This is a genomic window from Bradyrhizobium mercantei, from assembly GCF_001982635.1.
In the GTDB taxonomy this organism is placed as follows: Bacteria; Pseudomonadota; Alphaproteobacteria; order Rhizobiales; family Xanthobacteraceae; genus Bradyrhizobium; species Bradyrhizobium mercantei.
Genome location: NZ_MKFI01000005.1, coordinates 796,916 through 853,451, shown reverse-complemented (window position 1 = coordinate 853,451; position 56,536 = coordinate 796,916). Strand labels below are relative to the sequence as shown.

The window sequence follows — 56,536 nt, the reverse complement described above, 5'->3', positions numbered from 1 at the left end:
GACAATCGGCCATGGAGTGGCGCGACTGGGAGCTGTTTTGCGAGGTTGTCGAGCATGGCGGCTTCACCGCGGCCGCGCGCGTGCTCGGACACCCCAAGTCGAGCCTCAGTGCTGCGGTGCAGCGTCTCGAAGCCAATCTCGGGCTGCGGCTGATCGAGCGGACCACGCGCCACCTGCGGCTGACCGATTCCGGCGAGACCATCTATCGCAAGGTGCGCCCGCTGTTTGCCGCGCTGCACGACACCCACAGCGAGGCGCTGGCGATGTCGAGCGCGGTCGCCGGCACGCTCCGCATCAAGGCACCCTACGAATTCGGCGCGCATCATGCGGGACCGGTCGCCTGCGCGGTGATGGGCCGCTACCCGCAGCTCGCGATCCGGATCGACGTCGAGCACGACATCGTCAACCCGATCGCCGAGAACTACGACATCGTGTTCGCGATGCTGGAGGCGCCGCTGCCGTCGGCCGGCATCGTGATCCGCCGCGTCTTCACCCTCGAGCGCGGCCTGTTCGCGGCGCCCGCGCTGCTGGAGAAATACGGCGAGCCGCGCTCGCTGGATGAATTGAGGAAGCTGCCGCTGCTCACCGGCCCCAGCGATCCGCCTTGGGCGATCACTGCGCCCGGCGGCGGCGTCGAGCATCTCGCGGTGGATCGCGCGCGCCTCACCTCTTCGAACGCCCATGTCCGGCTGCAGGCGGCGCTCGCCGGACATGGCGTGCTGCGGGTGACCGCGAGCTACACCCGCGCCGCGGTCGCGGCCGGCGAATTGCGGCGGCTGCTGCCGGACCACGGCTGCGAGCCGCTCAACGTGCACGCGCTGCTGCCGGCGCGGCAATTTGTCCCGGCCAAGGTGCGCTGCTTCCTCGACGCGATGGAAGCGCACGCGCGCGGCGATCCGGAGGCCTATATCAGGCCGTAGCCGCTGATCGGCACATTTCTCGACCGGCCGCCATTTTCTCGGGAACCTGTGCGCCCGCCTGGCATCCAATGGTATTATTCCGCTAGCAATGAGGGCGATCCCGCCATGCGCCAGGCCCATGTCACGTCCCTGCCGCCGGTCAGCTCAGGCGATGCCGAGCTCGTGCAACGGGCGCTCGCCCGCGACGAGGCCGCGATCCGCACCATCATGCAGGCCAATAATCGCCGCCTGTTCCGGCTGGCGCGCGGCATCCTGCGCAACGACAACGAGGCCGAGGACGTGGTGCAGGAGGCCTATGTGCGTGCCTTCACCCATCTGGACCAGTTCCGCGGCGGCTCCAGCCTGTCGACCTGGCTGTCGCGGATCGCGATCAACGAGGCGCTCGGCCGCCTGCGCAGCAAGCACGCCAGCGTGGAGTGGTCCGGGCTGCCGAACGGCGCCCTCGAAGCGGAGATCATCCAGTTCCCCCTGTCGTCAACCGACGATCCGGAAAAATCCATGGCCCAGCGCGAGATCCAGCATGTCGTCGAGCACGCGATCGATGAGTTGCCCGAGCCGTTCCGCCTCGTCTTCATCACCCGTGTGATCGAGGGCATGAATGTCGAGGAGACCGCCGACATCCTCGGCTTGAAGCCGGAAACCGTGAAGACCCGCCTGCACCGCGCCAGAACCATGCTGCGCGACAATGTCGAGCGGAAAATCGGCCCCATCGTGATGGAGGCCTTTCCCTTCGCGGGCAGACGCTGCGAGCGGTTGACCGAGGCGGTGCTGAGCCGGCTCGGCATCACAGCATAGATTTTCGGGAACCTCTGCCCGTCCGCGCCATCCAACTCCTGTGCAAGCAACGACGTGCCGTGCGCTACGCCCGGCTCAACAGGAGTGTCAAACCATGTTCGTTCGATTGAGCATCGCGGTCGCCGCGCTCGGCCTTCTCACCGGCGCTGCGCAGGCCCAAGGCGCAAAGCCGACCGATCCGCAAATCGCGCACATCGCCTACACGGCCGGCGTGATCGACATCAATGCCGCCAAGCAGGCGGAAACGAAAGCGTCCAACAAGGAGGTCAAGGCGTTCGCCAAGGACATGGCGCGCGACCATGAGGCTGTGAACAAGCAGGCGCTCGACCTCGTCAAGAAGCTGAAGGTGACGCCGGAGGACAACGACACCAGCAAGGCGCTGTCGAAACAGGCGGCCGACAAGCTCGCCGAGCTCGGCAAGCTGAAGGGCGCCGCCTACGACAAGGCTTATATCGACAACGAGGTCGCCTACCACAAGACCGTCAATACTGCGCTGGAGACGCAGCTGATCCCCTCGGCCAGCAATCCCGAGCTGAAGGGCCTGCTGCAGACCGGGCTGAAGATCTTCCAGGGCCATCAGCAGCATGCCGAACATGTCGCGGCCAGCCTGAAGTAGGGAGACGCATGATGTTGCCAGGACGCTGTCTTGCCACGCTCGCTCTGTTCGCGCTCGGCGCGATGGCGGTCCCGGCGCATGCCGCCACCATCCAGATCGTGATGGAGAATCTGGTGGTCTCGCCGGCCGAGGTATCCGCCAAGGTCGGCGACACCATCGAATGGGTCAACAAGGACGTGCTGGCCCACACCGCCACTGCGAAGAACGGCGATTTCGACGTGACGATCGCGCCGAAGAAGACGGTCAAGTCGGTTCTGACCAAGGCCGGCACGGTCGACTATTACTGCCGCTTCCATCCCAACATGAAGGCGGTGCTGAAGATCGCGCCGTAGCTCGCGCGATGACGTCAGAGGTAATCGATCGGCGCAGGCAAACCTTCGATAGTCCGGACAGCCGCACTGTCCGGCACATCAGAAGGAGAGCCCCATGACCGACCATGCCACCATCGCCCGCCGCTATATCGAGCTCTGGAACGAGCGGACGCCGAGCCGGCGCCGCGAGCTATTGAGCGAGAACTGGACCGCCGACGCGCGCTATGTCGATCCGCTGATGAGCGGCGACGGCCATGAGGGCGTCGACGCCCTGATCGCCGGCGTGCAGCAGAAGTTTCCGGACTTCTCGTTCAAGCTGATCGGCGAGCCGAACGGCTTCGGCGATCACGTCCGCTTCTCCTGGGGCCTCGGGCCCGACGGCGTCGACAGCCCGATCAAGGGCACCGACTTCGCCATGCTGAAGGAGGGCCGGATCAGGAGCATCACCGGGTTCCTCGACCAGGTGCCCGGCGCCTGACGCGCCGCTTCCACCCCCGTGATGTCGCTGCTAGTCTTCCCGAAACTTAGGGGAGGACACCATGAAGGCAGATCTCGCCTTCAAGACGTCGGTCGTCAGCGACATCACGCCGGCGCTGCTCGCAATCGGCCGCGACGGCTTTCCGCAGGCGCTGATCGGCGCGCTGCGCCGCGTCGCCGGGGTCGGTCACTGCATGGTGTTCTCGTTCACCGGCCCGCGGTCGGCCGCCTGCCTGCTCGACGTCGGCAACATCCCGACCGGGCGCGACCTCGGGATCGCCTATTCCGAGCATTTCCATCAGGCCGACCCGAACCGCGATGCGGTGTTCGAGGGGCAGGCGCAGGCCGCACCGATCATGCTGCCGACCTTTGCCCGCCGGATGTACAGCGACGGCTATCGCAAGATCTTCTTCGACGATTCCGACATCGTCGACAAGTTCGCTTCGGCGATCTGGACTGGCGACACCTGCTTCTATGTCAACTTCTACCAGATCACCGCGCAAGGCCGCTTCAGCCGCGAGCAGATCGCGCGCCTGGCCGCGGTCGCGCCCGCGCTGACCGCAGCCGTAGCACGGCACTTCCAGCCCGATCCGGCACCGGACGCCGATCCGATCGAACGGCTGAAGACCCTGTTTGCAACCACTGAGCCGCTCGCGCGGCTGACCGGACGCGAGAAGGAAGTCTGCCTGCGCATCCTCTCGGGCTTCAGCTCGGAGGCGATCGCGGCCGATCTCGGCATCGGGCTGCACTCCGCCCTCACGTATCGCAAGCGCGCCTATGACAAGCTCGGCATCTCCTCGCAGAACGAGCTGTTCGCCATCGCGCTGCGGCTGATGGCATCGGCACGCCGGCTGAATTGAAGGAGCCCCCGCACGACGGCCTCCCCCTGTCCCCAACGGTGGGGACAGACCGGCGGCGCCTGCCGGCCTATGCTTGGCTCGAAACCTGAAGCAACCCGAGATCACGCCGTGAGCACCGCGCCCCATTTCGACATCGACGTCCCCGCCTTCTGGCAGGACCCCTATCCGACGCTGGCGCGCATGCGCAAGGAGACGCCGATCGCCTTCGTGCCGCAGCTCGGCAGCACGCTATTGTGCAACCGCGACGACATCTTCATCTCCGAGAAGCAGATCGACGTGTTCTCGTCGCACCAGCCCGAGGGGCTGATGAACAAGCTGATGGGCCACAACATGATGCGCAAGGACGGCGATGCGCACATGAACGAGCGCAAGGCGATCTTCCCGGCGATCTCGCCGAAGACCGTCAGATCGCACTGGACCGCGCAGTTCGCGGGACACGCAGCGCGGATCCTCGACGAATTGAAGCCGGACGGCGTGGTCGATTTCGTGCAGGCCTTCGCGCTGCCGTTCTCGGCCGAATGCCTCAAATCGATCACCGGCCTCACCAACATGCGCTTCCAGGACATGAACGCGTGGTCGCAGGGCATGATCGACGGCATCGCCAATTATGTCGGCGATGGCGCGATCGAGGCGCGCTGCCATGCGGCGACCTCGGGCATCGACGCCGCGATCGACGACATGGTGCCCCTGCTGCGCAAGACGCCGGACCTCAGCCTGCTCGGCGTGTTGTTGCAGACCGACATGCCGATGGAGAGCGTGCGCGCCAACATCAAGCTCGCGATCTCGGGCGGCCAGAACGAACCGCGCGATGCGATCGCGGGCACGGTGTGGGCGTTGCTGACCCATCCCGACCAGCTCGCGCTGGCGACTGGTGGCGCGATCCCGTGGTTGCAGGTGTTCGAGGAATATGCGCGCTGGATCTCGCCGATCGGGATGTCGCCGCGGCGGATCGCAAAGCCCTGGACGATCAGGGACGTCGCATTCGAGACCAACGAGCGCGTATTCCTGATGTTCGGCTCGGCGAACCGCGACGAGAAGCACTTCGACAAGCCCGAGGCGTTCGACGTGCGCCGCGACGCCAGCAAGAGCATCGCGTTCGGCGCCGGTCCGCATTTCTGCGCCGGCGCCTGGGCCTCGCGCGCCATGGTCGCCGACGTCGCGCTGCCCGCTATCTTCGAGCGGCTGAAGAACCTGCGCCTGATCGACGACAGACCGCCGCGGATCGGCGGCTGGGCCTTTCGCGGCCTGCTGGATTTGCCGGTGACGTGGGACCGATAGACGTCGCGCGGCCGATACGCACAAACGCAGTGTGCGGCTTACGCCGGATTTGCGTCATCACGGCAATGTAGACACATAAAAACATGCAGACTTGCCCGGCGCGGCTGCTGCTCGCCCCAGGAATTACGCGTCTGCTGCGCTGCGACACCATGCCGCCGCAAACGGTCGGACGGCTGTAATGAAAGTGTCACGAATCCATTTCAATCCGCCGTTATTGATGGAACTGCAGTCGGTTGAGCGTTCACAAGGGATTTCAGATGAACCCGAACACCAATGGTAGCAGTCACGACACCGCCTTCCATCATGACGCCCCCGAGCAGGAATCCGAGGAAGGCGGCGGCATCAACAAGACGGTTGCGGTTGTCGCGGTGGTGGCTGTCGGCGCTGCCGTGTTCGAAGCTGCCTTGCTGCCGGGACTTGCACTCGGCGTTGCCGCCGTCGCGGCGCCGAAATACCTGCCGAAACTGGCCGGTGCGCTGAACCCGCTGTTCAAATCCACCGTTCGCGGCACCTACAAGTTCGCGCAGAAGTCGCGCGAGATGTTCGCCGAAGCCCACGAGCAGGTGAACGACATCGTCGCGGAAGTGAAGGCCGAGAGCCAGGCGCAGGAAGGCAAGGCCGCGGCAGAGGGCCGGGCTTCGTCTGCGGCCTGAACGGGCCGGACGTAAAGCGACACAGCGCGCCGATGATCGACCTCGCGACGCCGGCGCTGCAGGCAATTTGACGACGGCATCATTCGCGTCCCCGCACCGGCGTTGGAACGCGGTTAGAGGATTGCGATGACCAAGATGAAGTTGCAGATCGCGCATCAGATTCCGGGCCGGATTCGCATGAAGGTGCCGTCGGCCAAGGAAAACCCCGAGCTGCTCGAGCAGATCAAGCAGACCTTCAGCGTGATTCCCGGCATCGAGAACGTCATCGTCAATCCGGCGACGGGAAGCGTCGTGCTGCATTACGACACCGACCGGCACGACGAGTTTCACGGCCGGCTCGAACATCACACCGGCGGCCATTACAAGCCGCCGGCCAACGAGATCGACGCGCTGGCCACCAAGATCGAGCAGGAAGCCGAGTACCTCGCCGAGCATTCGCACACGGCCAAGGTCATTGTCGATTTCTTCAAGGACTTCGACAACGGGATCAAGGTCGCCACCGGAAACGTGATCGACCTGAAGATCCTGCTCGCCACGGGCATCGCCGGCTTCACCATCTTCGAGGTCGGCGCCAATGCGGCGACGCCGGTGTGGGTCACGCTGGCGATCTTTGCACTCAACCACATGATCCAGGCCAACATGGCCGATGCGGAGCAGGCGGAGCCGGCGACTGCCTGATCCGCCAGGGGCGAGAGTGCAAATTCATGGACTTCCGCTTCTGCCACTCGATGCCAGGGCGCGTTCGCCTGAGCATTCCCGCACTCAGGCAAGATCGCAAGCTGGGCGAGAGCTGCCTCGGATGGCTGCGGGCGCAGGAGGGGATCAGGACCGCGCGGATCAACTACGACTGCGCGAGCCTCGTGCTGGAATACGATCCGGCCCATGAGCAAAGGCTGCTCGCGCTGCTGAACGGCTTCAAGAGCATGCGCCTCGCCGACGTCAAGGCGCTGTGCGCAAGCGCCGTGCCGGACCCGGGCGCGCCACGCGCCAGCGTGCCCGAGGTCTCCAAGCGCTCGCCTTTGGCGCTGCCGACGCTGTCGCTGTTCATGGCCTTCAGCGCCAATCCGGTGATCACGGCGATCAACATGCCGCTGATGCTCTGGAATGCGATCCCGATCGCCAAGCGCGCCTGGAAGGTCTGGGCCAACGAGAGCCGGCTCAACATCGACGTGCTCGATACGCTCGCGATCACCTCCTCGGTGCTGCAGGGCAATCCGCTGGCCGGCTGCATCGTCACCTGGCTGATCAAGCTCGGTGACTGGATCCGCGACCTGACCGCGGCGGGTTCGCGACGGGCGATCAATGAACTGCTCGAATTCCAGTCGAAGACGGCCTGGCTGCTGCGCGACGGCGAAGTCGTGTCGATCCCCGCTGCCGAGCTCAAGGACGGCGACATCGTCGTGGTGTATCCCGGCGAGATGATCCCGGTCGACGGCGAGATCATCGACGGTTCGGCCACCATCGATCAGAAGACGATCACCGGCGAGGGCCTGCCGGTGCATCGCGGCAAGGGTGAAGCGGCGTTCGCCGCCACCGTGATCCGCGAGGGCCAGATCACGCTGCGCGCGCTGCGCGTCGGAACCGCGACCACGGCCGGCCAGATCGTCCGCTTGATCGAATCCGCGCCGATCGGCGACACCCGCATGCAGAACCATGCCGAGCGCTTCGCCGACCGGCTGGTGACCCCGACGCTGGCGCTCGCGACCGGCACCGCCATGGTCTCGGGCGACTTCAATCGCTTCCTGTCGCTTGTGATCGTCGACTACGGCACCGGCATCCGCGTCGCCGCGCCCACGTCGGTGCTGTCCTCGATGACGCTCGCCGCCCGCACCGGCATGATCATCAAGAGCGGCGGCCACATGGAGAAGCTCGCCGGGATCGACACCATGGTGTTCGACAAGACCGGCACGCTCACCCATGGCACGCCCGCCGTCATCGACGTGATCTCCTATCAGAAACAGATCACGCCGAACCACCTGCTCGGGCTCGCCGCCGCCGCTGAAACCAAGCTGCAGCATCCGGTCGCCGAAGCGTTGCGGACGCGGGCCCGGCAGCTCGCCGTCAACGTCCCGCCCTGCAACGAGACCACCTACCGTCTCGGCCTCGGCGTCGAGGGCCAGGTCAACGGCTATTATGTCCACGTCGGCAACCAGCGCTTCATGCGCCAGAGCGAGATCGCCGTCGACGCCTCGGTCCTCGATCGCGCGGCGCTCGACCAGCGCGGCTATTCGAGCCTCTATATCGCGGTTGACGGCAGGCTCGCGGGCCTCGTGCCTTATTCCGACGAAATCCGCGAGGAAAGCCGCTCGGTGATCCAGCGGCTGCACGCGCTCGGCGTCAAGAACAGCATCATGCTGACCGGCGACAACGGCGTCGTGGCGCGCGCCGTCTGCGAGAATCTCGGGTTGACCGAGCACTTCGCCGACATGCTGCCGGCCGACAAGGCCGGCGTGATCCAGGAGCTGCAACGCAAGGGACGCAGGGTCGCGATGGTCGGCGACGGCATCAATGATTCGCCTGCGCTCAGCTTCGCCGATGTCGGCATCGCCATGAAGCACGGCGCCGAGGTCACCCACGAATCCGCCGACGTCATCCTGATGGAGGACTCGCTCTGGAAACTCGTCAAGGCGGTGGAGATCTCGCAAGGCGCCGTCAGCCTGATCAAGCAGAATTATGCCATCGTCGCCGCGCTCAACACGCTGGCGCTTGGCCTTGCGCTGCCCGGCGGCCTGATCACGCCCGAGGTGACCGCGCTGATCAGCAACGGCTCGGCGATCCTGGCGAGCTTCAACGGCATCCGGCCAATCCTGCGCTATCAATGAGCCAGGATGTCAACCAGCTCGTCGTTCTCCCTCCCGGCGATCACGCCGCGCTAAAAGCCGCAGTCAAGACGCTGGAGGGCTCCAATCTGGCGGCGCGGATCGCCGACTATGCCGGCGTTCCCGTCAATCGCGTGCTGAACCTGCTGCCGAAAGCCGCCAACCGCCAGCTCAGCGGCCTCGTGCGCACCGCGGTCATGAAGGGGCTGGAAGTTGCCGTCGACACGCTCGACGACAAGCCGCCGCCGGCCCCCGCGGTCACCTTCTCGTCGTTTCTCGCTGGCGTAACCGGAGGCGTGAGCGGCCTGTTCGGCCTCGGCGCGCTCGCGGTCGAGCTCCCTTTGACGACGACATTGATGCTGCGCGCGATCGCCGAGATCGCCCAGCATGAGGGCGAGGACCTCTCGAAGCTCGAGGCGCGGCTCGCGTGTCTCGAAGTGTTCGCCTACGGCACCAAGCGGACCGACGACAGCATCGACGTCGGCTACTACGCCGCCCGCGCCCTGATCAGCAAATACACCAGCGATGCGGCCGCCTACATCATGGAGCGCGGCGCGATCGACGCGTCCGCGCCGGTGATTTCGAACCTGGTCAGCGAGATCGTGTCGCGGTTCGGCCTGGTGGTCTCCGACAAGGTCGCCGCGGGCGCGGTGCCGATCATCGGCGCCGCGTTCGGCGCGACCATCAACGTCATCTTCATGGATCACTTCCAGAAGATCGCGAAGGGCCACTTCACCCTGCGCAGGCTGGAGCGGATCCATGGCAGCGCCGGCGTCCGGCAACATTATACGGCGATGGCCGCAAGGCTCGCGCCGGCGCGCGGCATCGCGACGGCATGAGGTGTTCGGCAAGTGGACGTCGGCACCGCGCTCCCGCATGAAGACACCAGGCTGCGCGACCTTCGTCGCATGCGCACGCTCGCCACGGCCCTGCTCGTGGTCATGCTGCTGGTCTTCCTGGCGACCTCGATGGCGCAGCCGCATTGGCCGTGGCTCGCTTATCCGCGGGCCTTCGCCGAAGCCGGCATGATCGGCGCCTGCGCCGACTGGTTCGCCGTCGTCGCGCTGTTTCGTCATCCGCTCGGCATCCCGATCCCGCACACCGCGATCGTTCCGCAAAGCAAGCAGCGCATTGCGGTGGCGCTGGGCCGCTTCATCGCCAACAACTTCCTGTCGCCGCGCGTCGTCGGCGATCGGATCCGCGACGTCGACATCGCCGGCTGGGCGGCGCAATGGATCGAGCGGCCGTCGCACGCCCGCAACGCGGCGCAGCGCACGGTCTCCGCAGTCCATCAGGCCCTGCAGGCGACGCCGAGCGCCGAGATCAACGCCTTTCTCACCCGCCGGACCCGTCAGGGGATCGCGGCAGTTCCTGTGGCTCCGCTCGCCTCGCGCGTGCTGGCATTGTTGTGGTCCCATGGCAACACGCAGGCGCTGATCGAGCGCCTGATCACATCGGCAAGCGTGGCGCTCGCCAACAACAAGGAAACCATCCGCAAGAAGGTCTCGCAGCGCTCCTACCGGTTCGTGCCGAAATGGGTCGACGGCATGGTGGCCGACCGCGTCATCTCCGGCGTCAGCCAGACGCTCGACGAGATGCGCGAGCCGAACCACCCCTGGCGCGTCGAGCTCAAGGCCGAGATCGAGCGTCTGATCGACCGGCTCGCCACCGATCCCGACTACCTCGCCAAAGGCGAGGAGCTGAAGCAGCAGATGCTCGACAATCCCGCCGTGATCGGCCAGATCGACGCGATGTGGCACGCCATCGAGGTGCGGCTGAATTCCGCGGCGACCTCGGCTGCGATCGCGGACGCGATCGAAACCGCCCTGACCTCGGTCGCCGCGCGGATTCGCGACGATGCCGAGATGCGCGACCGCATCAACCGCTGGCTTCGCGTTGCGGCGCTGCGCGCCGTTGCATCGCGGCGCCAGGAGATCGCGGCCTTCATCCGCAAGGTGGTCGAGAACTGGGACACCGAAACCCTGATCATGCGGATCGAATTGCAGGTCGGACGCGATCTGCAATTCATCCGGATCAACGGCACCGTGGTCGGAGGGCTGGTCGGCCTCTTGATCTTCTCCGTGTCCCGCTGGCTGTAGAGCATGATGGGATGAGGTTGAACCTGGATCGACGGCGGAGGTTCACCTCTCCCTTGGGAGAGGTCGGCGCGTAGCGCCGGGTGAGGGATTACGGTCCCTCGTTAGCGCTGCGGCCCCTCACCCGATTTGCTTCGCAAATCGACCTCTTCCCAATGGGGAGAGGTGAACCGAGCTCGCCGCCAAAGCGATTCAATCAAAGTTTATCATGAACCAGCAACGGTTCCCGTCAAGGAAAGCGAATTCGCAGCAGCGGCAATTGCTGGAGCCTGTCCAGCAGGCGCACCATCTGGCTCGCGGCCATGCTGAGGCAGCCGAGGATGAAGTGGCGACGGGTCAAGCCGCGCTCGCGGTCCGCGAAATCCAGGCGCTGAAGACGCGGTTCGGGAGCAGTATGCGCACGCAGGACAGGAAGCGTCGTCATCTGCATCAGCCGATCGGAATGCGGATTTCCGGCGCCGCGGTCATCTGCTCGATCGTCCCGTCGAACGACAGGCAATCCGGATTCTCGCCCGGCATCCGGCGCAGTGCCTCGTCGAGCTGCTCCTGCTCGAGCAGGAACGAGCGGCCGTCGCGCAGGCGGGCATAGGCCGCCCACGGCACGAATTTGGTGAACGGAAACGGAAAGCCCTCGCGCGGCGACACGTCGATGTTCAGGCCGGAGACGAACAGCACGTTCTTGGTCGCAAACGCCGGCTCGCGCAGAATGCTCCGGTAGGTGCGGTCGAACTCGGCCTGGGTGACGTAGCGCGCGGCATCCAATGCGGGGTGCGGCGACGTTACCAGCGCCGGCATGACAGGAGCCAGCGCCGCTTCGAGAATGTCGTGGCCCTCGGGATCTCCGGCCGGCGCGCGGCGGAATTGAAACAGATCGGGTGACAGCGCGGTGCCGATCGGCGCCGGCGTCTCGCGAAAGCACGCTTCGCCGAGCCGGTCGCGGATCGCCGGGCTGGCACGAAACACCTTCGACGTACTCAGCACGTTCAACGGCTGAAGCGGCGTCTCGACCATGCGGTCGAACCGGAGGAAAACGCCTTCACTGCGACTGTCATCCAGATATTGATTGTCGATCCGGAACACCGGCTCGCCATCGAGCCGGCCGCATTGCACCTGCCGGCAGGCATGCGCGTATTCGTCCTCGTACCAGCGCAGCACGCCGCAGAGCTTTCCGCAGCAATCCCCGAACCTGCAACCGTCGGTGCGGTGGCGCTGATAGACGCCGAAGCGGCCGTCATCCGGATTGTAGCCGACGTGGCTGGCCTGGATCAGCACCAGGTCCTCGCCGTGATGGGCATAGGGCCCATGGCGGTTGATCGCGACCTTGCCGCCGACCCGCCCATGGTCGAACGGAAACGTTCCGAAATGCTGGGCCAGCAGCATCACCGGGTAGCCTTGGCTCTCGTCGGAGCAAAAGGCACGCGACGGCAGCATATGCTGCCGCTCAAAGCCGAGCGAACGGCAATAGTTGTAAAGCCGCGGCACGAAATGGCCGTAGCGCATCGCAAAGCGGCCAACCCGGAAGGTTTCGATCATCCGCTGCCTGACCGGTCAGACGTAACCAGAGTGCACACGCGAGGAAGAATTCCCCGCGTCCCGTACCGGACCAGAACGGTAGATACCGTTGTTGACGGTTATGTGAATGCAAACCGCAGCGATGATCCGAACAGAGCAGCCAGGTGATGCGCTCAGTGACCCCAGCGCAGCACGACCGGATCAAGCGTCCGTGCAATTTCGATCAGCCCGGCGCGCGTCGCCGGATGCAGCGGCTGCAACGGGTGGCGCACGGTGTCCGACTTGATGACGCCGCCCTCGCGCATCAAGACCTTGCAGGCTTGCAGCCCGCATTGGCGGTTCTCGTAATTGATCAACGGCAGCCAGCGCGCATAGGCCTGCACGGCTTCATCCCGCTTGCCGGCGAAAAACGGATCCATGATCTGGCGGATGCCGTCGGGATAGCCGCCGCCGGTCATCGCACCAGTCGCGCCGGCATCGAGATCGGCCATCAGCGTGATCGCCTCTTCGCCGTCCCACGGTCCTTCGATCTCGGCACCACCCTTCTCGATCAGACCGCGCAGCTTGTTGGCGGCCATCGGCACCTCGATCTTGAAATACCTGATGTTGCCGAGCTCCTTCGCCATCCGCGCCAGGAAATCGACCGAGAGCGGCGTGCCCGCAACCGGCGCGTCCTGGATCATGATCGGAATGCCGATCGCGTCGGAGACCACGCGATAGAATTCGTAAATGGCCGGTTCGCCCACGCGGAAGGTCGCGCCGTGATAGGGCGGCATGATCATCACCATCGCAGCGCCCGCGGCCTCCGCCTGACGGCTGCGCTCGGCGCACACCGCCGAGGAGAAATGCGTCGTGGTGACGATGACGGGAATCCGGCCCGCGACGTGCTCGAGCACGGCGTGCATCACGGTCTCGCGCTCGGCATCGGTCAGCACGAACTGCTCGGAGAAGTTGGCGAGGATGCAGATGCCGTGCGAGCCGGCATCGATCATGAAATCGACGCAGCGCCGCTGCCCCTCGAGATCGAGGTCGCCGTTGGCGTCGAAGATGGTCGGTGCGACCGGAAAGACGCCGCGATAGGGGCGCTGTGCCGAATTCGTCATGTCAAATCCTCCCTCATGATCTTGTCGCAGCTTGTTGTGTCACGCGCTGCGGAACGGCAGCGGCGGGCCTTCGAGCCGGCGCAGCCCCGGTTCGCGGCGCTCCAGCCACCACCCATACTGCTTCGGCCAGGACGCAAACACCTCGCCGCTTCCACCGCCGAGCGCAAGCTCGGCATGCAGCGGCCAGTTCGGATCGAACAGTGCCTCGCGGCCGATCGCAACCAGATCGGCCTGGCCATTGGCCAGAACGTCTTCGGCCTGCTGCGGATGCAGGATGAGGCCGACCGCGATGGTGGCGACCTCGGCGGCGCGGCGAATTTCATCCGCATAAGGCACCTGGAAACCGTAGCCGCGCGGAATCCGCGCCGCAGTCGCCGAGCCAAGCAGGCCGCCCGACGAGCAATCGATCAAATCAGCGCCGCACGCCTTGGCGGCCTTGGCGAACGCGATCTGGTCCTCGAGCGTCAGGCCGCCTTCGACACCGTCGACTGAGGAGATCCGCACCGACAGCGGCCGCTCCGCGGGCCAGGCGGCACGCACGGTCTCGATGATCTCGAGCGGATAGCGCATCCGCCCGGTGCGGTCGCCGCCATAGGCGTCGCTGCGGCGGTTCGACAATGGCGAGAGGAATTCGTGCAAGAGATAACCATGCGCGCAATGCACCTCGACGAATTCGAAGCCGGCCTCCACCGCGCGCAAGGTGGCGCGCCGCCACTGCTCGCGCAGCGCGGCGAGCTCGGCCAGTTCGAGCGCGTGCGGCATCAGCCAGCCTTCCTCCATCGGGATCGCGCTCGGCGCCACCGTCGGCCACGGCAGATCGCCGCGGGCGCGGTCGGCCTCGTCGAGTGCGGCATTGCCGTACCAGGGACGCTGCATACTGGCCTTGCGGCCGGCATGCGCGAGCTGGATTGCAGGCACGGCGCCGTTGTCCTTCAGGAAGGCCGCGATGCGCTCGAGCGGCGCGATCTGCTCGTCGTTCCAGATGCCGACATCGCCATGGGTGATGCGGCCCTCGGCGGCGACCGCCGCGGCCTCGACCATCACGAGCCCCGCGCCGCCCTGGGCAAATTTACCAAGATGAACAAGATGCCAATCATTGGCGAGGCCGTCGGTCGCCGAATACTGGCACATCGGCGAGATCAGGATGCGGTTTCGGGAGGTCACGCCGCGAAGCGTGATCGGCTGAAACAGGAGCGGCTGCGACATCGGGACCTGCGGGACCATGTTGGCGAGGGAAAGGGCGGCGGAAAACTAGGCGGCGCGTCCCGGGATCGCAAGCCACGCCGCGTCGCAGGCGGCAAGACCAGCGCGCATGCGCCATGGATCGCAATTCGTCCTGGACATGCCTACATTGCCGACATGAAGAAAATCGGATTCCTCTCGTTCGGGCACTGGACGCCCTCGCCGCAATCCCAGGCCCGCTCGGCCGCGGATGTACTGCTGCAATCCATCGACCTTGCGGTCGCCGCCGAAGAGCTCGGCGCGGACGGCGCGTATTTTCGCGTCCATCACTTCGCGCGCCAGCTGGCTTCGCCCTTCCCGCTGCTGGCGGCGGTCGGCGCCAAGACCAGCCGGATCGAAATCGGCACCGCCGTGATCGACATGCGCTACGAAAATCCGCTCTACATGATCGAGGACGCCGGTGCGGCCGACCTGATCGCGGGCGGACGCCTGCAACTCGGCATCAGCCGCGGCTCGCCCGAGCAGGTGATCGATGGCTGGCGCTATTTCGGCTATCAGCCGGCCGAAGGCGAGACCGACGCCGACATGGGCCGGCGTCATGCCGAGATCTTCCTCGACATGCTGCGCGGACAGGGTTTTGCGCAGCCCAATCCGCGGCCGATGTTTCCCAATCCGCCCGGCCTGCTGCGGCTCGAACCGCACTCGGAAGGCCTGCGCGAGCGCATCTGGTGGGGCGCCGGCTCGAACGCGACCGCGGTCTGGGCGGCGAAGCTCGGCATGAACCTGCAGAGCTCGACGCTGAAGAGCGACGAGACCGGCGAAGCGTTCCACATCCAGCAGGCCGCGCAGATCCGGGCCTACCGTGCCGCCTGGAAGGAGGCCGGTCACACACGCGAGCCGCGGGTCTCGGTGAGCCGCAGCATCTTCGCGCTGGTCGACGATCGCGACCGCGCCTATTTCGGCAGTGGGCAGGAGGAAGACCAGATCGGTTTCATCGACGAGCGGACGCGCGCGATCTTCGGCCGCGGCTATGCCGCCGAACCCGACAAGCTGATCGAGCAGCTCAAGACCGACGAGGCGATTGCAGAAGCCGACACCCTGCTGCTGACCGTCCCCAATCAGCTCGGCGTCGCCTACAACGCGCATGTGATCGAGAGTATTCTCACTCACGTCGCACCCGCGCTGGGCTGGCGCTGAATCTGTCGCGAACGCAGCGATACACATTGGCGACGGCAATCGAACGCAGCATCGGAACATGCTGCCGACATGGAGGCGCCGCGCAGACCCTGGATCAGGACCCGCGCCGGCCGTCCTCTAGGGGGCTGGTTGAGAGGCGGACGACCGGCGGCGGGCTTGAACCGACCGGTCTCTGCCGGAGGCTGGCCGGTTCTACTTGGCCAATGCCGGAACCTGCGAGATCGTTCCGACGGAACTCCGTTCTCAAATGCGGAGAACTACGGAAACATAACTGCGCGTTGTGAGAAGAACAGGTCGAGTACGGTTCGTTAGGCACGCACGTTGCGTGAACAGATCGCCGTAATATCCCGGAATGATGGCGGCAGGCCCGTGCGCCGATTTGCTGGATCAGGAATCCCGATCGCGATTGCGGCGCGTGAGATCGAGGCGATCGACGCGCTCATCGATCCGCCGGTTCAGCTCCTCATCCTCCGTGGAATTCCCGCCGCGCCGGGCGCGAACGACAAATGCGCCTCCGATCAGAACGATCGCTGGGAGTGCGTAGATCCACCATTCCATGCATCGATCTCAAATGGACGCTCGCAAGCACGCGCGGGAAAAGTCACCGTTCAGGCCTGTAACGGCGCGCCGATCCCGGCGCGTAAGATCTCGGCACGTAGTAAGGGTTAATCAAACAGGTTGCCGGAAGGCCCATCGCGCCGGCCTGGCACTGATCGATCGACGTGAAGACGCAGTCCATGCGCTCACCGATCAACACACCATAGACATGCATGCAGACCGGATAGCGAGGATCATACATTTGCGCAGATGCCGGCCTCGTCATCCAAAGCGCGCTCAGCGCAAGCAGCAGCGCTCCAAGCAACTTCACGTCAAGTCTCCTGCGATTGCCGGTCAAACACGGCGCCCAAAGGCTGGAGCGGGCGAAGGGAATCGAACCCTCGTATGCAGCTTGGGAAGCTGCCGTTCTACCATTGAACTACGCCCGCGATCTCAATTGCTCGAGGTCGAACCGCATGGGTGCGACCTGCCGGACCATAGCCCGGGCTGCGGCAGCGGATCAAGCGGGCATTGACGCCGATCGCGGCGGCACCACCCGCTACTGGCCCATCCTCACAAGCACGTCATTGATGACAAAGGGCTGAGCGGCAGATGCGTCGCAGCTGCCGCCGCGCGCATAGATGCAGGCATCGCTGAAGCCGACGCGCCCACAGCTTTGCCGTGAAAAATCCGCCGGCAGATCGCCTGCGGCCTCGGGCCGCGCAAGGATGCGATTGAAGGCCGGCTTGCTCGCCCGCAGCAGCAGCGGCGGCAGGACCACCTCGGCGAGCGGATCGGCGGGTTGCAGCGAATAGAGCGGCACCGGGCCAACCAATCGTTCCCGCCCCGGCAATTGCTGGAAACGAACGTTGTAAAGCGCGAGACCGCACATCTGCGGATCGCCGCGCAGTTCGGTGGCGAGTTGCGCAGCGCCGACACCCCGCGTCCAGTACTCGCGCATCCCGTCGCTGGCGCCGGCCAGCGCCACGGACAGCAACGCCCAACCGCCGAGCACGACGGGCAGTGCCCAGCGGCGCCACGCGCCCTTGGCGCGCAGCCATTGCACCCAATCGGCCGATCCCAGCGCCGCGACGATGGTGAACAGCACCACCGACAGGAAGACGAAGCGGTATTCCTTGTGCACGATCAGGCTGTGGAAGACGAGATTGACCAGCGCCACGGCCAGCAGCAACGGGGCGTGCCGCGAGCCGCGCCAGATCGCGGCGAGCGGGAGCACGATCGCCACCGACCACACGGTCAGGAAATCGATGAGATAGGCCGACGGCGGCGACACGCCGAATTCGATCGCGCGATCGTGGACAAGGTTTTCCTTGATGTTCGCGATCAGCCAGGCGAACGGCACGGCACCATGCGCAAGGTCGATCGCGGCGGCAAGCAGCAGCGCAGCGAGCCCGCCGGCGACCAGCGGAATCAGGTTTCGCCAGCGTGCCCAGCATGCCCCAAGCGCGAGCACCGCAATGGCCGGCGCAAACTGGAAACGGCAGACAAAGGCGAAGGCGAGCAACGCACCGCCGATCGCGAGACGCAGCTGTGATGGACGGTCGGTGACCAGCAGCGCCGCCGGCACGATCAGCGCCGTCGCCAGCGGCTCGCCCAGCGTATGCGGCGCGAGCATGAACAGTTCGAACCAGGTCGCTGTGGCAAAGGCCGCGACGACGGCATGGGTGCGCGAGATCCGCGCGCCGAGGAACCAGGCGCTCGCCACGATCGACAGCGACGCGCATGCGACGATCAGGCGCGGCACCATGAAGGCACCCGCGCCTCCAGGCGCAAGCGCATCACCCAGGGCAACCGGCCCGGCCATCAATGTCGGCAGGAACCAGCCGCGAATGCCGTCGCGCCATTCCCATGTCAGGATGCCGTCATGGCCGAGCATCCGCCACGCCGGCTCGAGATACTGGAAGGTCTCGTCGGGATAAATGACGTTGGGCCAGAGCGCGGCCGCAAGGCGTATCACCAGCGCCAGCAGCAGCACCGCGAACAGCGGATGGGAGAGCCAGCTCACGCGCCCGGCCATGCCGGCACTGCCGGGCGCGGCTTCGGCGCTCGGGCTCGTCATCGTTCCGCCGATCGTCTTTTGCAGCAGCATGCTGGCGACCAGATAGCGGGCAAAGCCTTTAAGATGCGTGACTGGAAGATGCGTGACTGGACGTCGTCGAGGTCACACAGCGCCGGCCGCAACATGCTTAACTAAACGTCAAGATTCCGGATGCGCCGGACCGCGACGATGTTATGATCGCAGTGGGGGTTGGTGGCGTCATGGCGGGGCGTGGGTACACCATTTTCGACACGGCGATCGGCCGATGCGGCATCGCATGGGGCGACGCCGGCGTCGCCGGTGTCCAGTTGCCCGAGCTCCGCGAAATCGAGACCCGCAAAAAACTGTTCCAACTCTATCCCGATGCACGCGAGCGGCGGCCTCCCGAGGAGGTCGAGATCGCGATCGAGGGTATCGCTGCGATCTTGCACGGCGGCAATGGTGATCTCTCGGCCGTTGCGCTCGATATGACCGGCATCCCGGCGTTCAACCAGCGCGTCTACCAGACCGTCCGCGCGATTCCCCGCGGCGAAACCCGGACCTATGACGAGGTGGCGAGCGCCTTGCGCGCGTCCGGCGCGGTCTATTCGGTGGCGCAGGCGCTCGGCCGCAATCCCTTCATGGTCATCGTGCCCTGCCATCGCGTGCTCGAGGCGGGCCACTATGCCGACCGGATCTCGCCGAACGGCGGCAGCGTCTCCAAGCGGCGGCTGCTCTCGATCGAAGGCGCCCAGCCGACCACCAGCAAGACCCTGTTCGACGTGCTGCTGCCCGTTGCACGGCCCCGGCCGCAAGCCTAGATCTGGGGTATGACCCGGACCACGCTGTTGCAGCGCGATCGCATCACGGTGAACGAGTTTCGCTGCGCGGCGGAACCCGGCGACAAGCCATTTGTCGAGCAGTTCGCCTGCCACTCCGTGTCCTATGTGCGCAGCGGCAGTTTCGGCTGCCATTGCCGCGGCCGCTTCCATGAGCTGGTGGCGGGCTCGATCCTGGTCGGCCATCCCGGCGACGAATACACCTGCACGCACGACCACGTGGTCGGCGACGAATGCCTGTCGTTCTTCCTCGACCCGGAGCTGGTCGAGAGCATCGGCGACCGCACTGATGTCTGGCAGGTCGGCTCGGTGCCGCCACTGCCGGAATTGATGGTGATCGGCGAGCTCGCCCAGACGGCGGCAGCTGGCAACAGCGACGTCGGTCTCGACGAGATCGGTCACCTCCTCACCAGCCGCCTTGTCGAGCTGGTGTCCGACCGCAAGGCAAAGCCCCTCACCGCAGGCCTGCGCGATCGCCGCCGTGCCGTCGAGGCGGCGCTGTGGATCGACGCCAATTCGCACCAGCAGATCGATCTCGACGATGCCGCGGAGCAGGCCGGGCTCAGCACGTTCCATTTCCTGCGGCTGTTCTCCGCGGTGCTCGGCGTGACCCCGCATCAATATCTCGTGCGCTCGCGGCTGCGCCATGCGGCGCGGCGGCTCGTCGACGACGACAGCCCGGTCACCGACATCGCCTATGACGTCGGCTTCGGCGATCTCTCCAATTTCGTGCGCAGCTTCCACCGCGCCGCCGGCGCCTCGCCGCTCAAGTTCCGCCAGGCCTCCCGCGGCGACCGCAAGATTCTCCAAGAACGCCTTGCGCTGCAATAGCTAGGTTACTCCGGTCCGCGCGTCCGTCGACGCGCCCAGCGACTGGAGACCTCATCATGTACGACCACATCGGATTGCGCGTCGCCGACCTCGACGCCAGCGTGCGCTTCTACACCGCGGTGCTGGCGCCGCTCGGCTTCGTGCTGTGCTCGCGCGACGACAGCGGCGCCGGCTTCGGCCCGAAGGGCGAGCCCGCGCTCTGGCTGCATCTGCACAAGGGCAAGGCGCAAGGCGGCGCGCACATCGCGTTCCGCGCGCCGAGCCACGACGCGATCAAGACCTTCCACACCGCAGGCCTGAAGGCCGGCGGCAAGGACAACGGCGCGGCGGGCCACCGCAAGGATTACAGCCCGACCTACTACGCGGCGTTCCTGCTCGACCCCGACGGCAACAATGTCGAGGCGGTGTCGACCTAACCTCAGCCGTCATTGCGAGGAGCGAAGCGACGAAGCAATCCACGCTTCACTCCGCTGCGACATGGATTGCTTCGCTTCGCTCGCAATGACGGTCTCTCAAACTCGAAACGCAAGGACCCACTCCCATGGCCTCCATTCACAAAGACATCCCCATCGACGCGCCGGCTGATCACGTCTGGGACGCACTGCGTGATTTCGGCGCGCTGCATACGCGGCTGGTGCCGGGCTTCGTCACCGACACACAGCTGGAGGGCGATGTTCGCATCGTCACCTTCGGCAACGGCACCGTGGCGCGCGAGACGCTGGTCGATTGCGACGACAAGCGGCAACGGCTGGTCTATGCGATCAGCAGCGAGCGGCTGAAGCAGCATTCCGCCTCGGTGCAGGTGTTCGCCGACGGCGATGCGCGCTGCCGCGTGGTGTGGATCGCCGACGTGCTGCCGCACGAAGTCGCACCCTACATGGACGCGCAGATGGACCTCGGCGCGGCGGCGATGCAGACGGCGATGGCCCGATCGGCAAAGGAGAAAAACGCGGCGTGACACATATGTGTGACCGCCACCCTGAGGTGCTCGCGAAGCGAGCCTCGAAGGGCGACGGCCCGGCTCTCTCTGCGAGTGATGCGACCGCATGCGCTGATGCATCGGGGCCGTGCATCCTTCGAGGCTCGCTCCGCTCGCACCTCAGGATGACGGTGAGAGAGTCACGATGATCGAGCGAGAGCCTACGACAGCGCCGGCTGCGCTTCCGCGACCGGCGCTGACTTGCCCCAGCGCGTCAGGATCACGCTGAGGCAGGAAAGCACGCCGAGCACGCCCATCGAAGCGGCGGCGAGTGCGAAGAAGTTTTGCGCACTCGCCTCATGGGTCGACAGCCACCAGCCGCCGGTGCCGATGAAGATCAGCCGCGCGGTCTGCGCCAGCACCGGACCCAGCACCTTCGCAGCGCCCTGCGAGGAGAAATACATCGACATCGCGAGGCCAATGAAGGCGTACATCGGCGCGGCGGTCGAGAGATACTGATGGCTGGTCGCCCGCACATGCGGATCATCGGTGAACAGATTGACCCAGAGGTCGGGGAACACGGCGATGAAGCTGCCGACCACGCCGACCGAGAGGAACGACACCGTGCCCGCGGTCCAGGCGATGCGGCGGGCGCGCGCGACGCGCTCGGCACCGACCGCCATGCCGATCATCGGCACCGAGGCGATACCGACCGCGAAGGCGACCGAGGTCAGCATGAATTCGAGCCGCGCACCGATGCCGTAGCCGGCGAGCACCGCGGTGCCGAACTGCGCCAGCATGTGGGTGAAGATCGAGATCGTCAGAACCGATTGCAACGGCGAGAAGCAGGAGACCGCGCCGACCTTGAGGATGTCGATGAACATCGCCCACTGCACGCGCAGGCCCTTGAGCTTCGGCTTCACGCGGGCGCGGCCCGAGAACAGGTACCAGCCCATCACGCTGATGCTGATCGAATAGGCGATCAGCGAGCCCGCGGCGACGCCGCGCATGCCGAATTGCGGCACCGGGCCGAGGCCGAGCCCGAGCGTGCCGCCGAGAATGATCTGCCACACCGCCGACGACAGGATCATGGTCGACGGCAGCTTCATGTTGCCGGTGCCGCGCAGGATGCCGGCCATGGTGTTCATCAGCCAGGGCAGGATCGCGCCGCCGAAGAAGACCTGCGTATAGGCGATCGCCTGCGCCAATACATTACCGCGGCCGCCGAGCAGTTCGAGCAGGCGCGGACCGAAGATCAGCATGCCCAGCATGAAGGTGACGCCAAACGTCAACCCGATCAGCAGCGCATGCATTGCGAGCGTCGAGGCACGCTCGATCTCGCCGGCGCCGAGCGCGCGCGCAATCGCGGATGCGACGCCGCCGCCCATCGCGCCGCCGGACATCGTCATGGTCAGGATCACGCAGGGAAACACCAGCGCCATCGCCGCGAGCGACTCGACGCCGAGCCGGCCGATATAGGAGGTCTCGGCGATGACGACGCAGGTGCCGGCGGAGAGCGCGATGACGTTCGGCCAGGCCAGCCACAACAGCGTGCGCAGGATCGGCCCGTCGAGCAGCGCGTTGCGCGCCGGCTTGGTCACCGGCGGCGGCAGCGGCCGTTCTTGTTCGTCGACAGGTATTTCGGCGAGGCCGAGATCGGACATTTCTACTCCCACGCGCGCAGTCTGGGAGCCGCGCCATGGTGTTTCCCTACCATGGCAATGGCGGATTCCACGTGCGCAGGACGCAAGGGGGGCCTGCGCGATTGCAGGTGAACCCAAGTGAACCTCTGATCTAGCCGATCGACCACACGAACGGCACGCCGGCGGTGCTGTTCGGCTTCAGATGCACCGGAATATGCCGCCCGCAGCCGGCCGCCAGCCCCTCGAACAGCCCGGTCAGGACGCTGGCGCAGGCCGGGTGATAGTCGGCGACGTCGGCCATCAGCTTCCAGCCCCGCTGGCGTATTTCGAACTGGCCTTCGGACCCGCTGATCTCAGCGACATCATCCTGCGACTCGAACAGCGTGCGCAGAAATGCGGCAAATTCCGCCGCACGGCCACGGCTGCCGCCGAGCGCCTGCGCGACCTCGTCGAAATACTGCATACCAATCAGCTTGCCGGTGAGGTGCAGCAGATAGCTCGCATCCTCAGGACCGAACACCTGCACGATGACGGGCGCGGCCGTCTTCACATATTCCATCGCGTAGTTGCGGTAGGCCTTTTCCAGCCGCTGTCGCGGCCAGCTGTCGACCGGCAGCGCCGGCGCGGTCTTCGGATTAAACGCAGGCGCTTCGAGATGGCGCGCGAACACCAGGCGCTGGTCGAGTTCGAGCGGATGATCGTATTCGCAGTAATAGCCCTCGAGGCCGTCCTGGCCGTCGACGCTCTGCTTGGTGCAGACGAAGCCGAGCCTGAGATCGCCGAGGGCGACACCGTTGTTGGCGTGCCAGCCGCGCAGCATCGCGCGCGAGACCTCGCCGGGCACGCCGCAGATCGCGGTGCCCTTCCAGATCCAGCGCGGCGGCGGATAGCGGATCCACGCCTTACGGTCGGTCTCGTAGATGTATTCGACATGCACGCCGCCGATCCAGTTGGAGAGATAGTGATACTGCGCGGCCGCGACCGCCGGCGGCAGGCCGTCGAGGCCGAGCTTCTTCAGGCCGGGCAGAAAGCGCTCCTGCTGCTGGCGGCGAAACACGCGGAAGACGAATTCGGCGGCATCGGCCGTGCCGCGGCGGGTGACGACGGTGAGGATCAGCCCGGTGAAGAAGGCGTGATAAAGATCGGCGACGCTGCGCCACTTCCGCCATTGCGCCTCTTGCTGCGCTGAATCTGTTGCGGCGCTCATGTTCACTCCCGATTTGTTGTTTGCCGGAATGTGTCATCGCCGAAGCGACGGCGCAACACACACGGTGTCATCGCCCGACTCGATCGGGCGATCCAGTATTCCAGAGGCAGTCGTCTTCAATCGAGAGGCCGCGGCGTACTGGATTCCCCGCTTTCGCGGGGAATGACGGCGGAGAATGATGGCGAGGATCGGAGCCCTGATGCAGCGAAGCGCAGTCCGGGGCAAGGACGATTGATCCCGTCATCCTGAGGTGCGAGCTCTTGCGAGCCTCGAAGGATGCACGGCCCGGCTGGTGGCCGATGCATCCTTCGAGGCTCGCTCCGCTCGCACCTCAGGATGACGGGGCAGAGAATATCGCTACACGCGAAAATGCTTCGAGAGCTTCAGGCCCTGCGCCTGATAGTTCGAGCCGATGCGCTGGCCGTAGAGCGCGTCGGGACGCTCGAGCATGCGCTCATAGACGAGACGGCCGACGATCTGGCCGTGCTCGAGAATGAACGGCACCTCGCGCGAGCGCACTTCGAGCACGGCGCGCGCGCCCTTGCCGCCGGCGCCGGCATAGCCGAAGCCGGGATCGAAGAAACCGGCATAGTGGACGCGGAATTCGCCGACCAGCGGATCGAACGGCACCATCTCCGCGGCGTAATCCGGCGGCACCTGCACCGCCTCCTTGGAAGCCAGGATGTAGAACTCGCCGGGATCGAGGATGAGGCTGCCGTCGGGCCGCGCCTTGATCGGCTCCCAGAAATCGTCGACCGCATAGCCGCCGCGGCGATCGACATCGACCACGCCGGTGTGGCGCTTGGCGCGATAGCCGACGAAGCCGCCCGAGCTCTCGCCGGAGAGATCGACCGACAGTGCGACGCCATGGGTGAGATCGGCGTTGTCAGCATCGACCAGGCGCTCGGCAGCATGCAACGCATCGAGCTCGTCGGCGGAAAGCGTCGCCTCGCCGATCCGGAAGCGGACCTGGCTGAGCCGCGAGCCCTCGCGCAGCAGCACGGGAAACGTCTTCGGTGAGATCTCGGCGTAGAGCGGACCGTGATAGCCGGCCCCGATCATGTCGAAGCGGCGGGTGCCGTCGGCGATCACGCGGGTGAAGACGTCGAGCCGGCCGGTCGAGCTCTTCGGGTTGGCCGCCGCCACGATCTCCGGCGGCAGCGCCAGGCTTTCGAGCAGCGGCACGATGTAGACGCAGTTGGTTTCCAGCACCGCGCCGTCGGACAGATCGATCTCGTGCAGCTTCAGCTGGTCGATCCGCTCGGCGACGGTGGCATCGGGCCCCGGCAGGAAGCTGGCGCGAACGCGGTAGGCGATATCGCCGAGGCGGAGGTCGAGGCTCGCCGGCTGGATCTGGCTCTCGACGAAGTCATAGGCGGGCAGAATAAGGCCGGCCTCCGCCATCTCCGCGATCATGCGGTCGGGCAGAATTCCGTTGGATTCATCTTCCAGCGTGAACGACACGATGCGGCCCCTTGGCGATCCCTCGAGATGGCCCAAAATCAACCTCTGGCGGGCCATCAAGCCCCAAAATATGGGCTTTTACGGGTTATCCGATGACCGTCTTGACGGAAAGGGCGCGAGGGAATATCAGCTGCACTTATCCCGTGGTGATTTGAGCCGGCCGGCTTGCAGCCACGTTAAATAAGTCGCTAAACAGGCCGGGGACAGTGTGATCCCGGCTTGTGGAGGTTGCTCCAGGCCGGTTTTTTTGTGGCCAGTTCCGAGGGAAATGGCCACTTCGGAGGTCACATGTCTGAATCTGAAGGTACCGCCCGCTTCCGTCCCGAAACCCGCCTGGTCCATGGCGGCACGCTGCGCTCGCAATTCGGGGAGACGTCGGAAGGGCTGTTTCTCACCCAGGGCTACGTCTACGACACCGCCGAGCAATGCGAGGCGCGCTTCAAGGGCCAGGATCCCGGCTTCATCTATTCGCGCTATTCCAACCCGACGATTGCGATGTTCGAGCGCCGCATGATCGAGCTCGAGGGCGCGGAGGCCGCGCGCTCGACCGCGACCGGCATGGCCGCGGTGACCACCGCGATCCTCGCGCCGCTGAAGGCCGGCGATCACGTGGTGGCGTCGAAGGCGCTGTTCGGCTCCTGCCTCTATGTCGTGCAGGACCTGCTGCCGCGCTACGGCATCGAGACGACGCTGGTCGACGGCCTCGACCTCGACCAGTGGCAGCGCGCCCTGCGGCCGAACACAAAAACCTTCTTCCTGGAGAGCCCGACCAATCCGACGCTCGACGTGCTCGATATCGGCGCGATCGCCAAAATCGCGCACAGCGGTGGCGCCCGATTGATCGTCGACAACGTGTTCGCAACGCCGATCTGGCAGAGCCCGCTGTCGCTGGGCGCCGACGTCGTGGTCTATTCCGCGACCAAGCATATCGACGGCCAGGGCCGCTGTCTCGGCGGCGTCATCCTGTCGTCGGAGGCCTTCATTGCCGAGCACATCCATAATTTCATGCGCCAGACCGGCCCCTCGCTGTCGCCGTTCAACGCCTGGGTGCTGCTGAAAGGGCTGGAGACGCTCGGCGTCCGCGTCCGCGCGCAGACCGAGAACGCGGCCAAGATCGCCGAGGCGCTGGCGAAGCATCCGAAGATCACGCGGCTGGTCTATCCCGGCCGCCCCGATCATCCGCAGGCCGCAACGGTGAAGAAGCAGATGGGCGCCGGCTCGACGCTGGTCGGCTTCGAGGTCAAGGACGGCAAGGCCGGCGCGTTCCGCTGCCTCAACGCGCTGAAGATCTCGCGCATCTCCAACAATCTCGGCGATGCCAAGAGCCTGGTCACGCATCCCGCGACCACGACGCATCAGCGCCTGGCGCCGGAGGCCCGCGCCGAGCTCGGCATCAGCGAGGGCTTTATTCGCTTCTCCGCCGGGCTCGAGCATCCCGACGATCTGATCGAGGATTTCGAGCGGGCGCTGGAGCAGGTCTGAGGCGAGTACGAAAAGCTCGTCATGGCCGGGCTTGTCCCGGCCATCCACGTCTTGCTCGCAGAAACCGCCAAAGACGTGGATGCCCGGGACAAGCCCGGGCATGACGCGATTGTGGTGCGATCGAGTACGACTTCGTAGAGGTATCCCGCGCTACGTCGCTGCCGTCGTCACGCCGCCGTCGACCACGATGGTCTGGCCGGTCATGAAGGTCGACGCGTCGGAGGCGAGATAGGCCACCGCGCCTGCAATCTCGTCGGGCTCGCCGATACGGCGCAGCGGCGTCGACGCGGTGCGGCGCTTCAGATTGTCCGGATCCTCCCACAGCGCGCGGGCGAAATCGGTCTTCACCAACCCGGGCGCCACGCAATTGACCCGCACGCCCTTCGGCCCCCATTCGCCGGCGAGGCTGCGGCACAGCGCGAAGTCCGCCGCCTTGGAGATGCCGTAGGCGCCGATCACGGTCGAGCCGCGCAAGCCGCCGATCGAGGAGATGATCACGACCGAGCCCTTGCCGCGCTCGGCCATCTGCGGGATCGCCAGCGCGGAGAGCCAGATGTTGCTCTTGACGTTGGAGCCCATGATCTTGTCGAAGGCCTCGTCGGTGATGTCGAGCAGCGGGCCGTAATAGGGATTGACCGCGGCATTGCAGACCAGGATGTCGATCTTGCCGTAGTGCTTGATCGTACCGGAGACCAGCCCCTCGACCTCATTGCGGCGCGCGATGTTGCAGGGGATGACGAGCGCGTCACCGCCGGCCTTCTTGATGCCGTCGGCGACCTCCTGGCAGGCGTCCGCCTTGCGCGAGGAGATCACGACCTTGGCGCCGAGTTTTGCGAGCAACTCCGCCGAGGAGCGCCCGATGCCGCGGCTCGAGCCGGTGATGACCGCAACCTGGCCGGTGAGATCGAACGGGGTGTTTTTCATTGTTGTTGCCTCCCTGTTTGTTTCGAGCGTCATTGCGAGGAGCTCGCGACAAAATTGCACAGCAATTTTGCGCTGAAGCGACGAAGCAATCCATCTTTCCCAACGCGGTGAGATGGATTGCTTCGCTTACGCTCGCAATGACAGTGGTGGTTACGCCAGCAACCCGCCGCCCTCGCTGACGCGACGGAGGTGGTAGTCGGTGTCGCCGAGCGTGTTCTCGATCATGGTCAGCCGCTTGAAGTAGTGGCCGATCTTGGCTTCCATGGTCATGCCGATACCGCCGTGAAGCTGGATCGACTGCTGGCCGACGAACTTCAGCGACTTGCCGACCTGCACCTTGGCCGCCGCGACCGCGGACGAACGCTCCTTGGCATCGCTGAAATCCGACGCCATGGTCGCGAACATCGACATGCTGCGGGCCTGCTCCAGCGCCACGAACATGTCGGCGGCGCGGTGCTGCAGGCTCTGAAACGAGCCGATCGCAACGCCGAACTGCTTGCGGGTCTTGATGTACTCGACGGTCTCCTTCAGCGACTCGTCCATCGCGCCGACCGCTTCCGCGCACAGCGCAATGCGGGCTTCATCAGCCACGCGCTCGATCAGGGGCAGGCCGTTCTCGGGATCGCCGATCGCAGCGTCAGCACCGACTTCGACATTGGTGAAGGTGATGTCGGCCGCGTGCAGGCCGTCCTGGGTGGGATAGCCCTTTTTGGTGACGCCCTTGGCATTCGCCGGGACCAGGAACACGCCGATGCCGGACTTGTCGCGCTGGCCGCCCTTGGTGCGCGCGGTCACGATAAGCGTGTCGGCGTTCTCGCCGTTGAGCACGACGAACTTCTCGCCGTCGATCACCCAGCCATCGCCCTTCTTCTTGGCCGTGGTCACGACGTCGAACAGGTCGTAGCGCGAATTCTTCTCGAGCTGGGCGAAGCCGAAGGTCTTGCTGCCGTCGATGATGCCCGGGATGTACTTGGCCTTCTGCTCGGCCGAGCCGCCATGGCGCAGGAAGCCGCCGGCGACCACCACGGTGGCGAGATAAGGCTCGACCACCAGCGCCTTGCCGAGCGCTTCCATCACGATCATGGTCTCGACCGCGCCGGCGCCGAAGCCGCCGTCGGTCTCCGCGAAGGGCAGACCGAGCAGGCCCTGCTCGGCGAGCTTGCCCCAGAGCGCCTGGCTCCAGCCGCCCTTCTCCTTCATGTACTTCTTGCGCGCATCGAAGTCGTAGGCATCGGTCAGAAGCCCGTCGATGCTTTCCTTGAGAAGCCGCTGCTCCTCGGACAGATCAAAATCCATGTTCGTTCCCTTAAACTGAAAGTCGTCACCGAAACCGGGACCTCGTCACCTCTCCCCGCAAATGCGGGGAGAGGGAGAGGATCAAAGCCCCAGGACGGCCTTGCTGATGATGTTGCGCTGGATCTCGTTGGAGCCGCCGTAGATCGAGACCTTGCGATTGTTGAAGTAGCTCGGCGCGATCTGCGCGGTCCAATCCATGCTCTCGTTCGAGCCGGCGTCGCCGTGCTCGTCATAGGGCGCGGCGAACGGACCGATGATCTCCATCAACAGCTCGGTCGTGGTCTGCTGGATTTCCGAGCCCTTGATCTTGAGCACCGAGGACGCCGGATTGGGCTTGCCCTTGCCGTGCTTGCCCTCGTCGGCGACGACGCGAAGCTGGGTCAGCTCGAGCGCCTTCAGCTCGATCTCGCAGGCCGTGAGCTTCTCGCGGAACGCCGGATCCTCGATGACGGGACGGCCGCCGGACTCGACCTTGGAGGCCAGCGCGCGGATGCGGCGCAGCCGCTCCTTCGAGACGCCGACCCGGGCGATGCCGGTACGCTCATTGCCGAGCAGGAATTTGGCGTAATCCCAGCCCTTGTTCTCCTCGCCGATCAGGTTCTCGTAGGGCACCTCGACATCGTCGAAGAACACTTCGTTGACCTCGTGGCCGCCGTCGATGGTCTGGATCGGACGCACGGTGACGCCCTTCGACTTCATCGAGAACACGATGAAGGAGATGCCCATCTGCTTCTTCGCGTTCTTGTCGGTGCGACAGAGACAGAAGATCATGTCGGCGTGCTGGGCGAGCGTGGTCCAGGTCTTCTGGCCGTTGATGATCCATTTGTCGCCGCGGCGCTCGGCCGTGGTCTTCAGCGACGCGAGGTCAGAACCCGAGCCCGGCTCCGAGAAGCCCTGGCACCACCAGTCGTCAACGCTGGCGATGCGCGGCAGATATTCCTTCTTCTGCTTCTCATTGCCGAAGGTGTAAATGACCGGGCCGACCATGCTGACGCCGAAGGCGAGCGGCTGCGGTGCGGGATAGGACTGCAGCTCCTCGTTGAAGATGTAGTGCTGCACGGTGGTCCAGCCGGTGCCGCCATGTTCCTTCGGCCAATGGGTGACGCCCCAGCCCTTCTTGTTGAGGATGCGCCACCAGGTGACCATCTCGTCCTTCGACAGATGGCGGCCTTCCTGCAGCTTGCGCCGGGTCTCCGGCGGCACGTTGTTCTTGAAGAACTCACGCACCTCCTCGCGAAACGCTATCTCTTCCTTGGTGAAAGCGAGATCCATCGGATCCTCCTATTGAACGATTGATTTTGCTTGAGATGTCTTCGGCTGTTGCTGGCGCAATTCGTGACGCGACAGCTTGCCGACCGGGGTGCGCGGCAGCTCGTCGACGAATTCGACGGCGGCCGGCAATTCATGCTTGCCGACCTTGCCGGTGAGGAAGGCGCGCAGCTCGTCGATCGAGAACGTCTTCTCGCCGTCGCGCAGCTTGATGAAGGCCTTGGCCGCCTCGCCGCGGTAATCGTCGGGAATCCCGATCACGATCACCTCCTGCACGGCGGGATGGGTGTAGATCGCCTGCTCGATCATCTGCGGATAGACGTTGAAGCCGCCGGAGATGATCATGTCCTTCTTGCGGTCGACCAGGTAGAAATAGCCGTCGGCGTCCATGTAGCCGATGTCGCCGGTCAGGAAGCGGTCGCCGACGAAGGCTTCGGCGGTCTCGGCCGGCCGGTTCCAGTAGCCCTTGGTGACGTTCGGGCCGCGGATGCGGATTTCGCCGACCTCGCCGACCGGCATCACCTTGGTGGAATCCTCCAGCGACACCACGTCCATCTCGATGCCGGGCAGCATCAGCCCGATCGAGCCCGGCTTCTCCGGCCCCTCCTTCGGGTGGCCGGTGCCGGGCGAGCAGGTCTCGGTCATGCCCCAGCCGCTCTTCAGCTTCATGCCGACGCGGCGCTCGAAGATCTTGGCGACCTCGACCGGCAGCGGCGCGCCGCCGGAGCCCGCGACCACCAGCGAGGAGAGATCGCGCTTGTCGAGATCGGGCAGCGAGGCGATCGCGATCCACATCGTCGGCACGCCGGGGAACACCGTCGCGCGCTTGACCTCGATGTCGCGCATCACGGCCTCGACATCGAAGCGCTGATGCAGCGAGATCAGATGGCCGCGCCGGATCACCGACAGCAGCACGACGGTCAGCGCATAGATGTGAAACAGCGGCAGCACGCAGATCACACGCTCGATCGCGTTGCGCTCGAGCCGCCCGGGCTTGCCCCAGACATCGTAGATCGACACCGCCGCGGTGAGATTGCCGTGGCTGAGCATGGCGCCCTTGGGCAGGCCGGTGGTGCCGCCGGTATATTGCAGCAGCGCCACGTCCTCGACATCGACCGCGGGCCATTGCGCCGGTTTGGTCGCGCCGTCGATGAACTGCCGGTGCGTGATGATGGCGGGATTATCCGGCAGCGCGGTTTGCGGCGTGCCGACTTTGCCCCAATTGTCGTCCTCACAGACGATGAGGCGGTCGAGCAAACCCTTGGCGAGGAACTTCAGCGCAGTCGGCAGCAGCGCCGAGAGGTTGCTGGTGACCAGCACGCGGGCGCCTGAATCGGACAGCTTGTGCGACAGCGCGATCTCGCCGTCGAGCGGCGACAGATGCACGATGCGGGCGCCGGCCTTGAGCGCACCGAAGAAGTTGATCGGATGGTCAGGCGAATTGCCGAGGAACAGCGCGACCGAGGTGCCCTTGCCGTAGCCGGCCCGCAGGAAGGCGGCGGCCGCGGTCTCGACCAGGGCCTCGAGTTCGCTGTAGCTGATCTGCCGGTCGCGGAATTCGAGCACCGGGCGCGCGCCGAACTCGGCGGCGGCATTCGAGAGCAGGTCCGGCAGCGTGCCGCGCGTGATCTCGTCGCTCCACTGCACGCCCTTGGGATAATATTGTTCGCCGGGATAGGTCATGAAAGGTCTTGCATCCGTGAGGTGACCCCGCTGCGCGGGCTCCCCTCCCCCTTGCGGGGAGGGGTTGGGGGAAGGGGTACCACTCGGGCAGTGCCGATGCGGCCACCCCTCTCCCTAACCCTCCCCCGCAAGGGGGGAGGGAACCCTACCAGCGAGTCCGTGGCCAGGAAGCCAATCACGCCGCCTTCGACGCCGCGGCGAGCGAGGCGAAGGTCTTGCCTTCATCGGCGAGCTTCCTGAGCAGCGGCGCCGGCTCCAGCGAGGGATCGTTGGTCTCCTTGGCGTAGAAGGCCAGGCGATCGGCGATGTGCTTGAGACCGACGGTGTCGGCCCAGAACATCGGGCCGCCGCGATAGATCGGCCAGCCATAGCCATAGAGCCAGACGACGTCGATGTCGGACGGACGCGCCGCGATGCCCTCGGCGAGGATCTTCGCGCCCTCGTTGATCATCGGGTACATCATGCGCTCGAGGATCTCGTCGTCGCTGACGACGCGCTTCTTGCGGCCGAGGCGCGCCAGCGTCTCGTCGATCAGCTTCTCGACCTCCGGATCGGGCAGCGCCGAGCGCGAGCCCGGCTCATACTTGTAGTAGCCCTTGCCGGTCTTCTGGCCGAAGCGGCCGGCTTCGCACAGCGCGTCCGCGATCTCCGACTTGATGCCGCGGTCCTTGCGCGAGCGCCAGCCGATATCGAGGCCGGCGAGATCGCCCATCGCGAACGGGCCCATCGGCATGCCGAACTTGGTGACGACGGCGTCGACCTGCTGCGGCAGCGCGCCTTCGAACAACAACTTCTCGGACTGCTTGCCGCGCTGCGCCAGCATGCGGTTGCCGACGAAGCCGTCGCAGACGCCGACCACCGCCGGCACCTTTGCGATCTTGCGGGCGATCGACACCGCTGTCACCAGCGCGTCCGGCGCGGTCTTGTCGGCGCGCACGATCTCGCACAGCTTCATGACGTTGGCCGGCGAGAAGAAGTGCATGCCGAGCACGTCCTGCGGACGCTTGGTCGACTGCGCGATCTCGTCGATGTTGAGGTAGGAGGTGTTGGAGGCCAGCACCGCGCCCGGCTTGGCGTACTGGTCGAGCTTGCCGAACACTTCCTTCTTGACCGCCATGGTCTCGAACACGGCCTCGATCACCAGATCGGCGTCGCCGACGTTCTCGATGCCGACCACGCCGTTGATCAGCGCCATCCGCTTGGCGGGCGCGTCCGCCGGGATGCCGCCGCGGGCCGCGGTCGCCTCGTAGTTCTTCTGCATGATGCCCATGCCGCGCTTGAGCTGCTCCTCGCCGGTCTCGATCAGCGTGACCGGGATGCCGGCATTGACGAACGACATCGCGATGCCGCCGCCCATGGTGCCGGCGCCGAGGATGGCCACGCGTGCCACGTTGCGGCCCTTGGTGCCCTCGGGGACGCCGGAGATCTTGGCGGCCTCGCGCTCGGCGAAGAACGCATAGCGCTGCGCCTTGGACTGGTCGCCGTTCATCAGCTTGAGGAAGCCCTCGCGCTCCTTCTTCAGGCCTTCCTCGAACGGCAGGTCGATCGCGGCGCCGACGGCATCGGCGGCGGCGAACGGCGCCTCGAGGCCGCGCGACTTCTTGGTCAGCGCAGCGACTGCATTGGTGAAGATCGAACGATCGGCCTTGGCCGCGGCGAGCTTGCTGTCGTCATCGCGCAGCTTGCGCAGCGGACGCTTCTCGGCGACCACCTTGCGCGCGAATGCCTCGCCGCCCGAGGCCGGACCTTCGACGATCTCCTCGATCAGGCCGGCCTTCAGCGCGGCATCCGCACTGATCGGATCGCCGCCGACGATCATCTTGACCGCGAGCTCGGGACCGACCGCGCGCGGCAGGCGCTGGGTGCCGCCGGCGCCCGGCAGCAGGCCGAGCTTCACCTCGGGCAGGCCGAGCTTGGCGTCCTTGGTGGCGACGCGATAGTGGCAGGCCAGCGCGACCTCGAGGCCGCCGCCGAGCGCGGTGCCGTGGATCGCGGCGACGATCGGCTTCGGCGAGCTCTCCATCAGGCTCAGCACTTCGGCGAGCCCGGGCGGCTTCGGCGGCTTGCCGAATTCGGTGATGTCGGCGCCGGCGATGAAGGTGCGGCCGGCGCAGGTCAGCACGATGCCCTGAACCTGAGCGTCATCGATCGCACTCTTGATGCATTCGAAGATGCCGCCGCGGACGGCCGCGCTCAGCGCGTTGACGGGCGGACTGTTAACCGTGACGACGGCAATATTGTCATGACGTTCGAGCTTGACGACTTCACTCACCGGGACTCTCCCTGGATGCTTGTTCTTGGACTTGTGTTGAGTAGCTGCACGACTTGCGTTGAGCCGCTACGATTAGACCAATTTCGCACTGCGAAATTTAATTCCACATCTTGACATGGAGGGTTATTTTGAAGCACGTGCCTTGTCAACGAGCATGACAAGGGCAGGGAATGAAGCGCGCCAGCAAGAAGGTAGCGACCGATCGCAATTTTGTCGTCGCGCTTTCCCGCGGACTGGATGTCCTGCGTGCATTTCAGCCCAATGACGGGCTGCTCGGCAATCAGGAGATTGCTGCCCGCACCAAGTTACCGAAGCCAACCATTTCCCGGCTGACCTACACGCTGACCAAGCTGGGATACCTTACACCTGTACCGAAATTCGAGAAGTATCAGCTCGCGCCGTCGGCGATGGCGCTCGGCTACGCCGCGCTCGCCAATCTCGGCGTTCGGCATTTGTCCGAGCCCTATCGAGAGGAAGTGATGCGCGCGACCGGCGGTGCCGTCGCGGTCGGCGGCCGCGATCGTCACAGCATGATCTATTTCGGCCAGAGCCGGAACGGGCTGGCGCTCGGCGTGCAACTCGACGTCGGCTCACGGGTGCCGATCGCAACCACCGCGATGGGACGTGCCTATATTTGGGCATTGCCACCCGAAGAACGTGCGGCTTTATTACGCGAGCTGCGGGATCACTACGGCAGCCGCTGGGCCAAGATGCGCGACGGCATCGAGCGCTCCGGCGAGACGGTGGCGAAACACGGCTTCACCATGTCGACCGGCGACTGGCAGGACGACGTCGCCGCGGTCGGCGTTGCATTGAGATTGAATGACGGAACCGGTCCTTACGCCTTCAATTGCGGCGCGCCGGCATTCCGCTTCACGGAAGATAGATTGCTCAACGACATTGGACCTCGTCTTGTCGCGATGGTAAGGAACATCGAGCAGGCGCTCGGTGGAATGGCGCCGCAATCCAAAAAAGAAGAACGCAAAAAGACCAGAGTAGGAGGGAAAGTTGCACGTTTGGCCGAGGGGATCAGATAGCCTCCATCACGTCCAGCGAAACGCATCGCAGGGCCGCTCGCACCGCTCGAAGACGGCGGGCGAGACGAGATGACGCAGGCACAGCTCGCGCAGGGGAATGATCCCTTGCTCGCGGTTCGCGACGTCAGCGTCGTGTTCGGCGGCATCATCGCGTTGAACGGCGTGTCGTTCGATATGCGTCATGGACAGATCCTCGGTCTGATCGGGCCGAACGGCGCCGGCAAGACGACGCTGTTCAATTGCCTGTCGCGGCTCTACCAGCCGTCGTCCGGCGACATCCTGATGGAAGGCAAGAGCATCCTGTCGCGGCCGCCGCACCGGATCGCCGAGATCGGCATCGGCCGTACCTTCCAGAACGTCGCGCTGTTCCCCAACCTGTCCGTGATCGACAACGTCCGCGTCGGCGCGCATGCGCGCACCTCGAGCGACATCGTCAGCGACTCGCTGCGCCTCGCCTGGGTCCGCCGCGGCGAGCACGACATGAACAAGAAGGTGCACGACATCCTCGGCTATCTCGATCTCGAGGACGTCGCCCACACCGTGGTCTCGGGACTTCCGTTCGGCACCCAGAAGCGCGTCGAGCTGGCACGCGCTTTGGCCGCAGATCCGAAGATCCTGCTGCTCGACGAGCCTGCCGGCGGCCTCAACCACGAGGAAGTCTACGTGCTCGGCGATTTGATCCGCAAAATCCGCGACGACCGTAAAATTACGGTGCTGCTGGTCGAGCATCACATGGGACTCGTGATGTCGATCGCCGACCACGTCGTCGCGCTCAATTTCGGCCGCAAGCTGGCCGAAGGCACGCCGGCCCAGGTCCAGGCCGACCCCGATGTGATCAAGGCCTATCTGGGGAGCAAGGACCAATGACCGCGATGCTCAACGTCAAGGACCTGCGCGCCTATTACGGCCAGGTCCAGGCCCTGCACGGCCTCAGCTTTTCCCTCAACGAGGGCTCGCTGACCACGCTGCTCGGCGCCAACGGCGCCGGCAAGACCACCACGCTGCGGGCGATCTGCAACATGGTGCGCTCGACCGGTGCGATCGAGTTCGAGGGCAAGCCGATCGGCACGCGCTCGACCGAAAACGTGGTCCGGCTCGGCATTGCCCATGTGCCGCAGGGCCGCGGCACCTTCACCAACATGACGGTGGAGGAGAACCTGCAGCTCGGCGCCATCAGCCGCTCCGACACCAAGGCGATCGGCTCCGACATCGAGCGGATGTACGAGCATTTCCCGGTGCTGAAGCAGCGCTACACCCAGCAGGCCGGCACGCTGTCCGGCGGCGAGCAGCAGATGCTCGCGGTGGCGCGCGCGCTGATGCTGCGGCCGCGCCTGATGCTGCTCGACGAACCGTCGTTCGGCCTCGCGCCGCTGATCGTGCGTGACCTGTTCCGGATCCTCGGCAAGATCAATCGCGAGGAAAAGGTGACCATCCTGGTGGTCGAGCAGAATGCGCAGCTCGCGCTCGAGCTCGCCGACCAGGCCTATGTGATCGAAACCGGACGGATCGTGATGTCGGGCAATGCCAAGGACATCGCGAACAACGAAGACGTCCGCAAATCCTATCTCGGCTACTGAGGAGCTGGCACAATGGAGCTTTTTGCCAACCAGGTCCTGGCCGGCATCGCCACCGGCGCGATCTATGCCTGCATGGCGCTCGCGGTGGTCATGATCTACCAGGCCATCGACCATCTGAATTTCGCCCAGGGCGAAATGGCGATGTTCTCGACCTTCGTGTCCTGGCAGCTGATGCAGTGGGGTGTGCCGTATTGGGGCGCCTTCGTGCTCACCGTCGCCTTTTCATTCGCCGCCGGCATCGTCATCGAGCGGCTTTTGTTCAAGCCATTGGCGAAGGCGCCGATCCTGACCAACGTCGCCGGCTTCATCGCGCTCTATGCGATCATCAACTCGGTCGCCGGCCTGATCTGGGACTTCACCATCAAGCAGTATCCGACGCCGTTCGGCTCCTCGCCGTTCCTCGGCAGCCAGCTGATCTCGACCCACCAGGCGGGCATGATCGGCATCACGCTGTTGATGCTGGTGCTGCTGTTCTTCTTCTTCCGCTTCACCCGGGTCGGCCTTGCGATGCGCGCGGCAGCCTCGCTGCCTGAATCGGCCCGCCTGGTCGGCATCAACACCTCGTGGATGATCGCGCTCGGCTGGGGCATGGCGTCCGCGATCGGCTCGATCGCCGGCATGATGATCGCCCCGGTGGTCTTCCTCGAGCCCAACATGATGCTCGGCGTGCTGATCTACGGATTTGCCGCGGCCGTGCTCGGCGGCCTGACGAGCCCGTTCGGCGCCGTGATGGGCGGCTTCCTGGTCGGCATCTTCGAGAACCTGGTCGGCACCTACATCCCCGGTGTCGGCAATGAGTTGAAACTTCCGATCGCGCTTGCGCTGATCATTGTCGTCCTGGTCGTCAAACCGGCAGGCCTGTTCGGCCGCGCCATCGTGAAGCGAGTCTGATCATGAGCGCCGCTGAAGAAGTCGAAGTCGTCACTGAGGGCCAGGCCGTCGAGGCCGTGCCGAAGCGCGCCATGACGCTGGGTTACGGCACCTCGCTCGTCGTGCTCGCCGCACTGATCCTGATCCCGCTGTTCGTGAAGAACTTCATCATCTTCCAGATGACGATGCTTCTGATCTACGGCCTTGCGGTGATGGCGCTCAACATCCTGACCGGCGGAAGCGGCCAGTTCTCGCTCGGCCAGAGCGCGTTCTACGCGGTCGGCGCCTACACCTCGGCGATCCTGATGGAGCATGCGGGCATGAACTATGCCCTCACCCTGCCGATCGCCGGCATCGTCTGCTTCGGCTTCGGCTTCCTGTTCGGCCAGCCGGCGCTGCGGCTGTCCGGCGTCTATCTGGCGCTGGCGACCTTCGCGCTCGCCACCGCGATGCCGCAGCTGCTCAAGCTCGGCTATTTCGAGCATTGGACCGGCGGCGTGCAGGGCCTCGTGGTGACCAAGCCGGACGCGCCGTTCGGCCTGCCACTGTCGCAGGACATGTGGCTGTACTACTTCACGCTGGTCGTCACGATCGCGATCTACATCGCTTCGGTGAACCTGCTGCGCTCGCGCTCCGGCCGCGCCTTCATGGCGATCCGCGACAACGAGATCGCGGCCTCCGCGATGGGCGTCGACGTCGCGCTGTACAAGACGCTGGCGTTCGGCGTCTCGGCCGGCATCACCGGCGTCGCCGGCGGTCTCGGTGCCATCGCGGTGCAGTTCGTGGCGCCCGACGGCTACACCATCCAGCTCGCGATCTCGCTGTTCCTCGGCATGGTGGTCGGCGGCGTCGGCTGGCTGCCCGGCTCGATCGTCGGCTCCGCCTTCATCATCTTCGTGCCCAACATCGCGGAGGGCATCTCGAAGGGCCTTTCGGGTGCGGTGTTCGGCGTGCTGCTGTTCCTCGTCATCTTCCTCGTGCCGCACGGCGCCAGGCAGGTCGCGATCGTTGCCCAGCAACTGGCCGCAAAGCTCAAGAAGAACTAGAGCATGATCCGGAAAAGCGCGGAGCGGTTTTCCGAACGAGATCATGCTCAAACCAATTAAGAGCCTTTAGAACCAAACCAGGAGACATTATGCTTTCTACCGTTCGGATCGCCGCGATTTCCGCGGCGATCACAGCTGTTGCCGCGACGTCCACTGCCGCATTCGCCCAAAAGAAATACGACACCGGCGCAAGCGATACCGAGATCAAGGTCGGCAACATCATCCCCTATTCGGGACCGGCCTCCGCCTACGGCGTGATCGGCAAGACCGAAGAAGCCTATTTCAAGATGATCAACGACCGCGGCGGCATCAACGGCCGCAAGGTCAATTTCGTCAGCTATGACGACGCCTATTCGCCGCCGAAGGCCGTAGAGCAGGTGCGCAAGCTGGTCGAGAGCGACGAGGTGCTGCTGGTGTTCAACCCGCTCGGCACGCCGTCCAACACCGCGATCCAGAAATACCTGAACTCGAAGAAGATCCCGCAGCTGTTCGTCGCCACCGGCGCCACCAAGTGGAACGACCCGAAGAACTTCCCGTGGACCATGGGCTGGCAGCCGAGCTACCAGAGCGAAGCGCAGATCTACGCCAAGTGGCTGATGAAGGAGAAGCCCGACGCCAAGGTCGCGATTCTCTATCAGAACGACGACTTCGGCAAAGACTACCTCAAGGGCACCAAGGACGGCTTCGGCGCCAAGGCGGCCTCCAGCATCATCATGGAGGAGAGCTATGAGGTGTCCGAGCCGTCGATCGACGGCCACATCGTCAAGATCAAGGCGGCCAACCCGGACGTGCTGCTGATCTACACGACGCCGAAATTCGGCGCGCAGACCATCAAGAAGACCGCCGAACTCGGCTGGAAGCCGCTGCAGATCATCACCAACGTGTCGGCCTCGGTCGGCAGCGTGATGCAGCCGGCCGGCTTCGACAACGCGCAGGGCGTGCTGTCGGCAGCCTATGCCAAGGACGGCGCCGACTCGCAGTGGAACAACGACCCCGGCATGAAGAAGTGGTCCGAGTTTCTCGACAAGTACATGCCGGGCGCCGACAAGACCGACGGCGGCTACGTCTACGGCTATGGTGCCGCCCAGACGCTCGCCAAGGTGCTCGAAATGTGCGGCGACGATCTGACCCGCGCCAACGTCATGAAGCAGGCGGCGAGCCTGAAGGACTTCACGCCCGACACCCTGCTGCCCGGCGTCAAGATCAACACCTCGGCCACCGACTTCGCCCCGATCGCCCAGCTGCAGATGCAGCGCTTCAAGGGGCAGAAGTGGGAACTGTTCGGTGACATCATTTCCGGCGACGTTCCCTCGGAATAACGTTGCACTGCGGAAATAAACAACGGGCCTCCGCGATCTCCCTCGCGGGGGCTTTTTGTTGACGCCCCGCGCCGATCGTATTGAATACTGCCCAACAAAGAACCCGAGGTGGGGAAACATGACTGCCGCACGTCCGTCCCTGACGGCGCTGTTGTCCGCATTCGCTCTGATCCTGACGAGCTGCAATGCCGCGCTGGCGCAGAAGAAATACGACACCGGGGCCAGCGACACCGAGATCAAGATCGGCAACACCGCGCCCTACAGCGGCCCCGCTTCCGCCTATGGCGTGATCGGCAGGACCGAAGCGGCCTACTTCAAGATGATCAACGAGGCCGGCGGCATCCACGGCCGCAAGATCACGTTCATCAGCTATGACGACAGCTACTCGCCGGCCAAGACCGTGGAGCAAACCCGCAAGCTGGTCGAGGACGACGAGGTCCTGCTGGTGTTCGGCTCGGTCGGTACCTCAACCAACGCTTCGATCCGAAAGTACATGAACGAGAAGCAGGTACCGCAGCTGTTCATCGCCTCCGGCGGCTCCAAGTGGAACGACCCCAAGAACTATCCATGGACCATGGGCTGGCAGCCGTCCTACCAGGACGAGGCGCGGGTCTACGCAAAATACATCATGAAGCACAAGCCCGACGCCAAGGTCGCCGTGCTCTACCAGAATGACGATTTCGGCAAGGACTACCTCAAGGGCCTGAAAGACGCCTTCGGCGACAAGGCATCGATGATCGTCGCCGAGGAGGCCTATGAGACGTCCGAACCCGCGATCGACAATCACATCGTCAAGCTGAAGGCCGCCGGCGCCGACACCTTCATCAGCATCACCTCACCGAAATTCGCGGCGCAGGCGATCAAGAAGGCGGCCGAGATCGCATGGACGCCCTTGCAGATCGTCGCCAACGTCTCGGCCTCGGTCGGCGGCGTGATGCAGCCGGCCGGCTTCGAGAACGCGCAGGGGATCCTGTCGGCGTCCTATCTCAAGGACGGCGCCGATCCGCAATGGGACAAGGATCCCGGCATGGAGAAATTCCTCACCTTCCTCAAGAAGGATTATCCCGACGCCAACAAGCTCGACGGCGCCACCTCCTACGGCTACGCCGCCGCGCAGACCTTGGCGAAGGTGCTCGAGATGTGCGGTGACGATCTTACCCGTGCCAATGTCATGAAGCAGGCCGCCAGCCTGAAGGATTTCGTTCCCGGCACGCTGCTGCCGGGCATCAGCATCAACACCTCGGCCACCGACTTCGCGCCGATCAAGCAACTGCGCCTGATGCGGTTCAAGGGCGAGAAGTGGGAGCTGTTCGGCGACATCATTTCGAGCAATCTGAGCAACTGATCTTCGCTGCAACGAAGCCGACATCCGCGCACTCAACTCAACAGCGCTACTCGATCGAACCGCAATCTCTGCGGTTGACTCGGACAGATCGGCGAGCGCGACTAAAGACGCAGCCCCTGCGGCGACGCCGCGGGGGCTTTTCGTTGAGCGCCTCCCGGTAAAATGATAGTTTCTACCGATAACAATGAGCCCTCGAAACAGAGGGCCACGACACATCATCTGCTATCAGGGAGAGGAACGGCATGTCTGCAATACGACAACTGGCGGCAATTGCCGCTGCGCTTTCGCTTGTCTCCGCATTCAGCAGCGCAGCGCTTGCTCAGAAAAAATACGACACCGGGGCCAGCGACACCGAAATCAAGATCGGCAACATCATGCCCTATAGCGGAGCGGCCTCCGCCTATGGCGTGATCGGCAAGACCGAGGACGCCTACTTCCGCAAGATCAACGCCGAGGGCGGCATCAACGGCCGCAAGATCACCTTCATCAGCTACGACGACGCCTACACGCCGCCCAAGACCGTCGAGCAGGCGCGCAAGCTGGTCGAGAGCGACGAAGTGCTGATGATCTTCAATTCGCTCGGCACGCCGCCGAACTCGGCGATCCAGAAATACATGAACCAGAAGAAGGTGCCGCAGCTGTTTGTCGCGACCGGCGCCACCAAATGGAACGACCCGAAGGAATTCCCGTGGACGATGGGCTGGCAGCCCAACTACCAGAGCGAGTCCATCATCTATGCCAAGTACATCCTGAAGAACAAGCCGGACGCCAAGATCGCCGTGCTCTACCAGAACGACGACTACGGCAAGGACTATCTGAAGGGATTCAAGGACGGGCTCGGCGCCAAGGCCGCGTCGATGATCGTCGCGGAGGACGCCTACGAGGTAACCGAGCCGACCATCGACTCGCACATCGTCAGGCTCAAGGCTTCCGGCGCCGACGTGTTCTTCAACATCACGACGCCGAAATTCGCGGCGCAGGCGATCAAGAAGAACAACGAGCTCAACTGGCATCCGCTGCACTTCCTCAACAACGTCTCGGCCTCGATCGGCAGCGTGATCAAGCCGGCGGGCTTCGAGGCCGCCCAGGGCATCATCTCGTCGCAGTATCTGAAGGATCCGACCGATCCGCAGTGGAAGACCGACAAGGGCATGATCGCCTGGAACGAATTTCTCGATAAGTACTATCCCGATGCAAACCGCGCCGACGCGTCCGTGATGTATGCCTACACCGTCGCGCAGGGCCTTGAGCACGTGCTGCGGGCGTGCGGCGACAATCTGACGCGCGAGAACATCATGAAGCAGGCCGCCAGCATCCGCGACCTCGAACTCGGCGGGCTGTTGCCGGGCATCAAGGTCAATACCTCGGCGACCGATTTCGCGCCGCTTTCGCAACTGCAACTTGTGCGGTTCAAGGGCGAGACCTGGGAGCGCTTTGGCGACATTTTGAGCGGCGACGTCGGCGGGTAGCCCCGAGATTGTCGACTAAAGAGGCGGCCCCTGCGGCGTTGTCGCAGGGGCTTTTCATTGAGGCAGCCCGCCTAAGATGGTAATTTCGCCTGATAACAACAGAGCCCTCGAAACAGGGGGCCGCGACACATTCGTCTGACAACAGGGAGAGAGACATCAATGTCCGCTACCACAAGACTTGCGGCCCTCGGGGCCGCGCTCGCGCTCGTCGCCACATCCGGCAGCGCGGCGCTGGCCCAGAAGAAATACGACACCGGCGCCACCGACACCGAGATCAAGATCGGCAACATCATGCCCTACAGCGGCCCCGCGTCCGCCTACGGCATCATCGGCCGCACCGAGGCCGCCTATTTCAAGAAGATCAACGACGCCGGCGGCATCAACGGCCGCAAGATCAACTTCATCTCCTATGATGACGCCTACTCGCCGCCGAAGGCAGTTGAGCAGGCGCGCAAGCTCGTCGAAAGCGACGAGGTGCTGCTGATCTTCAACTCCCTCGGCACGCCGTCGAACTCGGCGATCCAGAAGTACATGAATTCCAAGAAGGTGCCGCAACTGTTCGTCGCCACCGGCGCCACCAAGTGGAACGATCCGAAGGACTTCCCCTGGACCATGGGCTGGCAGCCCAACTACCAGAGCGAGACCCAGATCTACGCAAAATACATCCTGAAGAACATGCCGAACGCCAAGATCGCGGTGCTTTACCAGAACGACGATTACGGCAAGGACTATCTGAAGGGTCTGAAGGATGGGCTCGGCCAGAAGGCCGCAAGCATGATCGTCGCCGAAGAGAGCTTCGAGACCTCCCAGCCGACCATCGACAGCAACATCGTCAAGCTGAAGGCCAGCAACGCCGACGTCTTCATCGACATCGCGACGCCGAAATTCGCGGCGCAGGCGATCAAGAAGGTCGCCGAGATCGGCTGGAAGCCGACCCACTTCCTCAACAACGTGTCGGCCTCGGTCGGCAGCGTGATCAAGCCGGCCGGCTTCGAGAACGCGCAGGACATCATCTCCGCGGCCTATCTGAAGGACGCTTCCGACAAGCAGTGGGACAACGATCCCGGCATGAAGGAATTCTACGCCTTCATGGCCAAGGACTTCCCCGAGGGCGACAAGCTCGACGGCGGCACCGTGGTCGGCTTCGGCGTGGCGCAGACGCTGGTCCAGGTGCTCAAGCAGTGCGGCGACAACCTCACGCGCGAGAACATCATGAAGCAGGCGGCGAGCCTGCAGGATTTCCGCACCGAAGTGCTGCTGCCCGGCGTCAAGATCAACACCGCTCCGAACGATTTCGCCCCGATCAGCCAGCTGCAGCTGATGAAGTTCAAGGGCGAGAAATGGGAACTGTTCGGCGACGTCATCAGCGCCGACGTCGGCGGCTGACTTTTCTCCAGCAATCGACTGACAATGGCCCCCTGCGATACCGTCGCAGGGGGCTTTTCATTCACCATGGGCTGGCCCGTCCGGGCGATGCCTGCTTACACTTTGCCCGGCAATGCGCTAGGAAAACCGGCAACGACCGAAGAGAAACCGGCGCCCCCGCGCGCTGGCAATAACAAGGAGTTTTCGGGAAATGCCGATGCCGATCCGTCACCGTGTCGCAATCGCCCTGCTTGGCCTCGCCGTCGCCGCCACGACCGGGCATGCCGCCTGGGCGCAGAAGAAATACGACACCGGTGCGAGCGACACCGAGATCAAGATCGGCAATATCGTGCCCTATAGCGGCCCGGCGTCGGCCTATGGCGTGGTCGGCAAGGCGATGACCGCGGTGTTCAAGAAGGTCAACGACGACGGCGGCATCAACGGCCGCAAGATCAATTTCATCTCCTATGACGACGCCTATTCGCCGCCGAAGGCCGTGGAGCAGGCCCGCAAGCTGGTCGAAAGCGACGAGGTGCTGTTCCTGTTCGGCACGCTCGGCACCGCCTCCAACACCGCGATCCAGAAATATCTCAACGCCAAGAAGGTGCCGCAGTTGTTCGTCGCCACCGGCGCGACCAAGTGGAATGATCCGAAGACGTTCCCGTGGACCATGGGCTGGCTGCCGAGCTACCAGAGCGAGTCGCGGATCTACGCGAAATATCTGCTCAAGGAGAAGCCGGCCGCCAAGGTCGCCGTGCTCTACCAGAACGACGACATGGGCAAGGACTATCTCAAGGGACTTGAGGACGGCTTCGCCAGCGATCCCGCGCGGATCGCCGCCAAGGAGAGTTACGAGGTCGCCGAACCGACCATCGATTCCCATGTGGTGCGGCTGAAATCCTCCAATCCGGACGTCATCATCTTCTTCACCACGCCGAAATTCGGCGCCCAGGCGATCAAGAAGCTCGGCGAGATGAACTGGAAGCCGGTGACCATCGTCTCCAACGTCTCCGCCTCCACCGCTACCGTGATGCGTCCGGCCGGGCTCGACAATGCCCAGGGCGTGATCTCGGCGGCCTATGCCAAGGACGCCAGCGATCCGCAGTGGAAGGACGACGCCGGCATGAAGGCATTCGACGAGCTGCTCGCCAAATACATGCCCGACACCAACCGCGTCGATGCCTCGGCGATGACCGGCTACAACATGGCGACCACCATGGTCGAGGTGCTGCGCCGCTGTGGTGACGACCTCACCCGTGCCAATGTGATGAAGCAGGCGGCGAGCCTGAAGCAGTTTGCGCAAGGCGGCCTGCTGCCCGGCGTGACGCTGTCGACCGGGCCCAATGACTTCCAGCCGATCGAGCAGTTGCAGCTGATGCAGTTCAAGGGCGAGCGCTGGCAGTTGTTCGGCGACGTCATCAGCGGCGAAGTCGGCGGCAACTGATCCGTCTTGTAAAGGCACAACCATGACCGACCGTCGTTCCTTCCTGCGTTCGATCTTCGATGCCGCTGTCGCAGCCGCGCATCCCGATGTGGTGCTGGCGTCGCGGCTGCGGCCGGCGCCGAAGGGCCGCGTGATCTGCCTCGCCGCCGGCAAGGGCGCCGGCGCCATGGCCGCGGCGGCGGAGCGGCATTATCTCGACACGCTCGGCCTCGAGCCACAGCGTCTGGTCGGCATCGCCACCACCCGCCACGGCCATGGCGTGCCGACCCGCCGCATCAAGGTGGTCGAGGCCGGCCATCCCGTACCCGATGAAGCCGGCCTGCGCGCCGCCGACGATACGCTGCGGCTCGCGGCGGAAGCCACGCCCGACGACCTCCTGCTGGTGCTCTTGACCGGCGGCGGCTCGGCGAACTGGATCGCGCCCGTCGAGGGCGTGAGCTTTACCCAGAAGCAGCAGGTCAACCGCGCGCTGCTGCGCTCCGGCGCACCGATCGGCGAGATGAACACCGTGCGCAAGCATCTGTCGCGCATCAAGGGCGGACGGCTGGCGCGCGCCGGCCAGCACGCCGCCGAGATCGTCACGCTGGCGATCTCCGACGTGCCGCATGACGATCCCTCCGCGATCGCCTCCGGGCCGACGGTGCCGGATCCGACCACGCTGGCGGACGCCCGCGCGCTGGTCGCCAAATACAATCTCTCCATCGATGACGCGGTGCGCCGCGCGCTCGACGATCCCGGGAACGAGAGCTGCAAGCCCGGCGATCCCGCCTTTGCGCGGGCGACATTCGAGCTGCTCGCGAAGCCGAAAGCCTCGATCGACGCCGCGGTGAAGGTCGCACAGGACGCTGGCTACGAGACGATCGCGCTCGGCGCCGATCTGGAAGGCGAGGCCCGCGAGGTCGCGGCAGAACACGCGCGGCTCGCGCTGAAGGCACGCAGCGGGGGCAAGCGCGTTGCGATCATCTCCGGCGGCGAGCTCACGGTGACCGTGCGCGGCAACGGCCGCGGCGGCCCCAACCAGGAATATGCACTGGCGCTGGCCGACCTGCTCAAGGACACGCCCGGCATCGCAGCGCTCGCCGCCGACACCGACGGCGCCGACGGCGGCGCCGGCAGCGCGACCGATCCCGCCGGCGCCGTGATCGATCAGGCAACGTTCGCGAAGATGAAATCGATCGGCCTCGATCCCAGGGCCTATCTCGAGAACAACGATGCCACGGGCTTCTTCGCGCAGACCGGGGATCTGTTGCTGACGGGCCCGACGCTGACAAACGTCAACGATGTCAGGGTGATCCTGGTGGATTGACGCTCCGCCCTCGCCTCGTCATTGCGAGGAGAGTAGCGACGAAGCAATCCATCTGTCCGCGCATGCTGCACGATGGATTGCTTCGCGGAGCCTGTCATCGGGCGCACGTACGCGCGACGCGTTGGCTCGCAATGACGTGGAAGGGCCGTGGCCGGACGCTCAAAACTCCTGCGCGAGCTTGGCCAGCATCTCCAGCAACGCAGCATGGTTGGCGGGGCCGAGCACCTCGATCAACCGCGCCTCGTGCTTGTTGGCGACCAGCTTCTTGGCGCGCGCCAGCACGGCGCGGCCCCGGTCGGTCAGGACCAGGATGTGGGAGCGGCGGTCGTTGGTGGAGCGCATCCGCGCGCAAAGGTCGCGGCTCTCCAGGGCGTCCAGCATCGCGACGAAATTCGGCCTGAGGATGCCGAGCGTGTTGGCGATCTCGGTCTGGTTGCGGCCCGGATTCTTGTCGAGCAGCAGCAGCACCGAAAACTGCGCCGGCGTCAGTTGCAGCGGCGCGACGCAGCGCAGGAAGTCCTCGAATACCCTGAGCTGCGCGCGCTTCAGCGAATAGCCGAGCAACCCGGACAGTTCGCCCAGTTGCAGCATGCTGTCGTCCCCGGCAGGATCGACCGGTTCCCGGCGCAGGGCACGCGACGATCTGGCGGCATCGGCGGCGGTCTTGGAAACAGTCATCGCTCCAGGCTCGCAATCCCGGTACAAAAACCCCGCGGGACGCTCGGGGACCTTGAGATTATATCTAATAATTGTTATCCGCTATATCTAATATCGGCGGCTATCAACAGCCGATATCGGCCGACCCGACCGGCACAGCCGGCCGCGGCGGCCCGACGCTTAAGGGGGAGCGCTCGGCCTTGAACACAACGATCATGCTGTTCCTGCTGCAGGACGGCATCACCAATGGCGCAATCTACGCACTGCTGGGGCTGGCCCTGGTGCTGGTGTTCGCGGTGACGCGGGTGATCCTGATCCCGCAGGGCGAATTCGTGACCTACGGCGCGCTGAGCTACGCCATGCTGGCGACCGGCCAGGTGCCCGGCACGGCGCGCCTCGCCGTCGCGATGGGCCTCGTCGCCTTCGCCCTCGACCTGTTCTTCGCGCGCAAGGCGCTGCATGCCCGGCTGGTGATGCGTTCCGCCGCGCTCAACATCGTGTTCCCCGCAGCGCTGCTCGGCCTCATTTATGCGCTGGTCGGGCCCAACACGCCTGTTGCCGTCAACATCGCGCTGGCGCTCCTGATCGTGGCGGCGATCGGGCTGTTCCTCTATCGCATCGCGTTCCAGCCGATCGCGCACACCTCCGTGCTGGTGCTGCTGATCGCTTCGGTCGGCTGCCATCTGGCGCTGCAGGGCCTCGGCCTGGTGTTCTTCGGCGCCGAGGGCCTGCGTGGCCCGGCGCTGTCGAATACGGCAGTGACCGCGGGCCCGCTGCGCTTCACCGGCCAGAGCCTTGCCGTCTACGGCCTGACCGTCGGCTTCATTGTCGCGCTGTGGCTGTTCTTCGGCTACACCAAGACCGGCAAGGCGCTGCGCGCCACCGCGGTCAATCGGCTCGGTGCGCGCCTGGTCGGCATCCGCACCACGCTGTCGGGCCAGATCGCATTCCTGCTCGCCTCCGTGATCGGTGCGATCTCCGGCATCCTGATCGTGCCGATCACCACGCTCTATTACGACACCGGCTTCCTGATCGGCCTGAAGGGGTTCATCGCCGCCATCATCGGCGGCCTGGTCAGCTATCCCCTGACCGCGGTCGCGGCCATTGTGGTCGGCATCGTCGAGGCCTTCTCGTCGTTCTACGCCAGCAACTTCAAGGAAGTCATCGTGTTCACGCTGATCCTTCCCGTCCTGGTGCTGCGCTCACTCGCAGCGCCCCAGGTCGAAGAAGAGAAGGATTGAGCGCGATGACGCAGCGGCTTCCTCTCATCATCTTCGCGCTCGTGATGGCGGTGATCCCGCTTGTCCCGGGCATCCCGCCGTTCTGGATCGTGCTGCTCGACAATATCGGGCTTGCCGCGCTGGTCGCGATGGGGCTCGTGCTGCTCACCGGCGTCGGCGGCCTCACCTCGTTCGGGCAGGCCGCGTTCTGCGGCTTCGGCGCCTACACCACGGCGGTGCTGACCACCGCCTATGGCGTATCGCCGTGGCTGACGCTGCCGGCGTCGCTGCTGGTCAGCGGCATCGCGGCCGTGCTGCTCGGCATCGTCACGGTGCGGCTATCAGGCCATTATCTGCCGCTCGGCACCATCGCTTGGGGCATCGGCCTGTTCTATCTGTTCAGCAAGCTCGAATTCCTCGGCCGCAACGACGGCATTTCGGGCATCCCGCCGCTCTCGATCGGCTCGTTCAGGATGCTGAGCCCGGATACGATCTATTACGCGATCTGGGTCGCCGTACTGCTCTCCGCATTGCTGACCATGAACCTGCTGGATTCCCGCACCGGGCGCGCCATCCGCGCGCTGCGGCGCGGCCATGTCGCGGCCGAAGCGTTCGGCGTGCAGACGCCGCGCGCCAAGCTTCTGGTGTTCATCTATGCCGCGGTGCTGGCCGGCCTGTCCGGCTGGCTCTACGCGCATTTCCAGCGCGCCGCCAACCCGACGCCGTTCGGCGCGCAGGCCGGCATCGAGTATCTGTTCATCGCCGTGGTCGGCGGCGCCGGCTACGTCTGGGGCGGTGTGCTCGGCGCAGCGATCGTCGTGATCCTGAAAGAGGTGCTGCAGAGCTACCTGCCCTACATCTTCGGCGGCCAGAGCCAGCTCGAGACCATCGTGTTCGGCATCATGCTGGTGCTGCTGCTCCAGCTCGCACCGCAGGGCGTCTGGCCCTGGCTGATGTCAAGGCTGCCGTTCAAGCCCGCCCGCAAGACGCCGGACACATCGGTGAAGCTGGAACACCAAAAACGGGCGCCGGGATCGTCACCGGTGCTGCTGCACATCGAGAAGGCGCGCAAACAGTTCGGCGGCGTGCTCGCGGTGAATGACGTCTCGTTCGACGTCAACGCCCGCGAGATCGTCGCGCTGATCGGCCCGAACGGCGCCGGCAAGAGCACGACCTTCAATTTGATCACCGGCGTCCTCGGTGCAACCAGCGGCAAGATCTTCGTACAGGGCAAGGAAGTCGAGAACGCGCCGCCCCAGGAGGTGGTCAAGCTCGGCGTGTCCAGGACCTTCCAGCACGTCAAGCTGGTGCCCGACATGACTGTGCTGGAAAACGTCGCGATCGGCGCGCATCTGCGCGGCAATTCCGGCGCGATCTCCAGCATGCTGCGGCTCGACCGCTCCGATGAAGCAAGACTGCTCGCGGAAGCCGCGCGCCAGATCGCGCGCGTCGGCCTGTCCGACCAGATCGACCAGCTCGCGGGCTCGCTGTCGCTCGGGCAGCAGCGTATCGTCGAGATCGCGCGTGCGCTGTGCGTCGATCCGATGCTGCTGTTGCTCGACGAGCCGGCCGCCGGGCTGCGCCACATGGAGAAGCAGCGGCTGGCTGCGCTGCTCCGGCAATTGCGCGACGGCGGCATGTCGGTGCTGCTGGTCGAGCACGACATGGGGTTCGTGATGGATCTCGCCGACCGCATCGTGGTGCTCGATTTCGGCACCAAGATCGCCGAAGGCACGCCGGCCGCGATCAAGCGCAACCCCGACGTGATCAAGGCCTATCTCGGAGCCGCCGCATGAGCGCGCTGTTGTCGGTTGCCGACGTCCACATCTCCTACGGCAAGGTCGAGGCCGTGCGCGGCGTCTCGCTCGACGTCGCCGGCAACGAGATCGTCACCATCATCGGCGCCAACGGCGCCGGCAAGACCACGTTGCTCAACGCCATCATGGGCGTGCTGCCGCTGAAGGGCCGCACCACCTTCGCCGGCGTCGACATGGCGCCGCTGGATATCGAGGATCGCGTTGCCACCGGCCTCAGCCTGGTGCCCGAGCATCGCGAATTGTTCGGCACCATGAATGTCGAGGACAATCTCGAGCTCGGCGCCTTCCGGATCGCGAAGGCCGTCGCGGCGACCTCGCTGGAGCGGGTCTACACGCTGTTTCCGCGGCTCAAGGAGCGCCGCAAGCAGCTCGCCGGCACGCTCTCCGGCGGCGAGCAGCAGATGCTGGCGATGGGCCGCGCGCTGATGGGCGCGCCGAAACTGCTGATGCTGGACGAGCCGAGCCTCGGCCTCGCCCCGATCATCGTCGCCGACATCTTCCGCATCGTCGGCGAGCTCCGTGCCGCCGGCGTCTCGGTGCTGCTGGTCGAGCAGAACGCCCAGGCCGCGCTGCAGATCGCCGACCGCGCCTATGTGATGGAGCTCGGCGAGTTCGTGCTGTCGGGCTCGGCCAAGGACATCGCCGCCAACAAGGGCGTAGCCGCGAGCTATCTCGGCTTCCAGCACGAAGGCGAAAGCGCGATTTAGCACGCGCAGCCCAAACGCTGAGAGACTGTCACCCCACCTCGCCGCGCATTGCATGCGCGTCGATCCTCCCCCTCCAGGGGAGGATGAAGGCAAGCGCCTTCTGAAAATCCATTGCTCCTAACAAGCTTGCATTCGCGCAGGGATTGCGCTCCACTTCACCCTCCCCTGGAGGGGGAGGGTCGAGCGCGCGCGGCGATGCGCCGCATCGCCGGGTGCGATCGGGGTGGGGTGAAGCCACACAAATGGTCTCAGCATCGATCCGAAGAGCCTCTGCGAAGAAGCTGCGCGCAAACGCCACGCCGCATGAACGGATACTGTGGCGCGCGCTGAAGGAGCTGCCGACGGAGGGCACGCATTTCCGAAGACAAGCCCCGATCGGCTCCTATGTCGTGGACTTTTTCTGCCCAGCCAAACGCCTGATCATCGAGCTGGATGGCGGGCACCACAACGAAGGTGCAACGGCAGAGCGTGATCGCGAGCGTCAGCAATGGCTCGAGCGGGAAGGATATCGCGTCATCCGCTTTTGGAACTCGGAGATCACAGCTAACCTCAACGCCGTGCTCGAACGGATCTATGTCGAGCTCTACGGTGCGCGGGAAGCGGAAGCCGGTCCGCTGAAGCACTACCGACGCCGATAGACCGTCACCCACCCCGCTTCACATCGCTAGTCGCGATGCGAAGCGACCCTCCCCCTCCAGGGGAGGGTAAGAAAAAAGCCGGTCCCATCGGGACCGGCTTTTCGTTTCGCGGATCGTAGGCCGCTCACATTGCCGGGACGTACTTGCCGTCCTTGACCGTCAGCAGGATGCGCGAGCGGTCGTCGAGGCCGTAGCGGTCCTTTTCGGTCCAGTTGTAGACGCCCTGGGTCGCGACGATCTCCTTCTCGGAGATGAACGCCTGACGGATGCCTTCGCGGAATTCCGGCGTGCCGGGCTTGCCGGCCTTCAGCGCCACCGGGATGACGCGCTTCAGCACCTCGAAGGCGTCGTAGGAGTGGCCGGCGAACTGGCTGCGGCTGTTGGCACCGTACTTCGCCTCATAGGCCGTGTTGAGCGCAAGGCCAGGCTTCTTGGTCAGTGCGCCGTCGGGCTGGGTTTCCGGCGACATGATCGGACCTGCCGACATGATGACGCCTTCCGCGGCCGCACCCGCGATGCGGATGAAGTCCATGCTCGCGGCGCCATGGGTCTGGTAGATCAGGCCCTTGTAGCCGCGCTCGCGCAGCGCGGTCTGCGGCAGCGCCGCGGCGGTGCCGGAGGCGCCGACCAGGATGGCGTCGGGATTGGCGGCGACGAGCTTCAGCACTTGACCCGCGACCGACGTATCCGGACGCGCGAAACGCTCCTCATCGGTCATGGTCAGGCCCATCGGCACGGCCTGCGCCTTGAAGTCGTTGACCCAGAGGTCGCCGTAGGAATCGGAGTAGCCGATATAGCCGACGGTCTTGATGTTGTGCGCCTTCATGTGCTCGTAGAGCACCTTGCCCATGATCGGGATCGACTGCGGCAGGTCGACCGACCATTTTGCGCGCGCATCGTTGATTGGGAACGGCGCAAGCCCGAGATGCGGGATGCCGGCCTCGTTGGCAACCGTCGACACCGCGATCGACGGCGGCGTGGTGCAGGAGCCCATGATGATGTCGGCCTTGGACTCGGTGACGAAGCGCCGCGCATTGGTGGTCGCGGCGGTCGGATCGCCGCCGTCATCGAGCACGATCAGCTTCAGCGGCACGCCGCCGATCTCCTTCGGCACGAAATCGAGTGCGTTGCGCTCGGGAATGCCGAGCGCCGCGGCAGGACCGGTGGTCGAGATCGAGATGCCGATGGTGATTTCGTTGGTCTGCGCCTGCGCGGACATGCCCGGCAGCGCAAAGGCTGCTGCGAGTGCTGCTGCGGCGAGAGTGGCCTTCCTCATTCATTCCTCCCTGCGGATATGTTTTTTGGGTTTAAACCAGTTTGGCGGGCCAATTCAGCCCCTTCTTTAGAGCATGATCCGGAAAAGTGGAAACCGGTTTTCCCTCGCGACAAACGCGGAACGCGTTTGCGCGGGGATCATGCTCCAAAAGTCTAGTCATGAGGGCTGCAAGTCAGCCCTTCACGGCCAGGTCAGCCTTTCATGAAGCGGTCGATGATCTCCTGCGGAAACGGCGCCGATTTCAGTCTGTCGGGATCGTCCGGGTGGCGGCCGACCAGCACCCTTGTCTCGAACGCCTCGATCGCCAGCGCCTCGCCCTTGAACACGCGGTGCACCACCTCAAAGCTCGAGCGCTTGATGCTGTCGATCCGGCTCTCGATGGTAATCCAGTCGCCATGGGTCGACGGGATGTGGAATTTCGCCCGCGTGTCGACCATGGGAATGCCGACCAGGCCGTATTTGTGGACGAGGTCCTGCTTCGAACAACCGGCGGCTTCGAACATGATCGAGGTCGAGTCGTCGAACATCGCGAAGTAGCGCGGGTAATAGACGATGTTGGCGGGGTCGCAGTCGCCCCATTGGATCTGCACGTCGCGCCGGTTGACGAACATGGTTTATCCTCGAATGAGCGTGATCCATCCGGAAGAGCGCTTCACGCTCTTCCGGATCATGCTTCAGCGCGGCGCCATGCGGAGCGCGGCATCGAGCCGCACCACTTCGCCGTTCAGATAGGGATTGTCGATCATGTGCAGCGCCAGCGAGGCGAACTCGTCGGCCTGGCCCAACCGGCGCGGGAACGGGATCGCGGCAGCGAGCGAATCCTGCGCTTCCTGCGGCAGGCCGGCCAGCAACGGCGTCATGAACAGGCCGGGCGCGATGGTCAGCACGCGAATGCCGAATTGCGCGAGCTCGCGCGCGATCGGCAGCGTCATCGCGACGATGCCGCCCTTCGAGGCCGAATAGGCCGCCTGCCCGATCTGGCCGTCATAGGCCGCGACCGAGGCCGTCGAGATCACGACGCCGCGCTCGCCGGTCGCGAGCGGTTCGAGCTTCGACATCTCAGCGGTCGCAAGCCGCAGCATGTTGAACGAGCCGATCAAATTGACCTTGATCACCTTGTCGAAGTCGGCCAGCGCCATCGGCCCTTCGCGGCCGATCACGCGTTTGGCCACGCCGATGCCGGCGCAGTTCACCAGCACGCGCGCCGGACCATGCGCCTTGGCGGCGGCAGCGACCGCGGCCTCGGCGGCTGCCGCATCGGCGACGTCACAAACGATCGCGATGCCGCCGATCTCGGCCGCGACGCTCTCGGCGAGCTTGGCGTTGAGATCGCAAACCGCGACCTTGGCGCCCTGCGCGGCCAGACGGCGCGCGGTCGCAGCGCCCAATCCCGATGCGCCGCCGGTGACGATGGCGGCCTGGTCCTTCAACTGCATGGCTTTCTCCTCTTCGAGAGTCAGATTGACGTGATCACCGATGCCGGCGGCACCGGCGCATAGAGCGCGTCGATGATGTCGGTGCGATGCTCCAGCACCGCACGCTGGTTGATCGAGCCCTTGTCGGTGACCTCGCCGCGATCGATCGACAGTGGGGTATCGAGCAGGATCGCGCGTGCGATCCGGTTCGAAGAACCGGTGGCGCCGGCCAGCACGCGCGCGAAGCGTTCGCGAAAGGCGGCTCGCACCAAAGGATCATTGGCCGCGGCGGCGATGTCGCCAGCGGCAAGCGCCGGATTGATCAGGCGGCAGCCATCGAGATCGAGGATCACGATCGCCGCCAGCTCGTCGCGGTTAAGCCCGGCGATCACGACGTCGCGCACCAGCGGCGCGCAGGTGCCGACGAAGCGCGCCCTTAAGGGGCCGACGCTGACCCAGGTGCCGCTCGCCAGCTTGAAATCCTCGGCGATGCGGCCGTCGAAATCGAAACCGGCATCGAGATCGCCGGGGTTGGCAGCCTTCAGCGCATCGCCGAACTTGTAGAAGCCCTCCTCGTCGAACGCCTTGGCCGTCAGCTCCGGCTGCCGCCAGTAACCCGGCGTCACGTTCGGGCCCTTGGCACGCACCTCGAGCTTGCCGTTGTTCGGCACCAGCTTCGCGTCATTGCCCGACACCGGGAGCCCGACATGGCCGGAGCGGCTGGTAGCGGGCCGCACCGACATGAAGAACGGCGAGGTCTCGGTGGCGCCGAGCCCGGTCAGCATCGGCACGCGATAGCCCTTCTCCTGCACGGCGAGCGCATCGAGGCTGTTCCAGATGAACGGCGACAGCGCGGCGCCCGAGAAGAACATCGCATGCAGCCGGTCGAAGAATTTTGCCCTTAAGGCCGCATCGTCACGCAGATAGGGCAGCAGCGATTCATAGCCCTTGGGAACGTTGAAATAGACCGTCGGCGAGATCTCGCGCAGGTTTCGCACCGTCTCCTCGATGCCACCCGGGATCGGCTTGCCCTCGTCGAGATACATTGAGCCGCCGTTGAACAGCGTCAGCCCGACATTGTGGTTGCCGCCGAACGTGTGATTCCACGGCAGCCAGTCGACGATGACCGGCGGCTCGTCCTTCAGGAACGCCAGCGTCTCACGCAGCATCACCTGGTTGGCGCAGATCATGCGCTGGGTGTTGATGACCGCCTTCGGATTGCCGGTCGAGCCCGACGTCAGCAGGAATTTCGCGATCGTGTCCGGACCGATTGCCGCATTGATCGCGTCGAGGCCACCGTCGTCCGGCGTCGCCATGAGATCGGCGAGCCGCGTCACCTCGCGGCCGGGCACCGCCCCGCGGCTTGCGGCAATCTCGACATCCGGTCCGACATTGACGCGCAGCGCATCGGCAAACTTGTCGGCATCGTCGACGAAGACCAGGCCGGGTGTCAGCAGCTTGATGACGAAGCTCAGCTTGCCATAGTCGCGCGACACCAGCGAATAGGCCGGCGACACCGGGCAGAACGGAATGCCGGCATAGAGCGCGCCGAGTGCGATCAGCGCGTGATCAATCGAGTTGCCCGACAGGATCACGATCGGCCGCTCGGCCGACAGTCCGCGCGCAGTCAACGTCGAGGCGATCCGCCTGACGGCATCGAGCAATTGCGCGTAGCTGATCTGGCGCCAGCCGCCGCCGGCGGCACGCTCGGCCATGAACACGCGGTTCGGCTCGACGCTTGCCCAGTGATGCAGGCGGTCGGTGAGGCGCACGGGAAAATCGGCGAGCTTGAGCTTGGGGCGGAG

The 56,536-nt window shown here is 65.0% G+C and carries 53 protein-coding genes, 1 tRNA gene and 1 riboswitch (2 of these 55 cut by a window edge); of the genes, 34 read left to right on the top strand and 20 right to left on the bottom strand.

Annotated features, from left to right (window positions below; translation table 11 throughout):
* The 12 genes from BI327_RS26645 to BI327_RS26590 form a co-directional block, all read left to right on the top strand.
* Positions 1 to 920 carry the 3' portion of a LysR family transcriptional regulator gene (locus tag BI327_RS26645; RefSeq protein WP_245334939.1) on the top strand. 28 nt of this gene lie to the left of the window's left edge, so only the last 920 of its 948 coding nucleotides appear in the window; the start codon falls outside the window, past its left edge; the stop codon is at positions 918 to 920.
* A gap of 105 nt (positions 921 to 1,025) precedes the next feature.
* On the top strand, positions 1,026 to 1,715 hold the full coding sequence (locus tag BI327_RS26640) for an RNA polymerase sigma factor (protein WP_076864210.1): 690 nt from the start codon (positions 1,026 to 1,028) through the stop codon (positions 1,713 to 1,715).
* Between the two features lie 94 nt (positions 1,716 to 1,809).
* Complete coding sequence (locus tag BI327_RS26635; RefSeq protein ID WP_076864209.1) at positions 1,810 to 2,331, top strand: DUF4142 domain-containing protein; 522 nt, start codon at positions 1,810 to 1,812, stop codon at positions 2,329 to 2,331.
* An 11-nt stretch (positions 2,332 to 2,342) separates the two neighbouring features.
* On the top strand, positions 2,343 to 2,663 hold the full coding sequence (locus tag BI327_RS26630; protein WP_076864304.1) for a cupredoxin domain-containing protein: 321 nt from the start codon (positions 2,343 to 2,345) through the stop codon (positions 2,661 to 2,663).
* A 94-nt stretch (positions 2,664 to 2,757) separates the two neighbouring features.
* Positions 2,758 to 3,120, top strand: coding sequence for a nuclear transport factor 2 family protein (locus tag BI327_RS26625; RefSeq protein ID WP_076864208.1), 363 nt, complete (start codon positions 2,758 to 2,760; stop codon positions 3,118 to 3,120).
* Between the two features lie 61 nt (positions 3,121 to 3,181).
* Positions 3,182 to 3,979, top strand: coding sequence for a helix-turn-helix transcriptional regulator (locus BI327_RS26620; protein ID WP_076864207.1), 798 nt, complete (start codon positions 3,182 to 3,184; stop codon positions 3,977 to 3,979).
* A gap of 108 nt (positions 3,980 to 4,087) precedes the next feature.
* Positions 4,088 to 5,257, top strand: coding sequence for a cytochrome P450 (locus tag BI327_RS26615; RefSeq protein ID WP_076864206.1), 1,170 nt, complete (start codon positions 4,088 to 4,090; stop codon positions 5,255 to 5,257).
* A 257-nt stretch (positions 5,258 to 5,514) separates the two neighbouring features.
* Entirely contained in the window at positions 5,515 to 5,910 is a 396-nt protein-coding gene (locus tag BI327_RS26610; RefSeq protein ID WP_076864205.1) for a DUF5132 domain-containing protein, read from the top strand.
* 126 nt (positions 5,911 to 6,036) lie between these two features.
* Positions 6,037 to 6,588, top strand: a complete 552-nt coding sequence (locus tag BI327_RS26605; protein WP_076864204.1) for an HMA2 domain-containing protein — start codon at positions 6,037 to 6,039, stop codon at positions 6,586 to 6,588.
* A 26-nt stretch (positions 6,589 to 6,614) separates the two neighbouring features.
* Positions 6,615 to 8,732 (top strand): heavy metal translocating P-type ATPase, encoded by a 2,118-nt coding sequence (locus BI327_RS26600; RefSeq protein ID WP_076864203.1) that lies wholly within the window; start codon positions 6,615 to 6,617, stop codon positions 8,730 to 8,732.
* A complete protein-coding gene (locus tag BI327_RS26595) occupies positions 8,729 to 9,568 on the top strand; it encodes an EcsC family protein (RefSeq protein WP_076864202.1) in 840 nt (279 codons plus the stop codon). Before BI327_RS26600 ends, BI327_RS26595 begins: the two co-directional genes overlap by 4 nt.
* Positions 9,569 to 9,580: 12 nt before the next feature.
* Positions 9,581 to 10,828 carry a DUF445 domain-containing protein gene (locus tag BI327_RS26590; protein ID WP_083742227.1) on the top strand — a complete coding sequence of 416 codons (1,248 nt, stop codon included), beginning with the start codon at positions 9,581 to 9,583 and terminating at the stop codon, positions 10,826 to 10,828.
* Positions 10,829 to 11,054: 226 nt separating this feature from the next.
* Here BI327_RS26590 and BI327_RS26585 read toward each other — a convergent pair whose 3' ends face one another.
* From BI327_RS26585 to BI327_RS26570, 4 genes are all read right to left on the bottom strand, one after another.
* A complete protein-coding gene (locus tag BI327_RS26585; RefSeq protein WP_076864201.1) occupies positions 11,055 to 11,255 on the bottom strand; it encodes a hypothetical protein in 201 nt (66 codons plus the stop codon).
* Complete coding sequence (locus BI327_RS26580; RefSeq protein WP_076864200.1) at positions 11,255 to 12,358, bottom strand: hypothetical protein; 1,104 nt, start codon at positions 12,356 to 12,358, stop codon at positions 11,255 to 11,257. Before BI327_RS26580 ends, BI327_RS26585 begins: the two co-directional genes overlap by 1 nt.
* A 152-nt stretch (positions 12,359 to 12,510) precedes the next feature.
* A complete protein-coding gene (locus tag BI327_RS26575) occupies positions 12,511 to 13,440 on the bottom strand; it encodes a dihydrodipicolinate synthase family protein (protein ID WP_076864199.1) in 930 nt (309 codons plus the stop codon).
* 39 nt (positions 13,441 to 13,479) lie between these two features.
* Positions 13,480 to 14,646, bottom strand: a complete 1,167-nt coding sequence (locus BI327_RS26570; protein WP_076864302.1) for an NADH:flavin oxidoreductase/NADH oxidase — start codon at positions 14,644 to 14,646, stop codon at positions 13,480 to 13,482.
* 153 nt (positions 14,647 to 14,799) lie between these two features.
* On the opposite strand from BI327_RS26570, the gene BI327_RS26565 reads away from it, so the two are divergent.
* Together BI327_RS26565 and BI327_RS42795 are read left to right on the top strand one after the other, a co-directional pair.
* Entirely contained in the window at positions 14,800 to 15,819 is a 1,020-nt protein-coding gene (locus BI327_RS26565) for an LLM class flavin-dependent oxidoreductase (RefSeq protein ID WP_076864198.1), read from the top strand.
* Positions 15,820 to 16,140: 321 nt separating this feature from the next.
* Entirely contained in the window at positions 16,141 to 16,488 is a 348-nt protein-coding gene (locus BI327_RS42795) for a hypothetical protein (RefSeq protein ID WP_167386903.1), read from the top strand.
* On the opposite strand, the gene BI327_RS26560 is transcribed toward BI327_RS42795, so the two are convergent.
* From BI327_RS26560 to BI327_RS26550, 3 genes are all read right to left on the bottom strand, one after another.
* A complete protein-coding gene (locus BI327_RS26560; RefSeq protein ID WP_089025596.1) occupies positions 16,421 to 16,642 on the bottom strand; it encodes a DUF3551 domain-containing protein in 222 nt (73 codons plus the stop codon). The two genes, BI327_RS42795 and BI327_RS26560, sit on opposite strands and share 68 nt — an antisense overlap.
* 89 nt (positions 16,643 to 16,731) lie before the next feature.
* Positions 16,732 to 16,805: transfer RNA gene (locus tag BI327_RS26555), tRNA-Gly, on the bottom strand.
* A 110-nt stretch (positions 16,806 to 16,915) separates the two neighbouring features.
* A complete protein-coding gene (locus BI327_RS26550; RefSeq protein ID WP_083742226.1) occupies positions 16,916 to 18,466 on the bottom strand; it encodes a 4-amino-4-deoxy-L-arabinose transferase in 1,551 nt (516 codons plus the stop codon).
* Positions 18,467 to 18,636: 170 nt separating this feature from the next.
* Here BI327_RS26550 and BI327_RS26545 point away from each other — a divergent pair, with 170 nt between their 5' ends.
* The 4 genes from BI327_RS26545 (at position 18,637) to BI327_RS26530 (ending at position 21,022) form a co-directional block, all read left to right on the top strand.
* Positions 18,637 to 19,215 carry a methylated-DNA--[protein]-cysteine S-methyltransferase gene (locus BI327_RS26545; RefSeq protein WP_076864196.1) on the top strand — a complete coding sequence of 193 codons (579 nt, stop codon included), beginning with the start codon at positions 18,637 to 18,639 and terminating at the stop codon, positions 19,213 to 19,215.
* 9 nt (positions 19,216 to 19,224) lie between these two features.
* A complete protein-coding gene (locus BI327_RS26540; RefSeq protein ID WP_076864195.1) occupies positions 19,225 to 20,064 on the top strand; it encodes a helix-turn-helix domain-containing protein in 840 nt (279 codons plus the stop codon).
* Between the two features lie 56 nt (positions 20,065 to 20,120).
* The gene (locus tag BI327_RS26535; RefSeq protein WP_076864194.1) at positions 20,121 to 20,480 is read left to right on the top strand and encodes a VOC family protein; all 360 of its coding nucleotides are present in this window, start codon (positions 20,121 to 20,123) and stop codon (positions 20,478 to 20,480) included.
* Positions 20,481 to 20,605: 125 nt separating this feature from the next.
* Positions 20,606 to 21,022, top strand: coding sequence for an SRPBCC family protein (locus BI327_RS26530; RefSeq protein ID WP_076864193.1), 417 nt, complete (start codon positions 20,606 to 20,608; stop codon positions 21,020 to 21,022).
* A gap of 182 nt (positions 21,023 to 21,204) precedes the next feature.
* Here the strand turns inward: BI327_RS26530 and BI327_RS26525 are convergent, their stop codons facing one another.
* The 3 genes from BI327_RS26525 to BI327_RS26515 form a co-directional block, all read right to left on the bottom strand.
* The gene (locus tag BI327_RS26525; protein WP_076864192.1) at positions 21,205 to 22,647 is read right to left on the bottom strand and encodes an MATE family efflux transporter; all 1,443 of its coding nucleotides are present in this window, start codon (positions 22,645 to 22,647) and stop codon (positions 21,205 to 21,207) included.
* A gap of 130 nt (positions 22,648 to 22,777) precedes the next feature.
* Entirely contained in the window at positions 22,778 to 23,833 is a 1,056-nt protein-coding gene (locus BI327_RS26520) for a hypothetical protein (RefSeq protein WP_076864191.1), read from the bottom strand.
* Positions 23,834 to 24,190: 357 nt separating this feature from the next.
* Entirely contained in the window at positions 24,191 to 25,297 is a 1,107-nt protein-coding gene (locus BI327_RS26515; protein WP_050425274.1) for a 2'-deoxycytidine 5'-triphosphate deaminase, read from the bottom strand.
* 133 nt (positions 25,298 to 25,430) lie between these two features.
* Positions 25,431 to 25,510, top strand: a riboswitch (SAM riboswitch).
* A gap of 75 nt (positions 25,511 to 25,585) precedes the next feature.
* Between BI327_RS26515 and BI327_RS26510 the strand changes: the two genes are divergently transcribed.
* Complete coding sequence (locus BI327_RS26510; protein ID WP_076864190.1) at positions 25,586 to 26,779, top strand: O-succinylhomoserine sulfhydrylase; 1,194 nt, start codon at positions 25,586 to 25,588, stop codon at positions 26,777 to 26,779.
* Positions 26,780 to 26,929: 150 nt separating this feature from the next.
* On the opposite strand, the gene BI327_RS26505 is transcribed toward BI327_RS26510, so the two are convergent.
* From BI327_RS26505 to BI327_RS26485, 5 genes are all read right to left on the bottom strand, one after another.
* The gene (locus BI327_RS26505; protein ID WP_076864189.1) at positions 26,930 to 27,703 is read right to left on the bottom strand and encodes an SDR family NAD(P)-dependent oxidoreductase; all 774 of its coding nucleotides are present in this window, start codon (positions 27,701 to 27,703) and stop codon (positions 26,930 to 26,932) included.
* Between the two features lie 150 nt (positions 27,704 to 27,853).
* Positions 27,854 to 28,999, bottom strand: coding sequence for a pimeloyl-CoA dehydrogenase small subunit (gene pimD / locus BI327_RS26500; protein ID WP_076864188.1), 1,146 nt, complete (start codon positions 28,997 to 28,999; stop codon positions 27,854 to 27,856).
* Between the two features lie 81 nt (positions 29,000 to 29,080).
* Positions 29,081 to 30,271 (bottom strand): pimeloyl-CoA dehydrogenase large subunit, encoded by a 1,191-nt coding sequence (gene pimC, locus BI327_RS26495; protein WP_076864187.1) that lies wholly within the window; start codon positions 30,269 to 30,271, stop codon positions 29,081 to 29,083.
* 9 nt (positions 30,272 to 30,280) lie between these two features.
* Positions 30,281 to 31,951 (bottom strand): dicarboxylate--CoA ligase PimA, encoded by a 1,671-nt coding sequence (pimA, locus tag BI327_RS26490; RefSeq protein ID WP_076864186.1) that lies wholly within the window; start codon positions 31,949 to 31,951, stop codon positions 30,281 to 30,283.
* A gap of 175 nt (positions 31,952 to 32,126) precedes the next feature.
* On the bottom strand, positions 32,127 to 34,223 hold the full coding sequence (locus BI327_RS26485; protein WP_076864185.1) for a 3-hydroxyacyl-CoA dehydrogenase NAD-binding domain-containing protein: 2,097 nt from the start codon (positions 34,221 to 34,223) through the stop codon (positions 32,127 to 32,129).
* Between the two features lie 170 nt (positions 34,224 to 34,393).
* On the opposite strand from BI327_RS26485, the gene BI327_RS26480 reads away from it, so the two are divergent.
* The 11 genes from BI327_RS26480 to BI327_RS26430 all read left to right on the top strand — a co-directional run bounded on the left by BI327_RS26480 (position 34,394) and on the right by BI327_RS26430 (position 47,001).
* Positions 34,394 to 35,260: an IclR family transcriptional regulator gene (locus tag BI327_RS26480; protein ID WP_076864184.1), complete on the top strand. Its 867-nt coding sequence runs from the start codon at positions 34,394 to 34,396 to the stop codon at positions 35,258 to 35,260.
* 69 nt (positions 35,261 to 35,329) lie between these two features.
* On the top strand, positions 35,330 to 36,127 hold the full coding sequence (locus BI327_RS26475) for an ABC transporter ATP-binding protein (protein WP_029077896.1): 798 nt from the start codon (positions 35,330 to 35,332) through the stop codon (positions 36,125 to 36,127).
* On the top strand, positions 36,124 to 36,837 hold the full coding sequence (locus tag BI327_RS26470; protein ID WP_050406253.1) for an ABC transporter ATP-binding protein: 714 nt from the start codon (positions 36,124 to 36,126) through the stop codon (positions 36,835 to 36,837). Before BI327_RS26475 ends, BI327_RS26470 begins: the two co-directional genes overlap by 4 nt.
* 12 nt (positions 36,838 to 36,849) lie before the next feature.
* Complete coding sequence (locus tag BI327_RS26465) at positions 36,850 to 37,728, top strand: branched-chain amino acid ABC transporter permease (protein ID WP_076864183.1); 879 nt, start codon at positions 36,850 to 36,852, stop codon at positions 37,726 to 37,728.
* A 2-nt stretch (positions 37,729 to 37,730) separates the two neighbouring features.
* Positions 37,731 to 38,753, top strand: coding sequence for a branched-chain amino acid ABC transporter permease (locus BI327_RS26460; protein WP_076864182.1), 1,023 nt, complete (start codon positions 37,731 to 37,733; stop codon positions 38,751 to 38,753).
* Positions 38,754 to 38,842: 89 nt separating this feature from the next.
* Entirely contained in the window at positions 38,843 to 40,072 is a 1,230-nt protein-coding gene (locus BI327_RS26455) for an ABC transporter substrate-binding protein (protein ID WP_076864181.1), read from the top strand.
* A gap of 118 nt (positions 40,073 to 40,190) precedes the next feature.
* Positions 40,191 to 41,417 (top strand): ABC transporter substrate-binding protein, encoded by a 1,227-nt coding sequence (locus tag BI327_RS26450; RefSeq protein WP_076864180.1) that lies wholly within the window; start codon positions 40,191 to 40,193, stop codon positions 41,415 to 41,417.
* A 242-nt stretch (positions 41,418 to 41,659) separates the two neighbouring features.
* Positions 41,660 to 42,886 carry an ABC transporter substrate-binding protein gene (locus BI327_RS26445; protein WP_076864179.1) on the top strand — a complete coding sequence of 409 codons (1,227 nt, stop codon included), beginning with the start codon at positions 41,660 to 41,662 and terminating at the stop codon, positions 42,884 to 42,886.
* 159 nt (positions 42,887 to 43,045) lie between these two features.
* Positions 43,046 to 44,272: an ABC transporter substrate-binding protein gene (locus BI327_RS26440; protein ID WP_076864178.1), complete on the top strand. Its 1,227-nt coding sequence runs from the start codon at positions 43,046 to 43,048 to the stop codon at positions 44,270 to 44,272.
* 196 nt (positions 44,273 to 44,468) lie between these two features.
* On the top strand, positions 44,469 to 45,695 hold the full coding sequence (locus BI327_RS26435) for an ABC transporter substrate-binding protein (RefSeq protein ID WP_076864300.1): 1,227 nt from the start codon (positions 44,469 to 44,471) through the stop codon (positions 45,693 to 45,695).
* A gap of 22 nt (positions 45,696 to 45,717) precedes the next feature.
* Positions 45,718 to 47,001: a glycerate kinase type-2 family protein gene (locus BI327_RS26430; RefSeq protein WP_076864177.1), complete on the top strand. Its 1,284-nt coding sequence runs from the start codon at positions 45,718 to 45,720 to the stop codon at positions 46,999 to 47,001.
* Positions 47,002 to 47,160: 159 nt separating this feature from the next.
* Here BI327_RS26430 and BI327_RS26425 read toward each other — a convergent pair whose 3' ends face one another.
* Positions 47,161 to 47,679 (bottom strand): MarR family winged helix-turn-helix transcriptional regulator, encoded by a 519-nt coding sequence (locus BI327_RS26425; protein ID WP_076864176.1) that lies wholly within the window; start codon positions 47,677 to 47,679, stop codon positions 47,161 to 47,163.
* A gap of 179 nt (positions 47,680 to 47,858) precedes the next feature.
* On the opposite strand from BI327_RS26425, the gene BI327_RS26420 reads away from it, so the two are divergent.
* From BI327_RS26420 to BI327_RS26405, 4 genes are all read left to right on the top strand, one after another.
* A complete protein-coding gene (locus tag BI327_RS26420; RefSeq protein WP_076864299.1) occupies positions 47,859 to 48,899 on the top strand; it encodes a branched-chain amino acid ABC transporter permease in 1,041 nt (346 codons plus the stop codon).
* Positions 48,900 to 48,904: 5 nt separating this feature from the next.
* Positions 48,905 to 50,674, top strand: coding sequence for a branched-chain amino acid ABC transporter ATP-binding protein/permease (locus BI327_RS26415; RefSeq protein ID WP_076864175.1), 1,770 nt, complete (start codon positions 48,905 to 48,907; stop codon positions 50,672 to 50,674).
* The gene (locus BI327_RS26410) at positions 50,671 to 51,402 is read left to right on the top strand and encodes an ABC transporter ATP-binding protein (protein WP_076864174.1); all 732 of its coding nucleotides are present in this window, start codon (positions 50,671 to 50,673) and stop codon (positions 51,400 to 51,402) included. The genes BI327_RS26415 and BI327_RS26410 overlap by 4 nt, the downstream gene beginning before the upstream one ends.
* 242 nt (positions 51,403 to 51,644) lie before the next feature.
* Complete coding sequence (locus BI327_RS26405) at positions 51,645 to 52,040, top strand: endonuclease domain-containing protein (protein WP_076864173.1); 396 nt, start codon at positions 51,645 to 51,647, stop codon at positions 52,038 to 52,040.
* Between the two features lie 124 nt (positions 52,041 to 52,164).
* Here BI327_RS26405 and BI327_RS26400 read toward each other — a convergent pair whose 3' ends face one another.
* The 4 genes from BI327_RS26400 to BI327_RS26385 all read right to left on the bottom strand — a co-directional run.
* Positions 52,165 to 53,316, bottom strand: a complete 1,152-nt coding sequence (locus BI327_RS26400; protein ID WP_076864172.1) for an ABC transporter substrate-binding protein — start codon at positions 53,314 to 53,316, stop codon at positions 52,165 to 52,167.
* 191 nt (positions 53,317 to 53,507) lie between these two features.
* On the bottom strand, positions 53,508 to 53,927 hold the full coding sequence (locus BI327_RS26395; RefSeq protein ID WP_076864171.1) for an acyl-CoA thioesterase: 420 nt from the start codon (positions 53,925 to 53,927) through the stop codon (positions 53,508 to 53,510).
* Positions 53,928 to 53,990: 63 nt separating this feature from the next.
* Complete coding sequence (locus BI327_RS26390) at positions 53,991 to 54,752, bottom strand: SDR family NAD(P)-dependent oxidoreductase (protein ID WP_076864170.1); 762 nt, start codon at positions 54,750 to 54,752, stop codon at positions 53,991 to 53,993.
* A gap of 20 nt (positions 54,753 to 54,772) precedes the next feature.
* A protein-coding gene (locus BI327_RS26385) for a feruloyl-CoA synthase (RefSeq protein ID WP_076864169.1) crosses the window boundary here: on the bottom strand, positions 54,773 to 56,536 show its 3' portion. Its footprint extends 120 nt past the window's final position; only the last 1,764 of its 1,884 coding nucleotides appear in the window; the start codon falls outside the window, past its right edge — the gene reads right to left on this strand; it ends in the stop codon at positions 54,773 to 54,775.

Bases quoted from the DNA above. Each gene is read 5' to 3' on its own strand.
- BI327_RS26640 (WP_076864210.1), top strand. From the start codon at position 1,026: ATGCGCCAGGCCCATGTCACGTCCCTGCCGCCGGTCAGCTCAGGCGAT.
- BI327_RS26635 (WP_076864209.1), top strand. From the start codon at position 1,810: ATGTTCGTTCGATTGAGCATCGCGGTCGCCGCGCTCGGCCTTCTCACC.
- BI327_RS26630 (WP_076864304.1), top strand. From the start codon at position 2,343: ATGTTGCCAGGACGCTGTCTTGCCACGCTCGCTCTGTTCGCGCTCGGC.
- BI327_RS26625 (WP_076864208.1), top strand. From the start codon at position 2,758: ATGACCGACCATGCCACCATCGCCCGCCGCTATATCGAGCTCTGGAAC.
- BI327_RS26620 (WP_076864207.1), top strand. From the start codon at position 3,182: ATGAAGGCAGATCTCGCCTTCAAGACGTCGGTCGTCAGCGACATCACG.
- BI327_RS26610 (WP_076864205.1), top strand. From the start codon at position 5,515: ATGAACCCGAACACCAATGGTAGCAGTCACGACACCGCCTTCCATCAT.
- BI327_RS26605 (WP_076864204.1), top strand. From the start codon at position 6,037: ATGACCAAGATGAAGTTGCAGATCGCGCATCAGATTCCGGGCCGGATT.
- BI327_RS26600 (WP_076864203.1), top strand. From the start codon at position 6,615: ATGGACTTCCGCTTCTGCCACTCGATGCCAGGGCGCGTTCGCCTGAGC.
- BI327_RS26595 (WP_076864202.1), top strand. From the start codon at position 8,729: ATGAGCCAGGATGTCAACCAGCTCGTCGTTCTCCCTCCCGGCGATCAC.
- BI327_RS26585 (WP_076864201.1), bottom strand. From the start codon at position 11,255: ATGCAGATGACGACGCTTCCTGTCCTGCGTGCGCATACTGCTCCCGAA.
- BI327_RS26580 (WP_076864200.1), bottom strand. From the start codon at position 12,358: ATGATCGAAACCTTCCGGGTTGGCCGCTTTGCGATGCGCTACGGCCAT.
- BI327_RS26575 (WP_076864199.1), bottom strand. From the start codon at position 13,440: ATGACGAATTCGGCACAGCGCCCCTATCGCGGCGTCTTTCCGGTCGCA.
- BI327_RS26570 (WP_076864302.1), bottom strand. From the start codon at position 14,646: ATGTCGCAGCCGCTCCTGTTTCAGCCGATCACGCTTCGCGGCGTGACC.
- BI327_RS26565 (WP_076864198.1), top strand. From the start codon at position 14,800: ATGAAGAAAATCGGATTCCTCTCGTTCGGGCACTGGACGCCCTCGCCG.
- BI327_RS26560 (WP_089025596.1), bottom strand. From the start codon at position 16,642: ATGACGAGGCCGGCATCTGCGCAAATGTATGATCCTCGCTATCCGGTC.
- BI327_RS26550 (WP_083742226.1), bottom strand. From the start codon at position 18,466: ATGCTGCTGCAAAAGACGATCGGCGGAACGATGACGAGCCCGAGCGCC.
- BI327_RS26545 (WP_076864196.1), top strand. From the start codon at position 18,637: ATGGCGGGGCGTGGGTACACCATTTTCGACACGGCGATCGGCCGATGC.
- BI327_RS26540 (WP_076864195.1), top strand. From the start codon at position 19,225: ATGACCCGGACCACGCTGTTGCAGCGCGATCGCATCACGGTGAACGAG.
- BI327_RS26535 (WP_076864194.1), top strand. From the start codon at position 20,121: ATGTACGACCACATCGGATTGCGCGTCGCCGACCTCGACGCCAGCGTG.
- BI327_RS26530 (WP_076864193.1), top strand. From the start codon at position 20,606: ATGGCCTCCATTCACAAAGACATCCCCATCGACGCGCCGGCTGATCAC.
- BI327_RS26525 (WP_076864192.1), bottom strand. From the start codon at position 22,647: ATGTCCGATCTCGGCCTCGCCGAAATACCTGTCGACGAACAAGAACGG.
- BI327_RS26520 (WP_076864191.1), bottom strand. From the start codon at position 23,833: ATGAGCGCCGCAACAGATTCAGCGCAGCAAGAGGCGCAATGGCGGAAG.
- BI327_RS26510 (WP_076864190.1), top strand. From the start codon at position 25,586: ATGTCTGAATCTGAAGGTACCGCCCGCTTCCGTCCCGAAACCCGCCTG.
- BI327_RS26505 (WP_076864189.1), bottom strand. From the start codon at position 27,703: ATGAAAAACACCCCGTTCGATCTCACCGGCCAGGTTGCGGTCATCACC.
- pimD (WP_076864188.1), bottom strand. From the start codon at position 28,999: ATGGATTTTGATCTGTCCGAGGAGCAGCGGCTTCTCAAGGAAAGCATC.
- pimC (WP_076864187.1), bottom strand. From the start codon at position 30,271: ATGGATCTCGCTTTCACCAAGGAAGAGATAGCGTTTCGCGAGGAGGTG.
- pimA (WP_076864186.1), bottom strand. From the start codon at position 31,951: ATGACCTATCCCGGCGAACAATATTATCCCAAGGGCGTGCAGTGGAGC.
- BI327_RS26480 (WP_076864184.1), top strand. From the start codon at position 34,394: ATGAAGCGCGCCAGCAAGAAGGTAGCGACCGATCGCAATTTTGTCGTC.
- BI327_RS26475 (WP_029077896.1), top strand. From the start codon at position 35,330: ATGACGCAGGCACAGCTCGCGCAGGGGAATGATCCCTTGCTCGCGGTT.
- BI327_RS26470 (WP_050406253.1), top strand. From the start codon at position 36,124: ATGACCGCGATGCTCAACGTCAAGGACCTGCGCGCCTATTACGGCCAG.
- BI327_RS26465 (WP_076864183.1), top strand. From the start codon at position 36,850: ATGGAGCTTTTTGCCAACCAGGTCCTGGCCGGCATCGCCACCGGCGCG.
- BI327_RS26460 (WP_076864182.1), top strand. From the start codon at position 37,731: ATGAGCGCCGCTGAAGAAGTCGAAGTCGTCACTGAGGGCCAGGCCGTC.
- BI327_RS26455 (WP_076864181.1), top strand. From the start codon at position 38,843: ATGCTTTCTACCGTTCGGATCGCCGCGATTTCCGCGGCGATCACAGCT.
- BI327_RS26450 (WP_076864180.1), top strand. From the start codon at position 40,191: ATGACTGCCGCACGTCCGTCCCTGACGGCGCTGTTGTCCGCATTCGCT.
- BI327_RS26445 (WP_076864179.1), top strand. From the start codon at position 41,660: ATGTCTGCAATACGACAACTGGCGGCAATTGCCGCTGCGCTTTCGCTT.
- BI327_RS26440 (WP_076864178.1), top strand. From the start codon at position 43,046: ATGTCCGCTACCACAAGACTTGCGGCCCTCGGGGCCGCGCTCGCGCTC.
- BI327_RS26435 (WP_076864300.1), top strand. From the start codon at position 44,469: ATGCCGATCCGTCACCGTGTCGCAATCGCCCTGCTTGGCCTCGCCGTC.
- BI327_RS26430 (WP_076864177.1), top strand. From the start codon at position 45,718: ATGACCGACCGTCGTTCCTTCCTGCGTTCGATCTTCGATGCCGCTGTC.
- BI327_RS26425 (WP_076864176.1), bottom strand. From the start codon at position 47,679: ATGACTGTTTCCAAGACCGCCGCCGATGCCGCCAGATCGTCGCGTGCC.
- BI327_RS26415 (WP_076864175.1), top strand. From the start codon at position 48,905: ATGACGCAGCGGCTTCCTCTCATCATCTTCGCGCTCGTGATGGCGGTG.
- BI327_RS26410 (WP_076864174.1), top strand. From the start codon at position 50,671: ATGAGCGCGCTGTTGTCGGTTGCCGACGTCCACATCTCCTACGGCAAG.
- BI327_RS26405 (WP_076864173.1), top strand. From the start codon at position 51,645: ATGGTCTCAGCATCGATCCGAAGAGCCTCTGCGAAGAAGCTGCGCGCA.
- BI327_RS26400 (WP_076864172.1), bottom strand. From the start codon at position 53,316: ATGAGGAAGGCCACTCTCGCCGCAGCAGCACTCGCAGCAGCCTTTGCG.
- BI327_RS26395 (WP_076864171.1), bottom strand. From the start codon at position 53,927: ATGTTCGTCAACCGGCGCGACGTGCAGATCCAATGGGGCGACTGCGAC.
- BI327_RS26390 (WP_076864170.1), bottom strand. From the start codon at position 54,752: ATGCAGTTGAAGGACCAGGCCGCCATCGTCACCGGCGGCGCATCGGGA.